This window comes from Candidatus Hydrogenedens sp., from assembly GCA_035361075.1.
Lineage (GTDB): Bacteria > Hydrogenedentota > Hydrogenedentia > Hydrogenedentales > Hydrogenedentaceae > Hydrogenedens.
This window is the reverse complement of the sequence record DAOSBX010000018.1, coordinates 1-57,671: the sequence shown is the minus strand read 5'-3', so window position 1 is coordinate 57,671 and position 57,671 is coordinate 1. Positions and strand designations below refer to the sequence as shown.

The 57,671-nt window shown below is 38.3% G+C and carries 45 protein-coding genes and 2 tRNA genes; 18 read left to right on the top strand and 29 right to left on the bottom strand.

Annotated features, from left to right (window positions below; all coding sequences use genetic code 11):
• Window positions 1-41: 41 nt before the first annotated feature.
• The 5 genes from PLJ10_07370 to PLJ10_07350 all read right to left on the bottom strand — a co-directional run bounded on the left by PLJ10_07370 (window position 42) and on the right by PLJ10_07350 (window position 1,963).
• The gene (locus tag PLJ10_07370) at window positions 42-194 is read right to left on the bottom strand and encodes a hypothetical protein (protein ID HOK09465.1); all 153 of its coding nucleotides are present in this window, start codon (window positions 192-194) and stop codon (window positions 42-44) included.
• A gap of 93 nt (window positions 195-287) precedes the next feature.
• Entirely contained in the window at window positions 288-497 is a 210-nt protein-coding gene (locus PLJ10_07365; protein ID HOK09464.1) for a hypothetical protein, read from the bottom strand.
• Between the two features lie 20 nt (window positions 498-517).
• Window positions 518-679 carry a hypothetical protein gene (locus PLJ10_07360; GenBank protein HOK09463.1) on the bottom strand — a complete coding sequence of 54 codons (162 nt, stop codon included), beginning with the start codon at window positions 677-679 and terminating at the stop codon, window positions 518-520.
• A 149-nt stretch (window positions 680-828) separates the two neighbouring features.
• Entirely contained in the window at window positions 829-1,698 is an 870-nt protein-coding gene (locus PLJ10_07355; protein ID HOK09462.1) for a CehA/McbA family metallohydrolase, read from the bottom strand.
• Between the two features lie 46 nt (window positions 1,699-1,744).
• The gene (locus tag PLJ10_07350; GenBank protein ID HOK09461.1) at window positions 1,745-1,963 is read right to left on the bottom strand and encodes a hypothetical protein; all 219 of its coding nucleotides are present in this window, start codon (window positions 1,961-1,963) and stop codon (window positions 1,745-1,747) included.
• A 117-nt stretch (window positions 1,964-2,080) separates the two neighbouring features.
• On the opposite strand from PLJ10_07350, the gene PLJ10_07345 reads away from it, so the two are divergent.
• Both PLJ10_07345 and PLJ10_07340 read left to right on the top strand, forming a co-directional pair.
• Entirely contained in the window at window positions 2,081-3,205 is a 1,125-nt protein-coding gene (locus tag PLJ10_07345) for a hypothetical protein (protein HOK09460.1), read from the top strand.
• Window positions 3,206-3,223: 18 nt separating this feature from the next.
• Window positions 3,224-3,925: a DUF4203 domain-containing protein gene (locus PLJ10_07340; protein HOK09459.1), complete on the top strand. Its 702-nt coding sequence runs from the start codon at window positions 3,224-3,226 to the stop codon at window positions 3,923-3,925.
• A 124-nt stretch (window positions 3,926-4,049) separates the two neighbouring features.
• Here the strand turns inward: PLJ10_07340 and PLJ10_07335 are convergent.
• From PLJ10_07335 to PLJ10_07320, 4 genes are all read right to left on the bottom strand, one after another.
• Window positions 4,050-4,125: transfer RNA gene (locus PLJ10_07335), tRNA-Lys, on the bottom strand.
• Window positions 4,126-4,136: 11 nt separating this feature from the next.
• A tRNA-Gly gene (locus PLJ10_07330) sits at window positions 4,137-4,212 on the bottom strand.
• Between the two features lie 149 nt (window positions 4,213-4,361).
• Complete coding sequence (locus PLJ10_07325; GenBank protein ID HOK09458.1) at window positions 4,362-5,480, bottom strand: sialidase family protein; 1,119 nt, start codon at window positions 5,478-5,480, stop codon at window positions 4,362-4,364.
• A 124-nt stretch (window positions 5,481-5,604) separates the two neighbouring features.
• Window positions 5,605-6,552: a hypothetical protein gene (locus PLJ10_07320; GenBank protein ID HOK09457.1), complete on the bottom strand. Its 948-nt coding sequence runs from the start codon at window positions 6,550-6,552 to the stop codon at window positions 5,605-5,607.
• 244 nt (window positions 6,553-6,796) lie between these two features.
• On the opposite strand from PLJ10_07320, the gene PLJ10_07315 reads away from it, so the two are divergent.
• A complete protein-coding gene (locus PLJ10_07315) occupies window positions 6,797-8,962 on the top strand; it encodes a CsgG/HfaB family protein (protein HOK09456.1) in 2,166 nt (721 codons plus the stop codon).
• A complete protein-coding gene (locus tag PLJ10_07310; GenBank protein HOK09455.1) occupies window positions 8,931-10,352 on the top strand; it encodes an outer membrane protein transport protein in 1,422 nt (473 codons plus the stop codon). Before PLJ10_07315 ends, PLJ10_07310 begins: the two co-directional genes overlap by 32 nt.
• Here PLJ10_07310 and mutS read toward each other — a convergent pair.
• Window positions 10,343-12,991: a DNA mismatch repair protein MutS gene (gene mutS, locus PLJ10_07305; protein ID HOK09454.1), complete on the bottom strand. Its 2,649-nt coding sequence runs from the start codon at window positions 12,989-12,991 to the stop codon at window positions 10,343-10,345. The two genes, PLJ10_07310 and mutS, sit on opposite strands and share 10 nt — an antisense overlap.
• A gap of 136 nt (window positions 12,992-13,127) precedes the next feature.
• Between mutS and PLJ10_07300 the strand changes: the two genes are divergently transcribed.
• Genes PLJ10_07300 through PLJ10_07290 form a run of 3 tightly spaced genes read left to right on the top strand, consistent with a single transcriptional unit; the run spans window position 13,128 to window position 16,394 of the window.
• On the top strand, window positions 13,128-14,516 hold the full coding sequence (locus PLJ10_07300; GenBank protein ID HOK09453.1) for a glycoside hydrolase family 88 protein: 1,389 nt from the start codon (window positions 13,128-13,130) through the stop codon (window positions 14,514-14,516).
• Window positions 14,517-14,530: 14 nt separating this feature from the next.
• Window positions 14,531-15,244, top strand: coding sequence for a PilZ domain-containing protein (locus PLJ10_07295; protein ID HOK09452.1), 714 nt, complete (start codon window positions 14,531-14,533; stop codon window positions 15,242-15,244).
• Between the two features lie 4 nt (window positions 15,245-15,248).
• Window positions 15,249-16,394, top strand: coding sequence for a Gfo/Idh/MocA family oxidoreductase (locus PLJ10_07290; GenBank protein ID HOK09451.1), 1,146 nt, complete (start codon window positions 15,249-15,251; stop codon window positions 16,392-16,394).
• Window positions 16,395-16,444: 50 nt separating this feature from the next.
• Here the strand turns inward: PLJ10_07290 and PLJ10_07285 are convergent, their stop codons facing one another.
• A complete protein-coding gene (locus PLJ10_07285; GenBank protein HOK09450.1) occupies window positions 16,445-18,025 on the bottom strand; it encodes a sugar isomerase in 1,581 nt (526 codons plus the stop codon).
• Window positions 18,026-18,178: 153 nt separating this feature from the next.
• Between PLJ10_07285 and PLJ10_07280 the strand changes: the two genes are divergently transcribed.
• Window positions 18,179-19,240, top strand: a complete 1,062-nt coding sequence (locus tag PLJ10_07280; protein HOK09449.1) for a DUF2961 domain-containing protein — start codon at window positions 18,179-18,181, stop codon at window positions 19,238-19,240.
• A 52-nt stretch (window positions 19,241-19,292) separates the two neighbouring features.
• Here PLJ10_07280 and nikR read toward each other — a convergent pair whose 3' ends face one another.
• The gene (gene nikR, locus PLJ10_07275) at window positions 19,293-19,709 is read right to left on the bottom strand and encodes a nickel-responsive transcriptional regulator NikR (protein ID HOK09448.1); all 417 of its coding nucleotides are present in this window, start codon (window positions 19,707-19,709) and stop codon (window positions 19,293-19,295) included.
• A gap of 25 nt (window positions 19,710-19,734) precedes the next feature.
• A complete protein-coding gene (locus PLJ10_07270; protein HOK09447.1) occupies window positions 19,735-20,406 on the bottom strand; it encodes a DUF1080 domain-containing protein in 672 nt (223 codons plus the stop codon).
• Window positions 20,407-20,567: 161 nt separating this feature from the next.
• Between PLJ10_07270 and PLJ10_07265 the strand changes: the two genes are divergently transcribed.
• The 3 genes from PLJ10_07265 to cysK all read left to right on the top strand — a co-directional run bounded on the left by PLJ10_07265 (window position 20,568) and on the right by cysK (window position 24,665).
• Entirely contained in the window at window positions 20,568-22,646 is a 2,079-nt protein-coding gene (locus tag PLJ10_07265) for a DUF2961 domain-containing protein (GenBank protein HOK09446.1), read from the top strand.
• Window positions 22,647-22,779: 133 nt separating this feature from the next.
• Window positions 22,780-23,760, top strand: coding sequence for a dihydrodipicolinate synthase family protein (locus PLJ10_07260; GenBank protein HOK09445.1), 981 nt, complete (start codon window positions 22,780-22,782; stop codon window positions 23,758-23,760).
• Between the two features lie 17 nt (window positions 23,761-23,777).
• A complete protein-coding gene (gene cysK, locus PLJ10_07255; protein ID HOK09444.1) occupies window positions 23,778-24,665 on the top strand; it encodes a cysteine synthase A in 888 nt (295 codons plus the stop codon).
• A gap of 80 nt (window positions 24,666-24,745) precedes the next feature.
• Here the strand turns inward: cysK and PLJ10_07250 are convergent, their stop codons facing one another.
• Window positions 24,746-26,533 carry a glycoside hydrolase family 127 protein gene (locus PLJ10_07250; GenBank protein ID HOK09443.1) on the bottom strand — a complete coding sequence of 596 codons (1,788 nt, stop codon included), beginning with the start codon at window positions 26,531-26,533 and terminating at the stop codon, window positions 24,746-24,748.
• Between the two features lie 257 nt (window positions 26,534-26,790).
• Here PLJ10_07250 and purU point away from each other — a divergent pair, with 257 nt between their 5' ends.
• Entirely contained in the window at window positions 26,791-27,651 is an 861-nt protein-coding gene (gene purU, locus PLJ10_07245) for a formyltetrahydrofolate deformylase (protein ID HOK09442.1), read from the top strand.
• 3 nt (window positions 27,652-27,654) lie between these two features.
• Here purU and PLJ10_07240 read toward each other — a convergent pair whose 3' ends face one another.
• Both PLJ10_07240 and PLJ10_07235 read right to left on the bottom strand, forming a co-directional pair.
• Window positions 27,655-28,176 (bottom strand): hypothetical protein, encoded by a 522-nt coding sequence (locus tag PLJ10_07240; GenBank protein HOK09441.1) that lies wholly within the window; start codon window positions 28,174-28,176, stop codon window positions 27,655-27,657.
• 130 nt (window positions 28,177-28,306) lie between these two features.
• Window positions 28,307-30,241 (bottom strand): serine hydrolase, encoded by a 1,935-nt coding sequence (locus tag PLJ10_07235; GenBank protein ID HOK09440.1) that lies wholly within the window; start codon window positions 30,239-30,241, stop codon window positions 28,307-28,309.
• A 91-nt stretch (window positions 30,242-30,332) separates the two neighbouring features.
• Here PLJ10_07235 and PLJ10_07230 point away from each other — a divergent pair, with 91 nt between their 5' ends.
• Complete coding sequence (locus PLJ10_07230; protein ID HOK09439.1) at window positions 30,333-31,349, top strand: sulfotransferase; 1,017 nt, start codon at window positions 30,333-30,335, stop codon at window positions 31,347-31,349.
• A gap of 28 nt (window positions 31,350-31,377) precedes the next feature.
• Here PLJ10_07230 and cysC read toward each other — a convergent pair whose 3' ends face one another.
• From cysC to PLJ10_07195, 7 genes are all read right to left on the bottom strand, one after another.
• A complete protein-coding gene (gene cysC, locus PLJ10_07225) occupies window positions 31,378-31,992 on the bottom strand; it encodes an adenylyl-sulfate kinase (GenBank protein ID HOK09438.1) in 615 nt (204 codons plus the stop codon).
• Between the two features lie 40 nt (window positions 31,993-32,032).
• Complete coding sequence (locus PLJ10_07220) at window positions 32,033-33,559, bottom strand: glycine hydroxymethyltransferase (GenBank protein ID HOK09437.1); 1,527 nt, start codon at window positions 33,557-33,559, stop codon at window positions 32,033-32,035.
• A 62-nt stretch (window positions 33,560-33,621) separates the two neighbouring features.
• A complete protein-coding gene (locus PLJ10_07215; GenBank protein ID HOK09436.1) occupies window positions 33,622-35,514 on the bottom strand; it encodes a GNAT family N-acetyltransferase in 1,893 nt (630 codons plus the stop codon).
• The gene (locus PLJ10_07210; protein ID HOK09435.1) at window positions 35,504-37,615 is read right to left on the bottom strand and encodes an acetate--CoA ligase family protein; all 2,112 of its coding nucleotides are present in this window, start codon (window positions 37,613-37,615) and stop codon (window positions 35,504-35,506) included. The genes PLJ10_07215 and PLJ10_07210 overlap by 11 nt, the downstream gene beginning before the upstream one ends.
• Before the next feature lie 163 nt (window positions 37,616-37,778).
• Window positions 37,779-38,804 carry a metallophosphoesterase gene (locus PLJ10_07205; protein ID HOK09434.1) on the bottom strand — a complete coding sequence of 342 codons (1,026 nt, stop codon included), beginning with the start codon at window positions 38,802-38,804 and terminating at the stop codon, window positions 37,779-37,781.
• A gap of 8 nt (window positions 38,805-38,812) precedes the next feature.
• Complete coding sequence (locus PLJ10_07200) at window positions 38,813-39,961, bottom strand: hypothetical protein (GenBank protein ID HOK09433.1); 1,149 nt, start codon at window positions 39,959-39,961, stop codon at window positions 38,813-38,815.
• Window positions 39,962-39,997: 36 nt separating this feature from the next.
• Window positions 39,998-43,714 (bottom strand): M4 family metallopeptidase, encoded by a 3,717-nt coding sequence (locus PLJ10_07195; GenBank protein HOK09432.1) that lies wholly within the window; start codon window positions 43,712-43,714, stop codon window positions 39,998-40,000.
• 321 nt (window positions 43,715-44,035) lie between these two features.
• Here PLJ10_07195 and PLJ10_07190 point away from each other — a divergent pair, with 321 nt between their 5' ends.
• The gene (locus PLJ10_07190; GenBank protein ID HOK09431.1) at window positions 44,036-45,823 is read left to right on the top strand and encodes a SpoIIE family protein phosphatase; all 1,788 of its coding nucleotides are present in this window, start codon (window positions 44,036-44,038) and stop codon (window positions 45,821-45,823) included.
• Between the two features lie 8 nt (window positions 45,824-45,831).
• On the opposite strand, the gene PLJ10_07185 is transcribed toward PLJ10_07190, so the two are convergent.
• The 5 genes from PLJ10_07185 to PLJ10_07165 all read right to left on the bottom strand — a co-directional run bounded on the left by PLJ10_07185 (window position 45,832) and on the right by PLJ10_07165 (window position 51,679).
• Window positions 45,832-47,883: a thioredoxin domain-containing protein gene (locus PLJ10_07185; protein HOK09430.1), complete on the bottom strand. Its 2,052-nt coding sequence runs from the start codon at window positions 47,881-47,883 to the stop codon at window positions 45,832-45,834.
• Between the two features lie 163 nt (window positions 47,884-48,046).
• Window positions 48,047-48,538 carry a transcriptional regulator NrdR gene (nrdR, locus tag PLJ10_07180; protein ID HOK09429.1) on the bottom strand — a complete coding sequence of 164 codons (492 nt, stop codon included), beginning with the start codon at window positions 48,536-48,538 and terminating at the stop codon, window positions 48,047-48,049.
• Window positions 48,539-48,674: 136 nt separating this feature from the next.
• Window positions 48,675-49,211 (bottom strand): 16S rRNA (guanine(966)-N(2))-methyltransferase RsmD, encoded by a 537-nt coding sequence (gene rsmD, locus PLJ10_07175; GenBank protein HOK09428.1) that lies wholly within the window; start codon window positions 49,209-49,211, stop codon window positions 48,675-48,677.
• A gap of 314 nt (window positions 49,212-49,525) precedes the next feature.
• Window positions 49,526-50,962 carry an adenylosuccinate lyase gene (gene purB, locus PLJ10_07170; GenBank protein HOK09427.1) on the bottom strand — a complete coding sequence of 479 codons (1,437 nt, stop codon included), beginning with the start codon at window positions 50,960-50,962 and terminating at the stop codon, window positions 49,526-49,528.
• 63 nt (window positions 50,963-51,025) lie between these two features.
• Window positions 51,026-51,679: an IMP cyclohydrolase gene (locus tag PLJ10_07165; GenBank protein ID HOK09426.1), complete on the bottom strand. Its 654-nt coding sequence runs from the start codon at window positions 51,677-51,679 to the stop codon at window positions 51,026-51,028.
• A gap of 269 nt (window positions 51,680-51,948) precedes the next feature.
• Here PLJ10_07165 and PLJ10_07160 point away from each other — a divergent pair, with 269 nt between their 5' ends.
• A complete protein-coding gene (locus PLJ10_07160; GenBank protein ID HOK09425.1) occupies window positions 51,949-52,653 on the top strand; it encodes a sigma-70 family RNA polymerase sigma factor in 705 nt (234 codons plus the stop codon).
• A 70-nt stretch (window positions 52,654-52,723) separates the two neighbouring features.
• Complete coding sequence (locus PLJ10_07155) at window positions 52,724-53,401, top strand: hypothetical protein (protein ID HOK09424.1); 678 nt, start codon at window positions 52,724-52,726, stop codon at window positions 53,399-53,401.
• A gap of 141 nt (window positions 53,402-53,542) precedes the next feature.
• On the opposite strand, the gene PLJ10_07150 is transcribed toward PLJ10_07155, so the two are convergent.
• The gene (locus PLJ10_07150; protein HOK09423.1) at window positions 53,543-53,755 is read right to left on the bottom strand and encodes a hypothetical protein; all 213 of its coding nucleotides are present in this window, start codon (window positions 53,753-53,755) and stop codon (window positions 53,543-53,545) included.
• 195 nt (window positions 53,756-53,950) lie between these two features.
• On the opposite strand from PLJ10_07150, the gene PLJ10_07145 reads away from it, so the two are divergent.
• Window positions 53,951-55,927: a 30S ribosomal protein S1 gene (locus PLJ10_07145; GenBank protein HOK09422.1), complete on the top strand. Its 1,977-nt coding sequence runs from the start codon at window positions 53,951-53,953 to the stop codon at window positions 55,925-55,927.
• Window positions 55,928-56,083: 156 nt separating this feature from the next.
• Window positions 56,084-57,671, top strand: a 1,588-nt coding sequence (gene ilvB, locus PLJ10_07140; GenBank protein HOK09421.1) for a biosynthetic-type acetolactate synthase large subunit, incomplete at its 3' end; no start/stop codon positions are given.

Here is a 57,671-nt window from a genome sequence, read left to right as displayed (position 1 = left end):
TATTTTTTTTGTTCATTCTATCTATAAGAACAATCTCAATTTTAAGTCGTATTTGTTATATTTGTAGAAATTGTCGCTTTTGTAGACACGAGATTTCTAATAGCCTCTAATAATTGAATAACAAGTATTAAAATCACATCTGCGGTCACAGCAGGCTGTGGTGTTTTGTATGTTTGTTTTTTTATATGTTTCATATATCTACTGAGTAAAAAGTTAATATAGATGTTATTATACTACAAAGCACTTATTTTTCAAACTTTGGAAGTTTGTATATCAAAGTTTAATCACTAACTTCCAGTTTCACTTGTTTGGGTTGAGTTATTTGTTTCTTGTGGTTTTTTAATTTCCGCTAATGGTAAGAAGAAACCTGTTAGAACTTCAAGTAGAAAACATAAGAATGCTTGATAATCGCTTTCAATTTTAGTGCAGAATCCACCTCCTGTCTCTTGTTGTTGGGCACGTCGTGGCAGGGAGGTCATAGATTTAATTCGTTTCATATCTAAATTCCTTTTTACAGTTATTTTGTAGATGTTATTGTTGTGGATCCTTCTTCTTTAGCGATAAAAGCCTGAGCCACAACACTTAGGATATTCGCTACAAGGGTTAAAACTTGACCTACTGTTAATTTTGTTTCAACTTCTGCTTTTTTAAGCATTGTTATCGCATAGGTATGTTTCATACATTTTCTCCTCTGATTTATTCATAGGTTCTATATATTATATTTCTAATGCATTATTTTATTACATTTGAACATGAAAAATCTCTATATTGATTTAATACAATTTGTCAGTGAAAAGTTTTCATAAATTTTATTAATTTTGCAATTTTTTACCTTTGAATAAAGAAAGGCTGTGTCCACGCCTGGTCTTCTCCATCCCCCCATAATTCAAACCGTAGGTATGTATATGGGAAATTATCCTTTACTTCAAAGTCAATATTATTTCCTTTACATTGATGTATTCTACGTCCATAGTCTACAACAACAGCGATTTTTTTTGCATTAGAACTTTTGATGGAAATTATATTTCCATGTACTGATATTTGGTTGATTTCGACACCTGAACTTGCGTAGAAACACCCTTTCTTTAGAGCGTTAAGCACATTGCTAAAACTAAGTGTTTCTACTTGTACTACATTCCACGCAACGCCATAATTATCTTCCCAGTGTGCATCGTCATGAGCATATCCCCATACATATATTCCTTTAGAAAGGAGTAAATCCCAACGGTCAGTAGCACTGGGGTTTCCTGGGAGTTGACGCACAATACCATTGTAAATTTCTATTCCTGTGTAGTTTTGCCATGATTCTAAAAGTTCTTGTGGACAGTGATTAAAATCTTCTTCCCAGTTTGGGTGGGAGATAATGGCAAATCCACCATTCTGAATAATGTTATTTATAACCTTTTGTCGGTCTGGATAGGGTTCTATTTTATTTCTGGCATTTATGTGTAGAATATGCGGTCCATCTATGGTAATTTCATTTCCAGCAATGATAACCATTCCATCTACTTTTACCTCTGTAATGTCGGTTAGGATATCATGGTCGCTAAACATCAAAAATTGATATCCCATAGATGCATATTTATCTGCTGTTTCCTGTGGAGAATAAATACCATCACTTATAGATGTATGTGTGTGTAAATTGCCTTTTGCCCAAATATAATTACTTGTGTTTAGGTATGGACTTTTAATTTTCATCTCGTAGGGCTCCTTCTAAGGGTCCATCATAGTAAATATTTTAGAACTACTTATTCCAGAGCGAAATGAATTCTTCCTGCTCTGTGAGTGTTAATAAATCAGGTCGATATAATTTTTTCACAATAGGGTCAGAAACTTTATTAATTTCGTTGGTGGTAGGAATGTATGTTAATTGTCGTAAGATAGTCCCATCATCATCACATTCATAGTATGTCCACGCATCCCCTTTTCCGGGGACAAATTGAGATATTTTAAAGTATTTCATTCTCTTTTACCTCTGCATTGTATTATAATGCTTCCAAAAGTATTTAAAAGGTAAATCTATTTTAAATGATAACGAGTCTAATATAAAAATAGTAAATTTAATAAAGTGAATTTAACTATGACTATATTCAAAACAAATTTATCAAAAATTACCCTCTTTTACGTTCTTTGTTTTTTACTTTTTACATTGCCTGCTTATGTTTTAGATATAGAAGCAGAAGCAATATTTGTAAAAATAACTAAGGCATTTGATTCAGAAGTAGACCCTGATGTACTCGATGAGGATAAGAATGGAATTCCTGACCGTGCCCATGCTCGGTTGTTAGACCGTGTTCTAAGAGATGACAAGGTTCCAAACCATGATTTCTTATTAGCCACATATTATTATAATTGGATACAAATAAAAAAAGATAACACCTTAGGAAGTCGTTGTACTGCTATTTATCAGCTATATGGTATTTCATGCGATGAGATAGAGCGGTTTTCTGCAGCAATAATAACCTTAGGTGAACCGCTATCTATCCAGTATTTTGTTCAAGGTGCATTGAGTGAATTTGGCATAAAGTTAGATTTGAAAAATTATAATCTTAATGGAGGTCTGTATCTCCGTGGGACAGCAGACCTTGATGGAGATAAAATATCCAATAAAAAAGAATATCAATTAGCTGAAGGCGATTTTAATTTGTTTGTAGAGTATGCGATAACTCCAGGAGAAAACCCTGTAGAAGGTGAACTGGAGATCCCTTCATTGGATAAAGATATACCACTAATTATTACTCCTGCAGTCAACAGTTTAGTAAATTTTGGAAAAGTATCATTGAAAACGGTAATGGAAATGGAATTTAGTGCACAGAACATAGGGACAAAAGAAATACCCATGCAAATCTGGATTATTGGGGAACCAGAGTTTTGGATTGTCGGGGAACATGAGTATCTGATCCCCCCTCAACAAACAGTTACCTTTAAGGTCCAATTTCAACCACGAGACTATAATAAAGTATCAGGAATATTAGTGATTGAATCCTATGGCAAAAGATATTATGTTTACCTGGGTGGACAAGGTTCATGGCTAAAAGATTTATTCTCTGGTAATCTTGATATAAGCAAATTGCAAATAAGTCCATTAAGTATAATCACTGTTCTTTCGACTATTCTTTTGATTGTGTTATCCGTATTTTTAGGGATAGAAGAAACACTTACTTCATTTGTTGAAGATTTACTCCCCCCTGTTGCAAGAAAATAAGGAGTTCGGGGTAATACAATGTACACTTTGTTTTGTATGTCTAAAAACGTGTTTGATGTGGAAATAATGATGTCGCAATTATCCCCCGTGTTACCGATACTTATTGCGATATGGATTATAGGGTTCCTCTGTTGTTTCTATGGTTATAGGTTTCTTTATTTTATAATTGGAGCCTGTGGATTTGTCACTTTATTTCTAACTTCATGGTTACTGCTCAATACCCTTTCTCCATTACCTTTTTTATCTATTGTTGTTCAGCTTTTTATATCTATCATTTTTGGACTTGTCGGGGTTGCAATCTCTATTTTTATGTATAAAGTTGGTGTTTTTTTACTTGGATTTTTAGGTGCTTATATAATCAGTTTTATTTTAACAGGATTAATTGATTATTCCTTACTCATGGTTTTAATTGGATGTGTAGGTGGTGTTCTCTCTCTTGTTGCTGAAAGAGTAGTGGTTGTTGTTGCTACGGCTTCCGTTGGCTCTTTAATGATAGTTTGGGCAATTGTCCAGTTTTTAGAATATGGCGGGATAATCCATGTAGGTCTAAGTTTTGAGCCTTCTTATGTAGATATGATGTCAAAGTTGGCATGGTTTGGTTTCTCAGCTTTAGGGTGTTCCATCCAATATAAAAACATAAATCCACAGAAAAGTAAAAGTAAAAAAGAAGATGCAAGTAATAACAAGAATAAACGTAAACCAAAAGAGGTTGAGAATTGAAAATTAGGATTAAAACCATGTGCAACAGATTAGTCTGTTTTTAGGGATTTGTTGAATACGAGATACGAACTCTGTAGTAGTTATTCATTTTATGTGTGGGTTATCTGGGGTAGGTTATCTGAGCTGGTGGGCCGTGCAGGAGTCGAACCTGCGACCTTGGGATTAAGAGTCCCCTGCTCTACCAACTAAGCTAACGGCCCTATTAAAAAAATGGAGCGGGAGACGGGACTCGAACCCGCGACGTCAACCTTGGCAAGGTTGCACTCTACCAACTGAGTTACTCCCGCTTAATTGTATATTAATTTTACCAAAAAAACAGATACATTTCAAACTTGAATGGTCGAGAAAATAAGATGATGTTATGGAATTAGTCGTGCTAAGAAGTGAACTATTCATGTGTTCCCAGTGTGTTAGTAATTAAATTGTGGCTTATAACTTACCTTTTTTGTATTTCGTTCAGGAACGTTTGTTCGTCGATTTTAAGTCGTAGCGGGAAAGGCTCCTCCCACATTTTTTTGAATGCGAAACCTGGAATAATCCATAGCTCACCTGGACGTCTCTCGAACAGGTAAGGATAACTCAATTGTCCGCCAGGCTGGCGAGCTATTACGACAGGTTTTGTCCAAGTTTTGCCATCGTCTTCTGAGAAGGCAATGGAAAGTTCCTCTCGATGCCATGACGAGGGAAACTCTGTATGTTGAGGCATAATACTCTTTTTTTGTTCTCGTCCCTCAGGGTTGAGTTGATTCCAGACCAAAACAAGTCTGCCACTGTTCAATCGTAGTAAATATCCTGGAGAGTTACTTGCATTAATTCCGCTGGGCTGGATAATTCGCCAATACTTTCCATCGTTTTCTGAAATTGCCTGCCAGAATTGGTCTAAACTGGTGCGAATCAGCATAAGCAACCTGCCGTCGCTTAATTCTGCAAGAGTAGGCTCTAATGCTCCGTCATGATGACCATGTCCTCCGATATCAATCCAATTACTTTTTTGCCACGTTTTACCCTCATCGTCTGAAAATACAGTGCAGATAATAAAATGACCTGGCTGGCTGGTGAGGTGGTCAAATGGTGCGATGACCCTACCAGAACGAGTCTGTATTAATGCAAAGAAATTAGTGTTATATCCTTCAAGTATGCATTGGTTATCTATCCATGTTTTACCACCATCAATACTTCTAATTGCCCATACTTCTAATTTGCTATTTTTCCCAGGTTCTTTTGTTTTTTCATCCCAGTCGAAATTTTTGCCGATAAAGTTCAGATAGACAAAAATTAATGTGTTGTTCTTAGTCCGAAGTAGATAATAAGAGGCAGGTTCTTCAGGGTCTATTCCTTTGCAGACAGGGATTGCTTCCGACCATGTTTTTCCGTCATCTTTACTCACACGGAACCCATGAATATCTATTGTGCCAATGGAGTTGTCATCAAGATTTACAAATGGACCATTTCTATCAATTTCAAGTGTCTGGACCAGTGGATGAATCCAACGCACATCTGCATTATTACCCATTGAGAAAATACCTATAACTGATAACAAGAACATATTAAGCATACTTATACCTCCAACAAAGTTATGTTTTTAGTATTATATTCTCTTATAGATTTCTAAAAAAATTTATGTACAAATACAGTTAAAACAACTTTTTATCTTCATAGTATTTGATGTTGGATAAATATTATTTTTTAGGGATGCATGGCATAGAGATGTGTGAAATTTCTATCTCAGCGTTATAAGGTCCAGTAACTTCCCACCCTAAATTGAAGGAAGTGATTGAAAGGTCATCAATATTTGAATTTTTTAAGAAACCTTGATTCTTCCCTTTATTGAGAGATTCCTCAATATAAGAATTTAAGGTTACATTGAGCATCTTAGGTGTTCCATCACCTGTATTTCCTTTATAAAATCGGTTTCCATCAATGACAGCAATTAATTTGTTGGTAGTATATGCAGAACCTACATCTTTACTAATATACTCTGGTGGGATTGTATAACGAGCATCAAAAATTGGAATACCGAACCAAAAATAATCTTCATAGTCTGGGCTACGGGGGTTTGTATTTTTTACTGTCCAGTAGGCTGTAATTTGAGCAGTATGTAAATGAGGATCGACTTTTTCTTTTAAGGTAGAGTCGCACATACAACGAGTTATTTGAAATTTTATTTCAAACTTTAAATCGTATTCTTTTATTTTTATTTCTTGAGGAAAGTGTTTTTCAATTAATACATGTGCCCATGGTTCACCATATTTCCGCAGTTTGCCATTATATTCTGTAATTCCGTTGCAGTTTAGAAGGATTGCCCAATGATTGTTTTTCTTCAGTAGCATAACCTTTTTTGCTTCATTTTCGATAAACCATGTCGTTTCGTTTTGTTGTTGAAATACTCCACTATTCAAAGGGTATTGGGTACCCCATTGTGCTATCTTCCAGATTGGCGGTTTATTTTCTTGTGTGATGGATGGAAGAATTAATTTACCTGCTATATTAGGCTTATCTGTAGGGTATACAGATGTGAGCCAAAAACCGTATGAAAATTCAGATGTGTTTAAGGAGTCGTTTTGTGCTTCTGCAATTAATATCATTTGAAGTAATAGAAGAAATAAAATGCTGAATAAACTTTTCATTGAAAGTCCCTAAAATAATGTGTAAAATAATATAGTTTATAATATTAACAAAAATAATGAAGTAATTGTGTTGTTTTAATTTTTCGTAAAAGATATGAGAATATGGGTATAAAGGACAAAATATTTTTGATTTTTATGAATAATTAAAATATACTGAAAAAATAATCCATTTTTTGTTAAATAAATGGTAAAATAAATATAAAGGAACGAAAAACAAAAATAAAGATAGATTAGGGAGTGTTACGTGAAAAGAAATGTATTAATATTATCTTTGTTATCCCTGATGGTAATCTGGGGTTGTCAGACGCCGGATTCAGATAAATATACGGTAGGAGAAAAAGAATACGGAGTTACCTCAGGAGTTTTTCATGGCCGTTGGTGGAATTATTATGAACGTGGTTGTTCATATTTAGCAGGTGGTTTTTATGATGAAGCGGAGCGTGATTTGCGAACAGCTCTTGAAAGTCGTTCACAAGATTCATGGCAAGCCCGAACCTATGGACTACACTTTGTTGAATATTTCCCCAATCGTGAATTAGGTATTGTTTTATATAAAAAAGGGCAGTTAGAAGAAGCAGAGAATTTACTTAGAACATCCATATCGCAAGTAGATACAGAACGAGCACGATATTACCTTGATTTGATTGTTAAAGAACGTATCTCACGAGGAGAATTACAAGATAGACAGGTCCCTACTATTAAAGCCGAGGTTCTTGAGGTGGACCCTGAAATAACAAAGGACAAAAGCAAGGCAAAACGACAGGCAACAATTATCAAAGAAGCAAACAATGTGTTACATATTGAATGCTTTGATGACATAGGACTTGAACAAGTTCTTGTTAATGGACAACCTCTGTATTTTAGACGTGGTGAAGCATCTGCGGTCATTGAACAGGCGATCGACCTCAAAGAGGGGAAACAAGATTTTACTATTGTTGCACGAGACTTAGCAGGAAAAGAACAGGAAATAAAGCTATCGGCACAAGTAGACTTAACAGGTCCTAATATTGGTATTTTTAAGCCTTTAGATTTACATGTGACTAATGAGAATGAAATTGAAGTGGAGGGAATTGTTGTTGACGCTACAGGAATATCAGATATTTCCTTGAACAACAAGATTATTGCGGAGGTGAATGGGGAACAGAAAAAGGAATTTCATTCTGTTGTCCCTCTTGCGGAAGGAGAAAATGTTTTTATAATTACAGCTAAAGATATAGCGGGAAATGAAACTCGTACTGCGTTAAAAATATTTAAAGGTGAGCCTCAATCGCAATCAGCATTAATGTGGCGTTTGGCTCAAAGCAAGGGTATGTCGAGAAATCAAATTGCTACCGCAGAGGGGCTAAACTCTGCTCTCATTACTGCTCTTTTTAATCAAACCGACGAAGTTGTTCCTGAAATTAATATCAAAACACCCAACCCAGAACGGCCATCACGACATAATCGAGCGGTACGTGTAGCAGGCGAGGTGATTAGTTCGGCTCCTGTTCAGGCACTACTTATTAATGGTGAGCCTTATACGCAATTAACAGGTGCACCGAAGGAAGCCTTTAATAAGCGTGTGCCTTTGCCAGGGGAACTATTGAAGACAGGTTCAGGAACAATGAAATTATCCGTTGAGGCACAAGATGCACAAGGTAAAAAATCGGTAAAGGAAATGGATGTGAAAGTAGAGCCTGTGCTTGTTGAAAGTAATGAAACAAAAATGAGTCTCGCCTTGCTGGCAATTGGTGGACGTAATCCGTCGGATAGTTTTGGAAGTAAATTACGCACTACATTAGAAGACGTATTAAGAAAGCAAGGGCGATTTAGTATCTTAGACCGTCTTTATTTGCAGAATATCCTAACTGAGCAACAACTATCCACAGGTTTAGCCGACCCTACACGGGCATTGGACATGGGTAGAATTATACCGTCACAGGTTTTTGTTGTAGGTGAGCTTTTTGCCCGCGGTGAGCAATCGGTGGAAGTAAAATTACGGTTATTAAATACAGAAACATCAGAAGTGATAAATATCTTTGATGCGTTTATTGAGGATATAAATAATGATAGTTTGGTTGAAGGGAAGTGTGATGTCCTTGCCCGACAAATGGCTGATTATTTTCCACGTTTGTCAGGTGAGGTCGTAGATTCACGGGCTTCTGGGCAACGCTATGAAATTTTGTTTAATTGGACTGAGCAAGATGGAGTTCGCCCCGGTATTTATGCATTGATTTTGTATGAGGCTTCACCTGCATGGGTAGACCCGGATACAGGTGAAATAACACAGCCTGCAGAATATGAAGTTCTTTATAAATCGCGCATTGTAAGTGTTACACCGACCAGTGCGAGAGGTCAGGTTATTATTGACACATCTAAATCTTCGGAGGGCGTAGCCATTGAAAAAGGTTTACCTTCAATCACTATGTAATATTATTTTTGCATTTTGCTTAATAGGTATTTTGGAAGAAGCAAGTGCACAGGGTATCCCTATTAATTCGTCACCGAATGTAATCGGTAGTGGAGCCCGTGCAATTGGGATGGGTGGTGCCTTCATAGCAATAGCGGACGATGCCACCTCAGCCTCATGGAACCCTGGAGGTTTAACACAGTTGGAACGTCCAGAATTTTCAATGGTTTATTCATATAAATATATCGGCGAGGATTTTGAATCATCAACACACCCTGAACTTAAAGAGGATTATTCTATCGATTTTAGTCAATTAAACTACATGAGTTTTGTTTATCCTTTCCGTCGAACTATTAAAGGACGGAACCTCGTTTTGAGTTTGAATTATCAAGCGAAGTATGACTTTGACCGTGAATTAGACTTTTTCTATCGTGATATGTCGGCTTTAGCATTAGGGAACGTTTTAGGGTTACATTCGCAGGTTAACTATAAACAAAGTGGGCAACTGGCGTCATTATCTCCTGCATTTGGTTTTGAATTAACAGACCGACTTTCTGTGGGACTTGTGTTAAATCTTTGGAACCAATCAATACTAAGTAATAACGAATGGACTGTGGACCAGGAAGAATATCGAACGTTTCGAACTAACGGACAAACGACACGTGCCTCTTTTTCGCATACTGTTATAAGAAAGAAATACAAGAACTTTGAGGGGACAAACGTTACTTTGGGTGCTCTGTATCGATTAGGAGAGCGTTGGCAAATAGGTTTTGTTTATAATTCCAAATTCACGGCGGATGTAGATTATGAAGAGTGGTGGGCAATTACTCGTGGGCTTGGTGTGCCAGGATTTTATTACAGCAAGAGACCGTTAAAATATACGTTTCCTTCCTCTTTCGGTGTAGGTCTTGCTTACCGTTTTCCAAATGATAAGTTAACATTAAGTTTTGACATTACCCGTCGTGAATGGGACCAGTTTGTCGTGCATGACCCTGAAAATCGCAATTTCATGATGAGAAAACGTTCAGGAATTTCTAATCTACCAACTGCATGGAGTCCACACGACCCAACGTATACATTGCGTTTGGGGATGGAATATTTATTCTTTAATCCGAACAAACCGCGTCGTGCATTTTTGCCGAGTATCCGTGCTGGACTCTTCTATGACCCAGAACCTGCCAGTAATAGACCTGCTCGATGGTTCGGTTTGGGTAAAGGGGATGGCTCTGTAGATAATTACTATGGCATCACTCTGGGAGCAGGTTGTTTGATTAAAAACAGGGTAAATATCGATGTGGCGTATGTATATCGCTGGGGAGATGATGTGCGTCAGGATACATTCCAACTTGTTGGTACTGATGCTGATGTTGACCAACACATGTTTTACTTATCTACCGTGATTTACTTCTGACGCGGTGTATTTGACATCCTCTTTAAGTGATACAAAATGTCAAGCGCTTCTTTAGGTGAAAGGTGATCTGGGTCAATCTTCTCTAATTCTTCCTCAATTTGACAGGGGTGATGTGTCTCTTTTGTATCAAAGAGAAGTAGTTGTTGTTCTGTATTTTGAGTAGCAAACTGACCACTTTCTAATGAATCCATAATTTCGTGTGCTCGATGTATAACATTTGGTGGTAGTCCTGCTAACTTTGCAACATGAATTCCATAACTATGGTCCGATGCTCCTTCAAAAAGGCGATATAAAAACACAATTTTATCTTTATATTCGCGAACACCAACATTCATATTTACTGCCCCTTCCAGATGTTTGGTCAGCTCTGTAAGTTCGTGGTAATGGGTAGCAAACAACGCCCGAGCTTGTATGCGGTCATGTATATATTCTGCAACTGCCCAAGCAATGCTAATCCCATCATAGGTACTGGTACCTCTGCCAATTTCGTCAAGAACTAATAAACTACGTCGGGTTGCTGTGTTTAAGATATTCGCAGTTTCAATCATTTCAACCATAAACGTGCTTTCACCCCTTGCCAGATTATCGGATGCCCCTACACGCGTGTAGATACGGTCAACAACCCCAATTTTCGCGGAATCTGCAGGCACAAAACTACCTATCTGAGCCATAAGAGTGATAAGGGCTACTTGTCTTAGGTAGGTTGACTTTCCTGCCATATTTGGTCCAGTAATTATCATGAGCCGTTTCTCCTGGGTGTTAAGATATGTATCATTTGGAACAAAAGAGCCCGGACCTAATAAGGTTTCGATGACGGGATGCCTGCCTCCAGTAATAATAATCTCGTCGGAAGAATTAATTTGTGGTTTTGTATAATTGTTTGAAATAGCGACCTCCGCAAGAGAGAGAAGGACATCTAATAGAGCAATGGCTTCCGAATTTTTTTGAATCCGTTTTGCCTCAGCAGATACCTGATTGCGAATCTCTATAAATAATTCTTCTTCTAATGCGACACTCCGCTCCTCTGCAGTAAGTATTTCTTCCTCTCGTGATTTTAATTCCGGGGTAACATAACGTTCACCATTTACCAATGTTTGCTTGCGAATATAATCCTGCGGTACCAGAGATGTTTGCCCTTTGCTAACCTCGATGTAGTATCCGAACACTTTGTTGTACCCAATTTTTAAGGTTTGGATACCTGTTCGTTCCCGTTCTTTTTTTTGTAAAGTTGCAATCCATTCTCTTCCGCCTCGCATCAAGGAACGTAAGTGGTCCAGCTGTGCATTATAGCCATCTTTGATAATACCACCTTCACTTAAAACTGCGGGAGGCGATTCCATGATGGCACTGTCAATACAGCGGACAGTCTCCGGAAGTTCATTAATAGTAGTGAAAATCTCTTTTAGTAAAGTAGTTTCACACGCTTCTAACGATATTTTTAGACGAGGTATCACCTTTAAGCAATGGCATAATGCTCTTAAATCGCGTGGATTGCTTGTTTGTGCTGTGATTCTTCCCAAAAGCCGTTCTAAATCACCAAAACCTTTTAGATATTCTCTAAGAGTTACCCGTAAATTGCTATTGTTAATTAATTCTTCAATTGCATCCAAACGGGCGGTAATTTCATCAATTTTCTGTAATGGATAGTGTATCCATTGTCGTAATTTTCTTGAGCCCATCGGTGTTAAAGTTCGGTCCAGTACACCAAGTAATGTCCCCTGTTTTGTACGGTCGTATAACGACTCAACCAGTTCAAGGTTCCTTTGGGTATTACTATCCAGAATGACGAAATCGGAAGGAGTATAAATGCGAGGTAAGTCTAAATACGGAGTTGAATCACGCTGTGTTTGTAATACATATTGAAGTACAGTCCCGACCGCTAAAGTAAGTTCTTTACTATCTTTAATCCCTAATCCACGCAAGGTTGATAATCCATAATAACGTAGGATATGTTCAGTGGCTAATTCGACATCATATTTATCAACAGGCAATTGGGTACGGGTCAATGTTGGAAAGGTTAATGTGATACATTGTTCTATCTCTCTCGGTATATTGTCAGGCAAGAGTAATTCAGATATAGTTAGACGGGTCAGTTCATCAGTCAGAGTTCTCTCTAATGGGGGTTGCAATTCCGACGCTAAAAATTCACCTGTGCTGATGTCTACAAGAGCAAGCCCTGCTTTTTCATCTCCTATATATAATGCTCCTAAATAATTATTTGCTCTCTCATCTAAAAGTTCAGGTTCAATAATAGTCCCCGGCGTAACTGTTCTAACAATAGCCCGTTTTACAATTCCTCGAGCAAGTTTTGGGTCCTCGATTTGTTCACAAATAGTAACGGTTTTACCTGCTTTTATGAGCCTTAACAGATATTGATTTACTGAACGTACTGGAACCCCACACATGGGCACTTTGCCTTCTTTACTTTCTCCGTCTCTTGATGTAAGAGCAATTCCTAAAATTTGCGATGCCTCAATAGCATCATCAAAGAAGAGTTCAAAGAAGTCGCCCATACGGAAAAGAAGTAAAGAATCGCCAGATTCCGCCTTTGCCCGCAAATATTGACGTAACATAGGCGTAGCACGTTCTGGAATAATATCCGAAATTTTTAGCCAGTTGTCTTTTTCCTTTTTATCCATATAGCATATACTTTAAGAAGGGTTTTTCTATTTTTAACAATTTGATACTTTGCGTAGTAATAATTAAATAATCTATATTAGTTTATGATATTTTATCATTTAAACTTAATTAACCTATATTTAAGATTATAAACTGATGGAAGTAGATGTTTCTCTTACAGAGCAAAACTTAGTACCTATTATTAATGTTTTTCTCCCCATTGCAAAGCACAAAGCGATAACTTTATTTAATCAATGGGTAGACGAGGACACTTCTCCTGTTTTTACACATCAGGGCAAGTACCGTTCTTGGGGATGGACAGAATGGACTCGGGGTTTTATGTATGGAATACCTCTACTTTTGTATGAGCTGACAAACGACGAGTCGTTGTTGGATAAGGTTCGAGATGAGATACACAAATTAGATTCTTATTTAACTCATCACGGTGTCCATGACCATGGCTTTAATATTCTTTCTTCGTATGGTCATTTATGGCGAATGGGGTTATGTGAAATATTTACGCCGAAGGAATATGAATTAGAACAATATAAATTAGCGATTCGAGTGTCCAGTGCAGTTCAGGCAAGTCGTTGGACAAAAATAGATGATGGCACTGGTTTTATACATTCTTTTAATGGGGCACATTCCTTGTTTGTAGATACTATCAGGACATGTCGCATTCTCGTATTGGGGTGGTTATTAGGTCACGTCCTAAAAACAGAGGGAGATGAAAATGTATCGCTTCTTGAACGGGCTATTCAACATATACAAAACACACTTAGATATAATATTTATTATGGTAAGAGTAGAGACATATATGATGTACCAGGCAGGGTTGCTCACGAAAGTATTTTTAATGTAAAAACGGGGAGGTTTCGTTGTGCGTCGACGCAACAAGGCTATTCTCCATTTAGCACATGGACACGTGGTTTAGCATGGGCAATGTTAGGTTGTGCTGAGCAAATGGAATTTTTTTCGAATATCCCACAGTATTACTGGGAAAAGTATGATAGTAACCGTACTTTCCTAAAATCTCTGGAGGAAGCATGTAGGGTAACGGCGGATTATTATATAGAGCATACAACGATAGATGGTGTTCCATTCTGGGATACAGGTGCCCCTGGCTTGGTGTATTTAGGTAAATATCAACAAAATCCTGCTGACCCATATAATGATATTGAGCCGTTAGATAGTTCATCTGCAGTTATATCGGCTCAGGCATTGCTACGTTTAGGTAATTACCTTGGGAAGGAATCTGCAGGGAGAAAATATTACCAGGCGGGATTAACTGTAACAAAAACGCTTTTATCTGGTCTTTTTCTCTCTAATGATGCAAATCATGAGGGACTTTTGCTTCATGCTGTTTATCACCGTCCTAACGGGTGGGATTACATTCCTCCCGGTAAAAACATTCCTTGTGGCGAGGCATGTATGTGGGGAGATTATCACTTATTAGAATTGTTATTATGGATATGGCAGGTTGCTCATGGTAGACAACCGTGGAATTTCTTTGCAAACCTAAAACCGGAAGGGTTACTAAATTAAAAATTATGGTATGTATGATTTCAAAAGGAATTGAAGCACAATTTATATGGGGACAATGGACCGTTCCTGTCATTGTAAATGAATTGGGAGCGGACTGGGCTGTTATCCGTTATCCGTTAGAAGAACCTATAGGTCCCGGAATATATATCGATTTACAACTCTTATGCGACTATTTTAGTGCTACTTACTACTACTTTACTATAAATGTACCGAAGCAGTTTAATGACCTACTATACCTTCGACGAGCAGGAAGCCGAACGTATGTAGAACGTCGGCAATCCTGGCGAGTTACCTTAAATGAACCTGTGCGTATGGAATATGGGGAAAATCGGATTGGTTTTGAAGGGACATTGATAGATTTAAGTAGTACTGGTGCTTATGTTGCAGTAGAGCACGTTTTGCCGGTAATTAGCCCGGTTCGTATTTATTTGCCTATTTATCGGAGTATTTATGCAATTAATGGTGTCGTTGTTCGTAAAATTCCACCAAATCTTAAATTAGGGGTACCTATGCGGTTGGGAATTCGGTTTGTGAATAATCCCATTGAATTGCGAAATGTATTAGTCCAATATTTGTGGTCGCGAATTCGTAAAATGTACCGAAATGAATTTATAGAATTGTATCCAAATAGTGATAAAAGACCAAAGAAACCAAAAAACACAATAAACCCACCGGTAGAAAATGGAGATAATTCTGGTGGAAATGTGCCAAGGAATGAAGGAGGTTAAAAATATGGATGAGATTCGGATAGGGATTATTATGAACGGTGTTACGGGTAGAATGGGCAAAAACCAACACTTAGAACGTTCATTAATGTCTATCCTGAATGAGGGAGGTATTCCATGCCAGAAGGGGAAAATTATTCCCGATATAATCCTTACAGGAAGAAACCCAGAGAGACTTTCTGAATTGTCAAGGAAATTTAATAATGTACCATGGACAACCAATTTGGACACGGTGCTTTCGGACTCAAAATATCACATTTACTTTGATGCACAAACAACTTTGCTACGATATGAATCTGTCAAAAAAGCAATTAATGCAGGAAAACACGTCTACTGCGAAAAGCCATCCGCTTCTAATTTGGAGCAGGCTTTAGAATTATACACCCTTGCTAGAGGAAAGGAGATAAAACATGGGGTAGTTCAAGACAAATTATGGCTTCCAGGGATGCAAAAATTACAGAACTTAATCCGTCAGAATTTTTTTGGCAGAATCCATGAGGTTCGTGGTGAGTTTGGATATTGGGTATTTACGGGAGAACATGAACCTGCTCAACGCCCCTCATGGAATTATAAAAAATCAGAAGGTGGCGGAATTATTCAAGATATGCTTTGCCATTGGCGATATTTAGTTGATAATCTTTTTGGAACTATTACAGATATAAATTGTTATGCAATGACCCATATCCCGCAACGGTGGGATGAATACGGAAAACCTTATATATGTGACGTGGAAGACTCAGCATATTCAACCTTTATTACCGATCGGGGCATTATCTGTCACTTTAATTCGTCGTGGTGTACACGTGTTCGAAGGGACGACCTTCTCACGGTCCAGGTAGATGGGAATAAAGGCTCGGCTGTTGCTGGGTTGAGAGAGTGTTATATTCAACCAGAGGAAGCAACACCAAAACCTGTCTGGAATCCCGATATTCCTCAGCCCATCCATTTCTACGATTCATGGATGAAGGTTCCCGACCGTCAAAATTATGAAAATGCTTTTAAGGCTCAATGGAAACTGTTTCTTCTGCATGTTGTTGATGATACACCTTTCCCCTGGAACCTATTGGAAGGAGCAAAAGGTGTACAATTGGCTCAACTTGCTTATCAAAGCTGGCAAGAACGGAGATGGCTAAAAGTGCCATCTCTTATTTGAGATTATTGAACTCGTTAAATAATCACATAGGCTGAACTTGTTCTATTAGTTCATGCTTCAATAGTGCGGTCGTGGGTAAGGTTATACCAGCTAATACCTAATTTTTGCAAGGCATATCCTGTTTCCTTTAAGTAATCACCATAACACATCATCCAATGAAATCCGACCATATCTTGTGCCAAGCGATTACAATCACCTTCAATCTCAATATCGGTTTGAGAACGGCAAATATCTAAGAATGGATTGGCATTTACCTTGCCACGGAAACCTATCCACTTTTTGAATTCAAAGTCAGGGTCGATAACCGTAACTGTTTCACCTATCCGCATATCTACCTTCGGTGCTGCACCATAATCTGACTCATAATGGGTTAATATCCGTACAGGTTCAAGGTTTTTTCCATCCATTTTGCGAGGTGCTGTGCAATGGGCAATAGTAACAACACCATGATGTGGGTAGGTTGGGTCTTGCAGAAATACAGGTTTGGAACTCAAATAATAAAGTAGGATGCCAGATGGAATCACTGCAAAATCTGATTCGCAGAAAGCCATAGCACCACGGTCATTAATCAGACTTAGCGTCATACAGGCTGTAGTCTGGGATTTGGGTATAATAGTAGTCATACATTCGTTAACTGTAATAGCAGGGGCATCTAATTCCGTCATGATTTGCTCAAATACTTCTGTGAGAATAAAGGCATTTTCAAGAAATGGAATATCCGTTTCCATTTTTGTATCTGGCAGATTTAAATACTGTTTTGTCCATTTCTTTGCCTGTTCGCATAATTTGCTATCTTTTACAGCGGACTGGATACGTTTGTCTAATTCAGTGTATGGGTAGTCAATTAATTCCATTTTAAACTTCTCTTTTGTGAGGTCTGGTGATTTTCTTCCACCTTCACCCCAGCCAGAGGGACCTCCAATACAAACAACTTTACAACCTACAGAATTTTTTAAGCCATAGAATGCTCTCAACCGCCAGAGCATATCACCATATTCATCCACCACAACATCTTGAGGTGACAGTCTTGGCTCTCCTAAAGTATCTACTGTTTTTCGTAAAAACCGCGGATGAACAATTTCATACCACAAATATGCAGGACCTGAGCGATGCCGAACAAATACAATATGATGTTTCCCCTCGCTAAATAAGGGGTCTATCTCGCCGATAGCACCATATATAATAGCCACATCAGCCTTAGCTTCTCGTGCTTGTTTCATTTCTTGAGGGGTGGAGACTGCAAGAAGTGGTAAAATCTCCAATGGAAATTCCGCCTTTTGTTTCATCTCTGCTAATTCTTTCTCAATTCGGGCACATTCGTTCTGCACATCTTCCTGTGTGTGGAAACCACCCCATGGCCTCCAACTCGTCTGGTCACGTTTCTTATATAAATGATAAGTGAAGATTGGCTGAACAACTAATGGTTTCTTTTTTGCTGAAGGAATAGGTCTGTTTAAGTAGTCCATTGCTGTGCCTGAACCAGAAGCACTATCTGTAGCTGCGAGAACTGCTTTTGCTCCGATGGCTGTGCCACCAACTGCGGCAAGGAACGTACGTCGTGCCATGTTGAGTTTGCTCAAGTCATGAATACACCCACAACATGAATGATGATGTTTATGCTCATGTGTCATATAGTGACCCTTTCATTAAAAATTAAATTTTGATTTTACATTATATTCTCTTATTGTATTGAAAATCAGCAATAAAATACCAACCTTTGAATTATTTGAATTAAACAAGGTTTAGAAAAAATGATATGATAAATTAAAAAAGGAAATAAAGAAATGATAAGTTACATGTTTCTAAAGCATCTATATTTGTTATCTGATATTCAATCGCGGGCAATTACACCTGAAAACCGCACTGGCGATAAAGGTAAAGGTGGTATGGCAATTGATGGGCATGGTGCTTATGCTGGGCGCGAATTAGGTCAGGGCTGGAAAATATCCCCTTTTATTAAAATTGCAAGTGGAACAACCGAAATACTCGCAGATATTGAAGGTCCAGGAATTATACAACATATTTGGTTAACCCCGACAGGGCACTGGAGACATCAAATTCTTCGTGTATATTGGGATAATGAAGAATTTCCGAGTATTGAAGTTCCGTTGGGGGATTTCTTCTGTATGGGCTGGTGTGAATATTCGCATTTAAATTCTCTGGTGATGTGTGTTAATCCAGGGAGTGCTTTTAACTGCTATTTACCAATGCCGTTTCATAAACATTGTCGGATAACATTAGAAAATGTCGGCTTTGATGAAGTCGTTTTGTATTATCAAATTGATTATGGTCTCGGCAAAATACCCGAGGAATCTGCATACCTTCATGCACAATGGCGGAGAGAAAATCCGCTACCATATAAACAGGTGTATACGATTTTGGATAATGTTAAAGGTAAGGGACAATATATTGGGACATATCTTGCCTGGCAGGTAAATCAATGTGGATGGTGGGGTGAAGGTGAGGTTAAGTTTTATATTGATGGTGACCACTGGCCTACCATTTGTGGAACAGGCACAGAAGACTACTTTTGTGGGTCATATAACTTTGACCGTGGCGGACAATATGTCTCCTTTTGCACCCCTTATTCAGGGTTACACCAGATTATCCAGCCAGATGGTGCGTATCATTCCCAGCAGAGATTCGGATTGTACCGCTGGCATATCCTTGACCCAATTTATTTTAACAATGATTTGAAGGTTACTATCCAGGCTCTTGGATGGCGTAGTGGTGGAAGATACTTACCTCGTCAGGATGACATATCTTCTGTCGCTTACTGGTATCAGACAGAGCCTCATCACCCTTATCCTGCTCTTCCAGACCGTGATTACCTGGAAATTATTTAGGCCTTACTTATAAATAATAACCATTATTTATTTGAATTAATTAGAGTTAGTGCTACATTAGATTTCTGCCTGTGGAACTTATGGAAATACTTGCGTGTAAAACACCTTTTTGCTTGCGAAGAGCATAGCACAGCTCTTGAATTCTATGGGCTTTCCCACGGACAAGAATGGTTTCTGCACACAGTTGATGGTCTAAATGGATATGTGTAGTTGTCAGGATAACATTTAGATATTTATGTTGGATATTAAGTATCTTATCGTTTAATTTTGGGATATGGTGATTATACACGAAAGTGATAGTTCCAATTGCCTCTTCATTTTCTTCCCATTGTTTTTCTACCAGTCGGTCCCGAATCAAGTCGCGAATGAATTCTGAACGATTTGCATAACCTTCCTGCTGGACAAGTTCCTGCAACCGTTCCCATAATGGTTTTTCAATGGAAAAACTTAAACGTACAACTCCCGACATTGTGTTATCCTTTCTTAAAATATATCTACTGCTTGGGCGTTATCTTTCTTAATCTAATATTACGAAATTCGATAGGAGCCCCTTCACTTTGTAGAGCAATATATCCTTCTGTTACAGTGCACTTGTGTGCCTCATTTTGGAGAGTACCATTTACAAATATGCGAATAGAGTCTCCTTCACACCATATATCATATTGATTCCATTTCCCTGGCTTCTTTTCACTGCTTTTGGCACGTTTAGGAACACGTCGGTCATCTGCATTTTTGTGCTCTTCGAAATCTGTTCCACCAATAACCCAAAAATCACCAGCGTTTTCATGCATAAGCTGTGCCTCAATAGATTTAGGCCAAACTTCATCTTTATCTTGAACATGAAGTAAAACACCACTGTTCCCTGGTGTTCCTACCCATCGCCATTCTAACTGTAGTTGATAATTACTGAACTTTTTGTCTGTGCGTATGTATCCAGCAGGCTCGCCTGTGCAAAAGATGACCCCATCTTTAATCATCCATGTTTTTGCGGGGTCAGCATTGGGGTCTGGTAGAAATTGTACCCAACCTTGAAGACTTTTGCCATCAAATAAAGAAATCCAATCATCTTTGGTCTTGGTGTCATCACCGTTTGTTATGGATGGAGATAATGTTAGTACAAACAATGTCAGCATGCATAATCCAAATAGGTAACTATTCTTTTTCATATATCTCTCCTTTCTATTGTTGATTCTTCTACATCATATCATATCTTATGTTTCCTTAAAAACAGATAGCACACAAATAATTAAAAAGGCATCCTTTTTTGTTAATATATATTAATGACATAATTTTGTATATTTCATTCAGAAATAGAAGGAGATATATTATGAAAAAGACAACAATGTTAATGCTCATGTTTATTTTTCTTGGTGGTGTCTTTGCAAATGCAAACTCTGTAATTACAACGACACACTTAATTAGTGAATTAACTGATTTGTTTGAACTGGTAGAGTATCCAGAAACGGAGTATAAACTGATTCAATTTTCTTCATACGACCGACGTAGTGTACAACGACTCCATAAAGATTGGTTTAGCAATTCGGATGGGTTTGGTAGCGAGCCTATTCCTGGCTTTGTCTCCGTATTAAAAGAGGAAAGTAATGATGCAGATGGGGAATACCTTCTCGCACTTATTGACGGTCCAGGGGCAATTGTTCGTTTTTGGACTGCTGCTATTAAAGGGAGTATAAGACTTTATTTAGATGATATGGAAAAACCGTTATACGAAGGCTCAGCCGAAGAATTTTTTAGACATCCTTATTCACCTTTTATTAATAACACTAAAATAACGGAGGAATTATTAAATGGTAGCCTATACCAACGAGATTCCGCTTACTGTCCCATGCCATTTTCAAAAGGATGTAAAATTGTCTGGATTGGTAAACGGAAAGATATTCATTTTTATCATCTTATGGTTCGTAAGTATCCAGAAGGGACTGTAGTCCAGACATTTTCTCCGTCCGATTTAAAAATGAATGAGGATATGATAATTAAAGTAGCAACTACATTAAAAGACCCAACAAAACTACTGACAGGAGAGACATTGCAAAAAACAGATTTCCAGAAGGAGTTGTTGTCGAATCAGAATGAAGTTCTTTGGAATGATAAAAAAACTGGTGCTGTTGTAGGTTTGAAATTACGGGTAAAGGACATTACTTCCGTCCAAACATATCGGGAGTTATTACTTCGAATTTATGCTGATGGGATAAAAGAGCCCTTAGTGGATAGTCCACTTATAGATTATTTTGCGGTATCTCCAGGGATAAACCCCTATCAGTCACTACCCCTCGAGGTAACGGCTGATGGCTGGCTTATTTCACGTTTTCCGATGCCATTTCAAACGGAAATGACTATTACTTTGCAGAACGTTACAGATAAAAGTATTACAGTAGAAGGAGAGGTTATTACAATACCTTATGAATGGGATTCCCAACGCTCTATGTATTTCCTTGCACGATGGAGAGGTGAGGATAAATTATGGATTCAATCGAACTGTCCATATGACTTACCCTTCCTTTATGCGAAAGGTAAAGGCTTCCTTGTCGGAGCGGTAAGTCATGTATTTAACCCATCAAATGTTCCGACCTCAGGTGGAAATTGGTGGGGTGAAGGAGATGAAAAAATCTTTGTTGATAATGACCCTCTTCCTTCTATATTTGGGACAGGTTCCGAAGATTTCTATAATTATTCATGGTCAGCTACAGATATTTTCTATTATCCATACTGTGGTCAACCAAGAAATGATGGACCAGGTAACCGCGGATTTGTGTCCAATTATCGATGGCTTATATTAGACCGTGTGCCCTTCAAAGAATATATAGCATTTTCACTTGAACTACTAATTCATACAGAGGTTCACAATTTGGGATATGCACGAATTGCGTATTATTATGCACGCCCTGAAACGACAGATGACCACAGTCCCATTCCACATAATGTATACAATCCATTGGATACACAAGATAATTGGAGTTGGTTACCCGAACCTAAAGGAGCAGCACACAACGCTATTTACTATCAAGCTGAAGATTGCTTACTCTCAACAGATAATACAGAATTGATAAATTCCTATTTATGGGCAGGCAGAGGATTATGTGTTTGGAAACCTCGACAAATTAATGATACGTTAACCTTTAAACTACATGTGCCTGAAGAAAAAAATTATGATATCCGTCTTGTCTGTGCTTATACGCCCAAGTCAGGTTCTTTTACAGTCCAGTGGGATGACAAAATACTCTCTGACAAACAGACATCTTTGTATGATGAGCACCACACCGTATCTCGGGAGTTGAATTTCGGCAAACAACACATCTCCGCAGGTGACCATACACTAACCTTAACATTTGCGGGACCTGAAAACAAGGAGGTATCAATCGATTTCATCTGGCTACAACCTGTAAAATAAGGGATATATCTGATAATCACCTTTCTATTCCCTTTATTAAGCATAGTAAGGTTACTATTTGGAAAACGGGGGTAGACTATACGATAATAACATCAAAAAATTTTATACTTTCTGTTGTTTAGGAGTTATTTTCATGCAAGTACCTGATTATATCTATGGCAGTATTGCACCGACATTTACTATTTTTCGTGAGGACGGTTCTATTGACCTTGATGGTGAGAAACGTCTTCTTGAATACATGATTCAACAAGGTTCTATATCTGCCTTTTTTATTCGTTCGGGTATGGGGCAAATGTATACATTTTCCTTCGATGAAGTGAAACAACTTGCCGAGCTTGCTTGCTCTGTATTAAAGGGACATTCAGCGGTTTTAATCGGTTGTAGTGGTATTTGGGACCGAAATTATGATCGGCGTCCTCTTCAGGAACAATACATCTCTGAAGCGATATTACTCAGCCGATACGCAGAGGACATTGGAGCCGACGGTATTGTGCATACTATTCCTGAAGCTCTATTACCGAGGGGCAAGGAGACCATTTCAGATGTGATTCGTATGTATTTTGAAACGGTATGTAATGCTGTTCAAATACCAGTACTGTTTTATCAACCTCCAGGGACAAGGCCTGAATATTGTCTAACACCAGAGATATTAAAAAAATTGGCGTGTTTAGATACGCTTGTCGGAGGGAAAGTATCAAGTTCCGATGGTGCTTATCTTTTTAATTTAGCTCGTGCTGTTCGTAATGAAGAATTTTCACTGATTGTAGGGAATGAGACGGTATTTTATGCAGGGTTATTACTTGGCTGTCGGGCTTGTATTGGTCAGGGGACAAGTCTTAACCCACAGATTATCCGTGCCATGGTCGAATATTACGATGATGGGGATATGGAAGCCTGCTTGCAGGCGCAGGAAGATGTGAATTTACTTGTGAGAACATGTCCTAATGCTACAGAATTTTTCAAGAGGTATATTACCGAAAAAGGATTCCCTGTAAGTGAGTATTCCCGTGTACTTGAAAACAATCCATACTTCGAACAACGGCAACCTCTTTCAAAACAAGAATACGAAGCATTCAAGAAGATATACGAAGAAGTTCTATCTCGTTATAAATAAAGGAGAAAGGTTTAAAAATGTTAACGGATAATATTTTAAATCTGATTGGAAATACACCATTAATTCAATTGCGAGGCGAACGTGTGTTTGCCAAAGCGGAATTCTTAAACCCCGGCGGTAGTATTAAGGACCGTGTTGCATTGGCTATGTTGGAGGGAGCTGAACGTGATGGTCGATTAAAACCGGGGTGTACCATTGTTGAGCCTACCTCTGGCAATACAGGGATAGGCATTACCTTAGTTGGTCGACTCAAAGGCTATCGCGTATGCATCGTTATGCCTGAGAATATGAGTGCCGAACGGAAAAAGTTAATAAAGGCTTTAGGGGGCGAATTAATTTTAACCCCTGCCGAGGAGGGGATTATTGGTGCAGTAAACAAAGTTAGAGAAATACAAGCCAATGACCCTAATGTCTTTGTGCCCCAGCAATTTGAGAATCCCGATAATCCACGTGTACATTATGAAGAAACCGCTAAAGAATTATGGCGACAGATGAATGGAAACATAGATTGTTTTGTTGCTGGTGTGGGTAGTGGAGGCACTTTGCAAGGCGTCGGAAAGTTTCTTAAGGAGCATAAACCTGGTGTCCGTATCGTAGCAGTAGAACCAAAAAATGTGTCTGCCTTGTTAGGACATGAGCCGGGGCTACATCAGATACAAGGTATTGGTGATGGCTTCATCCCCCCTATTTTAGATGTATCGATGGTGGATGAGGTGGTAGAGGTTACAGATGAAGATGCTATTGAAACGACCCGAGCTTTAGGTAGAGATTATGGATTGCTTGTCGGGATTTCTTCCGGTGCTAATGTCTGGGCGGCCCGCATAATGGCACAGAAAATCCCCGGTAATATTGCTACAGTTCTTCCTGACCGTGCAGAACGTTACTTCAGCACCTCGCTTATGTAATAGTAAAACAAGTCCATAACCAATCTTTTAATAATAAAACTTTTTTTGTAGAGGGTCTAACTCAATCTGCCAAATCATGCTTACTCTACTTTTGCGATAAACCAGAAGGAGTGTGTAACTTCAATATTACGACTCCGTTCCGAGATGGGGGTTAGAGTTACATGACATAATTCGGAAAAGCCAGAGTGACGATAGGGCAATGTTAAACGTGGTCCAGACTGCAATGGAGAACGAACCTCATCTCCAAAGTAAATTTTTTGTCTCAGTTCTTGAAGTGTTTTTGGTAGAAGAATAATATTATCGGAATAAGGTTCGCCGTGGAACATCGGATTTTCCATTGCATTAACACCTACAAGCCAGGGTCCTATGAAAACAGCGACCTTTTGTTGATTGGACAACTGGTCAAATGGGATTTCCTTTTGTTCGGCGTTTAATATTCTTATTTTAGGCTGGACTTTTAATAGTACTTTATCCCCTTCAACCCAGACGCGTTTTATTTGTATTACCCCTGGGTTAGAACTGGTCATCTCGGGTTTGTCGTTGATTACAACATCAATTGTTTCTGCCCATGTCGGATGTCGGACAATAAGTGTCCATTCATTCTCAGGGGCGGTGAGCCAATTGATTTGATAGTCAAAACTTCCATTTTGCCCACCTATACGGTGCGTCTTAATAGCAAGATTGTCTGTATAGTATTCTCCACTAAGCAAAAAATTTATTTGCACCTTTCCAGATTCAGGACAGCTAATCACGGATTGTTTTAAATCATGCATTGCCCGCAGTCCATGCATAGTACAACACCACCATGCACGACCGGGTCCTGGTGCAGATATGTAACCCCAACCATCAAAGGTATGATGTCCAAAATCGCCTGTCTCAAATTGGTTAGGAAGCAGGCTATTAAAAAGACAACGTTCTGCATATTCCAGATATGTTTCTTTGCCTGTTGCCTTGAATAGTTGTAAGCACCAGCGTAAAAAATCTGCCTCAGAACAACCTTCATCCCGCGGATAGGTCTTATCAAAATACTCCGCAACACCACCATTGGTTTGTATCCATCCTTCCTCAACCAACTGAGCAAAACGTTTTTCATTTCTCGCAAGAATATCTGTATCATGGGTCGTCTCCCAGATAAGCATATCCCCACGCAAAGTAGTGATATAGCCGTGGGAATGCTGTTTTTGAGGTGGTTGAAGTAATGATTCCATTTTCTTTGCAGTCTCTCGATACTTCATATCACCGGAAGCACGGGCTAATAGTTCTAAGCCTTCACTCCATTGTGTAAAACAAATAAAGCCATTTGCACCTTGATTCACCAATCGCTGAATAACTTCCGGTTGAGAGCATTCATCAAATATTTTAATAAAGAAATCGCCCATTTTTTTGCATGCATCTAATATTGCTGGCTCGTTCTTTGTTTGGTAATAACTAATTAACCCGACAAGGAGACGTCCATTTCCCCAAAGTAACGCCATGTGCTCCCTACCAACTTTATCCTTAGTAAATATGAGTTCAGGATAGCCAAACCGTCCATCCTCTCTCTGGCATTTAATTATGCCATGAGCAATGCGATCTGCCCATATTTTGTAATATTCTCCTCGTGGTTCTACAGAAATAGCCTCTAAAAATCTGCCGGAGATGTCCCCACTAAACTCCTGAAAGCGACGTGGGCAGTTAGGGTCAAGTCGGACATCTTGCAGAATAAATGAGTCTGTGAACGCAGGGTCGTGAACAAAATCGAAACGGTCTTGAACCCATAGAATACGTTTTTCTAATTCTCCCTTAGGGAAAAAGGAAGTGTTATCTGCAAGGGCAAAGGAATTAAATAAGAACAGAAAACCAACTAATAATACAATACGTTCTAACATAATATTTCTCCTTTAATCAGTGTTATCTACAAGTTACGTTTTATTATTTTTACATATTTGTTTCCTTATTTTCACAAAAGACAGTACATCAAGATTGTAAAATAACAATCGACAAACAGAATTTATTATTTATACCTTTTTATTTGGGCATAAATGAATAGAAACATATAAATTCGTTATGATGAATAGCAATTAATTATAATTTTAAAGAGCTGTGATAAATTAAAAAAGAGTAACTATCACATAGGATAGAATTGATGAAAAACAGTAAGACTGCAGTTTTGCGATTGCATTGTCCGGACGTTCCGGGTATCGTTTATAATGTGGCACGATTTATTTTTGAGCGAGGCGGAAATATTATCCATGCCCAGCAACATAAAGAAGAAATAGACAATCGATTTTTTATGCGTGTGCACTTTGATTGCTCCAAGATGACGGTAACAAAATCACAATTCCAAAAGGAGCTTCAGGAGTTAATCGACCAATATCAGATGGATATTTCTATTTCATTTGGAGATGAACGAAAGAAGATGGCCATCATGGTTTCGAAATATGACCATTGCCTATATGATTTATTTCTGAAACACAAATATGGGGAGATTAATGCAGATATCGCATTAGTCGTCAGTAATCATCCAGATCTTGAATCTGTTGCAGAAAATTTTTCAGTACCATTTTTTTATATTCCTGTGCATCCGAACACGAAAATGCAAGCGGAACAGAAAACATTAGACTTATTTGCACATCATTATATTGACTTTATTGTTCTTGCGCGTTATATGCAGATATTAAGTTCTGATTTTGTTAATGTTTACCGTAACCGCATCATCAATGTTCATCACAGTTTCTTACCAGCATTTGCTGGTGCAAAGCCGTATCATCAGGCTTATGAACGAGGTGTGAAACTCATAGGTGCGACAAGTCATTATGTTACCGAGGAACTGGATGAAGGACCTATCATTTATCAAGAGTGCGTGCATGTAAATCATACACATAGTGTTGATGACCTCATTGTTATGGGGAGAGATATTGAGAAAAAGGTATTATCTGAGGCAGTTAAAGCACATGCAGAAGACCGTATTATGGTATATCGACGAAGAACAATCGTTTTTGAATAGAGATTAATTGCTTTTTACTTTTTGTCCTTTTTCTCCATTCCAAACACCACCCGGACCTAAGTTGTACCGGTAGATTTCACGACCTTCTATCCCAGTAGGAATATCAGCATCTGCTTCTTCTGCTTCAGCCCGTGTGGGCTTCGAAGCACTGCGGTATGTGGAATAAGAGTATCCAATTGTTGCAGTGTATGATTGACCACTTTCACCCGAATGGCTTACAGGTTTTGCATCAATCGGATAATACTGTTGATATACCTTCACTTCTTTGTAATACTCACCTCGGACCCCTTTTTGTTCAAATTTTATTGTACCATGTCGGTTTTCTGTATTAAGCCGTTGCAACTCCGTAGCGCCAACCTCACCTAATCTCTGAAATACTTTATCTGATTCACTTACATAACCTTCTGGTTTCTCCTTTAGTCCAAAATCAGTAAGCACCTTATTTACAACCCCACCTTCAGGTCCCGATTGGCACGAGGTCATTATCACGAGTAAAGCGATACAAATATAGATATAATATTTCATTGTTTTTCCCTTTCAATACCTAAATACTTATTTAGTGTAAAGAAGTATACCATTTTTTATGATGTTTTTAAAAGAAGTAAGACATTTTTTAAGCATAAACAGACTTATGTATTTGCATTAACATAATTATTTAGTATATCAGTGTTTCTAAATAAGCAAGATGAAAATCAAGAATATTCCAGTAATGCAAGAGGTATAACATTCCATAACATGCTAATAATATCATTAAGTCAAAGAATGTTTGTATCTGGACTGTTTCTAATGAACAAATAAATCGCACAGTTCCAATAAGAGTTAGGATTAAGAGGGGAAAGGTTAGGAGTAGCAAAATAAAAAGTCCAATAGGTGTTCCATAACCCAATGTTTGTGGTCTTAAAAACATGAATAAATAAATTGAAAATGAAAATAAATATAGGAGGAAAATAGCCCCAATAAATGAAATGTATTTTCTATGTTGTTTTACAGACTTTTTGCTGGTTTTAAATAGACATGGGCAGAGAAAATAGTTTAAAACAGATTGTAATAAGTTGAAAATAAAAACAGTTATACATGAAGAGAATAGGAGATACTGAAATAATTTCGTTTCATAAAAATGGAGGGGTTCGTATACATCATTGCCTATAACTAATTGAAATGACCCTAAGGTACTGCCTGGAATAAATGTTATTCGAGGTGAACTTGAAATGGCTCCATATTTCGTTTCCCTTCCCCACAGCATATCGCCTAACTCTATTACTTTCCACTCGGAGGAATTAAATGCTAAATATTTCAATGTTAAACTTTGTTCCTGGCTATTCCCTCTCACATATATTTCAGGAACTAAACCAGGCAGAAATGTGGCTAACTTAAAGTAATCACTTCGGCAATACCTGTTATGACGATAAAAACCTGTTATGTGTTCGTAAAATGAAGGGATAACATAAATCGGATGTTTGCGAAGTTCTGGTGTATTTTTTATCGGCAATGTAAATGCCTCTATTACTGGAAATATAACATCATAGATGAAGGCATGATCGCCCTTATTTATAGATATGAATAATCCAAATTTTTCTTCTGGGATAATAACGGTATGACTGCTAAATCCCCATGTTAATCCTGAATGTTGTAATACTCGTTTTCCATTTATATACCGTTCTTCCCAGCAATAGGCGTAACCAGGAAGTAAGGGATGAAGTTTAAATTGTGTGGTTTGCATATATTTGAGGGTGTTGGGGCTTAGGATAGAAATATTGTTATATCGCCCATCATTGAGCATAGCAATTAGAAAATGTGAAAAATTTTCTGCTGTGGTACATAAACTTGAAGCGGGAGGTGTCTGAGCAAAGTCCATGTCTATTCTTTGTGTTTTGCCAAAATATTCAATATATGCGGTTGGGAGTTTTAGTGTTTCGGGATAGGTTCCATCAAAACGAGTATTATTCATTTCAAGAGGTTCGAATATATTTTTTTGGATATAATCGTTGAAATTTATCCCTGCGGTTTGTTCAACAAGATGCCCTAATAATGCGAAGGCATGATTAGAGTAACTAATAGCGGATGATGGCGGGAACACAATAGGAGGTAATCTTCTGGATAAATATTCTCCTAATGGTAATACTTTATTGCGAGTAGGTGCTCCCATTCCTAAAAATCGGTCATCAAATCCTGCAGTATGTGTTAGCAAATGGTGGACTGTAATAGGAGAACCGAAAGGATTATTAACGGAGAGTTGGGATAAATAAAGATTAATATCTTTATCTATGGCAACTTTATTGTGCTCATATAACTGAAATATTGCCGTGGCAGTGAATAATTTTGAAATGGAAGCAACATACATAGGTGTGTTCTCTGCTGACATAGGTTCCGTTACATTAAATCCCAACGTACCGTATGCTTTCAGGATTACAGAGTTCCCTATCACAATAGCCATGACTGTCCCAGATACGTTATGTTGTTTCAATAGTTTTGGGATGTGGTTATCGAGATATTCTGACACTTTATTTTGGGAAATTAAGTCACTGCTGAACCCTGAGGTTTGCAGAAGAACTAGAAATAGATATAATATTATCCGTTTGTATACCTTCATGTTATGTATGTATTTCCTTCTTAATGAATATGATAGTTCGTTGATATATATTGTAAACTTTTGGTAGTAATGAATGGAAGGTGTAAAGCTAATGGAATATAAGATGATATTTCTCGTAGGACCGCCACGGTCTGGTACGACAATGTTGGAACGGATGTTATCATCCCACTCGTTGATACAAGGAGGACCTGAACCGCATTTATTAACCCCTTTGGCGCATTTAGGTGTGTGGGCAAAGGTCGACAAAGCTCCGTATGACCATATACTCTCTGCAGAGGCACAGAAATTATTTGTTCAACAATTGCCAAATAAAGAGAACGATTATTGGTCAGCATGTCGAGCTTATTGTGATGTGCTTTATGGACAATACTTAAAAGCCAAAGGTGAAAAAAAGATATGTCTGGATAAAACTCCGGCTTATTCGTTAGTCTTGCCGTTTATTACAAAAGTATATCCAGATGCAAAATATATTATTCTGACTCGACATCCGTTAGCCACATTTTCCTCATTTGCGAATTCGTTCTTTGATGGTGATTACAAGGTTGCCCAAGCCCATAATCCAATTTTGAACCGATATATTCCTGCCATTGCTGATTTTCTTCGGAAAAAAGAAGTGGATTTTATTCATGTCCGTTATGAAGAATTAGTAAAGAAACCCGAAGAATGGTTTGATAAGATATGTACCTTTCTTGAAATTCCATTCGAGCCTGATGCTATTGAATATGGCAAATCTGACGATGAAACACGTGACAAGGGCTTAGGTGACCCATTAGGCGTAAAACAACATACCCGACCAACAACAGGTTCTATTAAAAAGTGGGTTGAGGAACTGATGTTAGATTCGGAAAAGTTGAAAATGATGCAAGATATTATTAATCAAATTTCGGACGAAGACCTTGCCATTTTTGGCTATCCTAAGGAAGTAATATGGAAACCAGTGGAAGAAGCCAGTGGTAAAAAGGTAAAGCTAAAAAAGCAAAAGTTAAACCGTTATTTGTTAGAGAGGAAAGCAATTATATTTCTTCGGGAGCGAGCACGACGGTATGCTTGCTTCCGTAGGCTGTTAGAAAAAATTCGCCTTGCATGTGATGTGCTTTTACGAGAATGAGGATAGGCAAATATAAATCGAGTGACCTTTAGGGAGAGGGGATTATCCCTTTTTCATAAAGATAATTGAGTAGAATACGAACCGCTTCTTCAACAGAATATTTTCCTGTATCTATAACCAGTTCTGGATTTTCGGGTTCTTCGTAAGGGGCAGATATTCCAGTAAATTCTGGGATTTCTCCAGCTTTAGCTTTTTTATAAAGACCCTTAGGGTCTCGCTGTTCGCAAAGGTCAATATCACACTTTACATAGACTTCGATGAAATTCTTCGTGTTTAGTTTCCTTGCTTTTTCACGGTCGCTACGGTACGGGGAAATAAAGGCTGTGAGAACAATGACCCCAGCATCTGCAAATAAACGAGCCACTTCACCGATTCTACGTATATTTTCTTCGCGGTCTTTGGGTGAGAATCCCAAATCTTTATTTAATCCATGCCGTATATTATCTCCATCCAGTACATACGTTTTATATCCTTTTTCAAACAAGGCATTTTCTAATGCATGAGCAAGGGTAGATTTTCCTGATGCTGATAATCCAGTAAACCATACAACCGCTCCTTGGTGACCATTAGCACGTTCACGGTCTTCTCGTTTAATGTCCCCTTGATGCCAGGTAATATTTGTTGCTTTAACCACTTCTTCCATTCGAGCATCCTTGATTGATTAATTCTGTTTTAGTGTAATTTTATTTGCTTATTAGAAAATATTTCTTTATTAATTCAAGGTTTATATTAGGATATAGGGGATATTTTTGTAGCAATTCGATAACTCGTGCCTTTTGTCTTCGTTGGACTTGTGGGTCAATAATAAAGTTTTTCTTGGAAGGTTTCCCCGCATTAGCCCCTTCTGATAATATTTCAGGTTTTGTTGCGTCTAACACTTCTTTTATGATGGAAGCAATCTCTTTCATTTCTGGACCACCCATCCCTAAAGTTGTAACCGCAGGTGTTCCTAATCGGAGTCCACTGGTAATTAATGGACCATTGGGATCAAAAGGCAAAGAATTAAAGTTAAGTGTAATTCCACAGGCTCTTAACGCTCCTGCCGCTTGCCTACCTGTTAAACCATGGCTTTCCTGTACATTTAATAGCATAAGATGATTATCCGTTCCGCCAGTGGCAACGACGAGACCTTCACTCTTCAAAGCCTCGGCGAGTATTTGTGCGTTTCGGACAATTTGTCGAGCATAATCACAAAATTCGGGACGATTCGCTTCTGTGAATGCAATGGCTTTAGCACTAAGTACATGTGGTAAAGGACCGCCTAATACCATCGGACAGCCTTTGTCTACAAATTCAGCAAACTCCTTTTTACAAAGGACAATGCCTCCTCTCGGTCCACGTAATGTTTTGTGGGTAGTCGATGTTACAATGTGAGCATGTGCCACAGGGTCGTAATCCCCTTGAAATACTTTACCTGCAACCAACCCTGCAAAATGTGCCATGTCTACCATTAATACCGCACCAACCTTGTCCGCAATGTCACGCATACATGCAAAATTGATTTTTCGAGGGTATGCGCTATATCCAGCCAGAAGAATCAAAGGCTTTATTTCTTTCGCAATCGCTTCAATTTCCGCATAATCTAACAGTCCAGTTTCACGGTTTACAGTATATGAGTAAGATTCGAACATTTTTCCAGAGATGTTCCGCCGATAGCCATGTGTAAGATGTCCACCGGAGTAATAATCCATACCTAATAACCGTTGATTCCCCAATTTTTCTCGAATTCCATTCCATTGCTCATTAGAAATTTTTGATGGGTCTTTTACGTTTATTGCTTCCATCGAAGGTGCTTCGATGCGTGCAGTTAGTATTGCCCAATATGCGACAAGATTAGCATCAGCACCACTATGAGGTTGGACGTAGGCATGTTCCGCATTGAAAAGTTTCTTCGCTTGTTCGCACGCAATAGATTCTATGACATCAACATTATTACAACCTTCATAAAACCGTTGATAAGGTATTCCTTCAGCATATTTGTCGTTAAGCAAGTTTGCCATCGCAAACTGGGTAGATAAAGAGGAGTAATTTTCACTGGCAATTAATTTCAGATAACTTCGTTGGTCAATAAGTTCCTGGACAATTCCGGAAGCCACTTCCGGAGAGACCCGTGCTACTTCTGCCAGTGTGCAAAGATACCCTAAAAATCCTGAATCTAATTTGTCGGGTGGTGTTGAGCCTAAATATTCAATAATAGCAGGATGTATCATGAATAGTTCCTTTAATTAAAAATAGCGGATTATTTTAAGTTTCTTTCCTTTATTTTACCTTATTATTCAAAATTCATGATATAACTGTAAACTCCTTCATGGAGTTGTGATTCTACTTTCAATCCGCTTCGTTCAAATACAGCCTGCATCGGTTTATTTTCTCTTAACACTTCAGCGGTAAAGCCTGCAATACCGTTGCGACGTGCAATGTTAATTAAGTGTCGGAAAAGGAATGAACCAATACCCCGATTTTGCCATTCATCCTGAACTACAAAAGCAACTTCAGCACGGTTGGTTTTGGGATTTAAATAATAGCCACCCATCCCGACAATTTCTTCACCATCAGGGTCAGGAACTGTTGCAACAATAGATACTTCATTACGGTGGTCAATGTATACAAACTCTTGAACCTGTTTACGCGGTACCCATTTCATTCGACTCATAAACCGTTTATATAAAGATTCTTGAGATAGGGAATAGAATAATTCGCGGACACGTGGTTCATCTGTTGGATGAACAGCACGAATGGTGACAGAGGTGCCATCATCGCAAATATATGTGGTGCGAATATCCCGTGGACCAATGACAATCTTATTCTTAAAGTCAGCCAGTTCTGGTCGTATGTATTTTGCGTCAATTGCTTCCATAAGCAATTTTTCGCGGAATTTTGGATGCGCAATACTAATGAGAGCAAGAGCACGTTCCTGAACATTTTTCCCATGTAAATATGCAACGCCATATTCCGTGATAACATAATGTACATCTCCACGGGTGGTGACGACACCAGCACCTTCACTCAAATGGCAAACGATTCGGGATACTTCGCCATTGTGGGCAGTTGATGGTAACGCAATAATGGCTTTGCCACCGTTAGAACGTGCCGCACCACGGTTAAAGTCAACCTGACCACCTATCCCCGAATAAAATTTAGAGCCCATTGAATCCGCACAGACCTGACCAGTTAAATCCACTTCCAATGCCACATTAATTGCAACCATTTTATTTTGCTGGGAAATGACAAATGGGTCGTTAACATATTCCGTAGGATAAAATGCAAAGTCTGGGTTGTTATCCAGATATTTATATAATTTTTGCGTTCCCATAGCAAAACTGGCGACAATTTTTCCACGATCTAATGTTTTCCGTTTGCCTGTTATGATACCTTTTTCAATGGACTCAATAATGGAGTCTGTGAGCATTTCGGTGTGGATACCTATATCCTTTTTATCATTTAAATATTCGAGTACCGCTTGTGGAATTCGTCCGATACCTAATTCTAATGTGGCTCCATCTTCGATAAGTCCCGCAATATATTGCCCGATTTCACGAGTTACATCATCCGGCTCGGCTAACGGGAATTCGATAAGTGGTTCATCAACAGGGACAAGGTAATCGATATCATGAACATGAATAAAACAATCCCCTATCGTTCTTGGCATTTGTGGATTGACTTGGGCAATGACCAGTCTTGAATTTTCTGCAGCACTTTTTACAATATCTACAGAAACTCCAAAACTGCACAATCCATCTGTATCCGGAGGTGATACCTGAATTAATGCCGCATCCAGAGGAAGTTGTCCTGTTTTAAATAATCGTGGAATATCCGAGAGGAAAATGGGTGTGTATCCACCTAAACCTTCCTGAATAATATGCCGAACGTTTTGGGCGATGAAAAAACTATTCACAGTAAAGTGATTAATTAAGTCTTTCTGTGCATATGGCGCATCGCCCAAGGTGAGTAAATGAACAATTTCGATGTCTGCCAAATCTGCATGGCGTGCGACTAACGCATCTACTAACTTCTGAGGTTGTGCACAACCTGTGCCAATAAAAACACGGAAGCCAGGTTGAATATGTAAAACCGCTTCCTCCGGCGTTACAACCATGTCGGAGTATTTCTCTTTCCAATGTGGGTCAAAGGATAAATTACCTTGTGTAATAGAATTAGTGCTCATGTTTTGTATTTGAACCTCCTAATATCATTCGTGCATCGGCTACTGTGGGAGGGGTTCCCACTTCACCTACTATAAACGGGTTAATATCAATTTCATGTATCTGTGGAAATTCAGTAGCCAATTGGCTCATTTTTTGTAAAGCTTGAGCAATGGCATGTATATCAACAGCAGATTGCCCACGAGTTCCTTTCAAAAGGCTATATGAACGGGTACCTACCAGCATTTGTAATGCTTCCTCTTCAGTAATAGGAGCAAGATAAAAACTTACATCTTTCATAACTTCGACAAAAATACCACCTAAACCGAACATAAGCATTGGACCAAATTGAGGGTCTCTATGCATTCCCAAAATCACTTCACGGCCTTGCTTTGCCATTTTCTCTACATATACACCCAATATTTTAGCATTCGGTATTTTTCGGGTTACACGCAGAATCATTAGGTCAAAAGCATCTCTTACCTGTGCAGGATTGGATAACCCTATTCTTACTCCACCAATATCAGATTTATGAATAACATCCGGAGAAACTATCTTCATTGCTACGGGATAACCTATACGGTCAGCAATAGTTACCGCTTCTTCATCGGTTCTGGCTAAAGCACCGGGAGGCACATTAAAATCATAGGCACGCAATATTTCTTTTGCGTCAACTTCGTTAATAAAGGTTTTTCCTTCACGAATCTGACGACGGATAATTCTTTCAATCCGACGCCGATTTACTGGGAAACGCATAACAATTCGAGGTGGTCTTCGACGCCATGCGGAATAATCGCACATCGCTTTAAGAGCATATACCGCACGTTCCGGCGAGGGATAATCTGGCAGGTTTGCAGAAACCAATTCATCTCGTGCTGGCATAACATCCGCACCACCCATAAACGATGCAAGGACAGGTTTATTACCACGTAAATTTCTAATAATGGCACGAGCCGTTTCAGCTGGCTGTGTCATAGCCTGCGGTGTCAAAATGACAATTACCGCATCGATAGTTTCATCATCTAAAGCAGCATTGAGAGCCATAGCATATCGTTCAGGGTCTGCATCTCCAAGCACATCAATTGGATTGGCAACACTTGCTGCTGGCGGTAATTTTTGTTTAAGGGCGGTAGAAATTGAACTTTCCAGAGGCTTTACTTGCAGTCCAGAGTTTTCAACCGCGTCTGCCGCCATGATACCCGGCCCACCAGCGTTGGTAATAACAGCGATACGGTTCCCTTTAGGTAGAGGCTGCATCGCCAAAGCAGAGGCATAGTCAAATAATGCCTCAAATGTTTCTGCACGTATGACCCCAGCCCTCCGAAATGCTGCACCATAAGCAATATCTTCACCGGCAAGACTACCCGTGTGAGAGGAAGCGGCACGACTACCTGCCTGTGTTGTCCCTACTTTCAAAATAACTACAGGTTTTATTGATGCAACTTGCTCGGCTATTTTTATAAATTCCTCACCACGTACAATGTTTTCAAGGTAGCACGCAATAACTTTTGTTTGTTCATCTTCACCTAACATTTGGAGCAAATCAATTTCGGAGATGTCTGCTTTATTGCCGATACTAATTAGTTTTGCTAAGCCAACACCTCTGCCAACAGACCAATCCAGAATGGCTGTACACAATGCACCCGATTGAGAAATTACGGAGATAGAACCAGGACGAGGCATTTGCTTCGCAAATGATGCATTCATTTTATTCTCGGTGTTAATAATCCCTAAACAATTCGGACCTAAAAGTCGCATCCGGTTTTGTTTGCAAAATTGGGCAATTTCTTTTTCTAACTGGGCTCCTTCAGGTCCAATTTCCTTAAAACCAGCTGTTATTACACATACCGATTTAGCACCTGCAACTTGCGACTCTTCAAGAGCGGATTTAACCGCTTTGCTCGGGACAACAATAATGCTTAAATCAATAGAGGTGCCAAGTTCTTTTAATGTTTTGTAACATTTTAGTCCTAATATCTCATCAGCACTGGGATTTACCGGTACAATTTTACCCTCATAACCGGAATCAATAAGGTTCTGAAGGATAGAATAACCTACCTTTCCCGGAGTTCGTGAGGCTCCTATCACAGCAATACTTTTAGGTCTTACAAGAGTATCGAGCATAAAAAATCCCTATTTGTAAAAGTTGTAATGATTCGACTACATATAAGAGATGGAATAAACATTCAAATAAATATAGAAAATTTGGAATTTATAATGTTATATCATTTTTTGGCTATCGATTTCCATTAGAAAAGAAAAAACTAAATAAAAATAAGTTGGAAAGTTAATTTTTTATATTCTGAATTGGACGCGGAAACAAACCACCTTCACCAACGTCAAAAATTCTGTAATATCCATCTTTTTCAGCGGGAACTACAAAAACTCGAGTTTTTCCCCATGGAAGTATAGACTCTTCTTTGGTGTTTTCACGATGGATATGCCCATAGAGAATAAAATCGATTGGGTCGTCAATGAAAAGAATCGTTTGTGCTCTCATGCCCATTGTAGGCTCATATCTATGGGTAATACCGAAAGTCCAACGACAGGATTTTAATTCACGACGATACCGATATAAAAATGTGTCCTGTTCACCCCAACTATCTGCAGTCCTATATTCACGCGTGTCGAAAATAATAAAACCATCTTTACCATAACGAAATGCGTATGTGGAGGTGCTAAATATTTTTTCATAATTATCCTCAGTGCGGTCGTGATTTCCTGCACAAACAAAAGTTGGTTTTTGGCACTGGTTCATAATATTTAAAAATATATTAAACTGTTCTAATGTTCCATCATGAGTTAAATCGCCAGTTAACAGAACGAAGTGGGCATCACTCTTATTTAGTTTCTCAATTACCTTTTGGAAAAGTAAGGCATGTTCATCATTAGGGTCATCGCTACGGATATGAATATCGCTAATATGAGCAAAGATGTAATAGTCTTTAAATGCCTTTTGAACCCAGATACAACGGGGGTTTATATCCTTCCTTTGGGTGTCGGTAATTATCTGTAGAGCAAAAGCCCCTTTTTTTATTCCTTTCTCCGCTACTGTAGCCAAGGCTTCCCATTTGTTAGTACCTATTTCTTTCCAATCAGCATTTAACGGTTGAATATTATTTTTACTGTCTATTAAATATAACGTGCCCTTCTCTTCAGAAATAACTTTAAATGTCTGTCCTGGTGCTGTAATGACAGGGCAACCTTCATTTGGAACTTTTAATATTCCGAGAGTGTTGTCCTCATTTCTGGCTAAAGAGATAATCGGTATTGTAAAAAGTAGAATCAGTAGTGAAATAAATGTTTTTTTCACAGGAAAAATCATTTTGGTTTTGGTCTCCAACATGGTGCCAGATTTGTTACGGAGTTTGTTAAAGGAATAAACTCGTCTTCCGCTATATGCTTCAGATAAATTTGTGGTGTTCCTGTTCTATTTGAGACAAAACAAATCCATTTATTATCAGGAGCCCACGTTGGACTCCAGCAGTCAAAGTCTGCACTAACTGCGATAGGAAAAACTCGAGCGGTCTCAGGATAAACTCGATAAATCCCCCTTCTCCCATTGCGAAATGATTCAAAAGCAACCCATTCCCCATTTGGAGACCATACAGGGTTCCAATCGCTCGCATGATGATTAGATATATTAGAAATTCCTCTCCTACCCAAATAGTATATCTCACGATTCCCTCCTTCATTTGTTTCAAAAACGAGACTTGAACCTTTGGGGGATACTTGTGGATTAAGTTCCTCGAATCGGTCAGATTCAAGCATGAGTTCCTTCGGCAATATAGTCACTTGCGTTTTGCTGACGAGGATTAATTCTGTAGAGAACCGTTTTGATTCCAGAGGGATAATAGCAACAGCAATAAGAACACCGAGGGAATAACCTTCTTCAAAAAATTTATGAATATCGAAACCTTCAGCATAAGTAACTTGTGAAACAGTGGCACTCATTGCATTTAAAATATCCAATTTGGGAAACCAGACAGGAGTCATAACAGACGGTATTTTCTCGCCACCCCAAAATTCTTCTTCGTCACGTTCAATATTGTAAATACACAATTTTTGGTCTACCAACCCTTTCTCACAAGCAACATAAGCGAGATATTTGTTATCTGCAGACCATGAAGGAGCGTCATTCCATGGATATGTATGTTTAATAACTTTTATTTCGTCGTTGGCATAATTGTAGATGGCAATACATAGCCCATCACTCGTTTTCAATGAAAAACTCAAATACGTGCCATCCGATGACCATACAGGTTGTCCATGATTTGTACCTAATGATATCTGTTTTATCTCTTTCGTTTGTAAGTTAAGAACATGAACTTTATAAGTTTCTGTATCCTGACCACTCAAAAATGCGATGTGCCCTGCGGGTAATTCTGCACCGATAGATACTGTCCCATATAGTAGAGAAAAGAAAAGCAGTAGTATAAGAAAAAATAACGGTAAAAAACTATTCCTCACTTTGTAAACTCGCTTCAATAAGAACTATTGATTGTCTTACTTATTACTTGTTTCGCGTTGGTTTTTTATATTCCGAATAGATAACATTAAAAAGACAAGAGAGAAAAAGAATCCATCAGCGATGTAACTACTTCCCTTGGATGAATTGTTTCCACAAGAAATAATAAATTTCTTTTTAGGGGGTTCTTCTTTAGGTGCTTGTTGGGTCTCCTCATAATACTCAAAGGCTTGTGATAAGGTAGAGAATCCACCCACTGTTTGAACATAAATATCAACTAACCCTGGTAAGTGCTGTGGCGTAGTCACTTCAATTTCTGATTCATTGACAAGTTTAAAACTGGGAACAGGAACACCGCCAAATTTTACTTCTAATAATCCAGTAAATTTCTCTCCACGTATCCGAACTATCTCTCCACCCGTTGTTTTTCCTTTATTTGGGTAGACACTTGAAATCTGTGGTTGTCCTGCCACATAAATAATAGGGGACATGGCTTCTTCCCCCACAATCCCGCTGATGGTAATCGGTATGACCCTGAAATACCAGATATCCCCTCCTTTGGTTACATTAGGAGGCACTGTTCTATAATTTGTAAGGGCTGGTACTGTTTCGTGGTTTCGGAACCAGTATAGGATGCTTGGACCCTCCATATACTGCGTCGGGTATTTCACCATCAATGGATGTACATAATCGTAACTTGCTACCAATGGTCTACCCGCTGAGACTACTCGCGAAGCAGTAGTATTTTCCGCAGGGGATTGAGATGAAATCCGTAAGTTTATTGCCTGAGGTGGGATTATTACTGGTTTAACTATAATCGGTATGTCTTGATATGTATAATCCATATCCTGTCGGGCAATAACTCTTACATAATACATTCCTTCAATTTCTTGGGAGGGCGTCCATGAAAATTTACCCTTACCTTTACCTACATTTGCAAAAGGTGGGACACCGTCAAGGAGCCATTCTGCCCATAATATTGGCACAGTTTCGCCATAATACTGTGAAACGACATCAAATGAAATTGTTTGGTTTGGAAATACCTTATATATAGGTGAAGGCTGAAAGTTTAGTTTTGTTGGTTGTGAAGGTAGAGCAGGAAAATCAGTATATCGATTTATGCTATATGGGATGTCGTCTGGGAATACCTGATATGGGTCAGGAGGAACACCTCTACCATCTGAAAGACCTACAACACAATAATTTGTATCCAATTGTAGATAGGTAATGCGGATATGACCGCTAAAGAAAAGTTCAACCTGTACAGAAGAGCCAGGATTTGCTCCAGACAATGGGTTAGGGATGCCTTCCATCACATTTTTAGGAATATTTTCGAATGTGATAACAAATCTATCTTCAAGCTGACGTGTCCAGATTTCCCCTGCTGTATCAGGTGCTAAATCGCTAAACAGGAATGAAACTCTGGGGATTGCAAAATGGCTTGCTAAACTTGGAAGGTTCTTTGTAGATTCCAATGGAATGGGTTCAAAAGCTATATACCCATTTGCTCCTAAATAGATTATTCCATATTTCTTCCCGAAAAATGGGAATGGAACATCAAGATTGAAGCTAACAAGTCCATCTGTGGAAAGGGGTATTGTATATGAACTCCCAGTAGCATCCTCTCGTTTCACTGGAAATGAGAAGACTTCTGGAGTAAACGTAGCATCGTAATTGGAATAACCACCAAAATATTTGTTCCCGTCCAACGGATTAACAGGGGCTCCTGTTGGAATAAAACATATTTGACTGTAGAAAATAGGTTCTGTTACGGGTTTTCGTGGGTCAAAATCTGGTAGAAATTCTTGGGTCAACGTAGATGGTGATACTTCTCCCGCAACAGCACTATCATACAATTCCATCGGTGGCAAATTTTCCATGTCAACAAATAGAGCATAGAAGTATTCAATACCAGCAGACACGTTTACATCCAGAAAACGGTCTCCTTTCCCTGAAAACAGCTGACTTCCATCAAGGGCACTGGTTGGATAGCTACCTGCTTTTTTCACCAATATAACTTGCCGATAATCTAATGTATTCGGAGGTGTCCATGTTAACATAATGGCAGGTGAGTCATCATCTAAAGTTATGGAGGTTGCACGAAAATCACGTGCACCCAATTCAAACGCTTCTGATGGCAAAATCTCTACCGCTTTCATAGCCCTACTTAGATTGTAACGGTCTTCTAAGGATAATCCTTGTGCTACTGCAGAAGCATTGAGAGCCAAAGCAAACATCGAATAGTCAGCAACAGGAGGCAAAAGTTCTAATGCCCCATAATATAACTTTGCTGTTCTAATAATGCCAAAGCCTTTTACCTGCTCCCCATTGAACGTATCCCCATCAGTAAGAAGGTATGTTAATTTATTACCTACCCCACTATTTGTGTGCACACCTCCATTATCTTCAATACTTGTTGTACTTTTAATAAATAATGGACTTGTATATCTATCGGGTTGGTTTGATGCTGTAGGGTCTTTCATATTTCTTACCGCAGTCCCAGATGAGTTCTCCCAGGGGACACCAGCGGGCAAATCTTCTCCTACAAGCCAACGAACATTGTCTGTATCGGTTCCCTTCTCGTTTGTTAAGTCAACATACTCACCCCATGCGTCGCATAAACTTTCTGTTATTGCACCAGGTTCGCCAAAATATATCAATCCCGATTCTTTTTCAATAACTGGATGTGTATATTCATGGGCAACCACATCATCCACTGCAAAACCTGTTCCAAACCAGAAAAATTTCGTAGTAGGGTCCCAGAAAGCATTGAGAATTGGGATGCGGACCACCGCTCTTAATGCTGCACCTTTATCATCATAACTATCCCTTTTATGATTGACTGCAAAAAAGTTATATGCATCCCCTAAATAATCAAAGGTGTCGTCAACATCGGCAATACCCGTAGGATTATCACCTTCTTTCCTTGCAACAGTGTTAGGGATATTATATGAACCGTTTGCATCATAAATTTCGCGGTCAATGACTGAATCGCAAAGACGATAATTTAGACAAATCTCCCCTGTAAAAGCATCCACCAAAACACGGTATTGTTTATTAGTGTTTTCTTTGCCTAATGAAATAACGTAAACTACAGTAGGAGCACCAGGCATTTTTAACAAGGCTGGTTCATAAACTGTAGTATAAGGTGTATCAAGAACTTTTATATCTGCTGGTTTTAAACCTTTATTCGTGTTGATAATCTGTGTAATCGCTAATTGTTGTGCAGTTTCTGTATCGATTGGAAAATCTTCTGATAAATTTATAGTGTTAAGTAATGAAAGGTCTCTCGCTACCTCACAAGATAATGCTAAAATTTTTCCATCTTTCGTGGTGCGTATTGCTACCCCTGAACCAAATACAGGCAAGGAGCCATAAGTCTGTTCAAATCGGAGTATAAAAAAATCTCCATTTTCTCTTTCCGTTGTTGCTTCAAATCCGATTTTACTATCTGCATTTGTAAATGCATTGGCATTCGCATTTAGGTAATCTTTTAGAGATTTTACAATATCAAGAGATTTTTGCCCCGTTCCAGGCATTGCAAAGTATCCACCTTCAGGTGCAGATAGGAATCGAACATACCCCGCACTATTCTTATAAACAACAGGTAAACTTGGTGCCCCCTGACTTCTATAGGAACTTAATAATTGAGCTATTGCTTGGGGGTCAGCTTCATTTTGCCCCTGAGTAAATGCGGAAAAAGAAAGAATAACAAAAATAATAGTTAACAAACATAACTTCAATAGCTGAGACATAATATATTTCTCCAGAAATTAAACTTAATTATTATTTATTTTTTTAATCATCAATATAAATTTCTGTTTTTAACTCCTTACTACTTACTACTTTATTTTTACAATTATCGGAATAAAATGTCAAGAAAAATATTGACAACATTTCAAATTTTTATTATATCAAATTATTAGTAAAAAATTTCTCGTTTCTATTTATTTATAAAGGTATAATTAATATATGAAGTATGTTATCATGATTAATAGACACAAATAAATTTGAATTTCAATGATTTATATATTCTATCAAATATTCTTCAAAAACAATAAGGAAGGAAATATAAAATGAGGGCTTCTTTATTTGTCGTTGACGATGATCCGTCCATTTGTGTCTTGATGGAAAGAGTATTGACTAAAAGGGGTTATGATGTCCAAACATGTAGGTCAGGCGAAGAGGCAATAAAGATTTTATCCGAGCACGAGTTTGACATTGTTTTAATTGACCTCTATTTGCAGGGGGACATGTCTGGCTTTGGGTTAATGTCGTGGCTTAACGAGAATAAACCCCATATTATAAAAATTGTTTTATCTGGTACAACAAGAATTCAAGATGTTGTGGAAGCAGTCCATCGTGGTGCTTACGATTTCATATTAAAACCTATTGATTCGTGGGATGTATGCATACATCAAATTGACCGTGCCATAGAGCACAAACGGATAAAAGAATATAACGAACAATTGCTTTTAGAGATTCAGCAGAAAAATACAGAATTGGAAAATCGCCTCGCTGAATTAGAACTTGCATATCAATTAGTTCAGGCTCAAACAGAAATGTTCCAGCAAGATTTGCGACGGGCGGAAAGGATACAACGGGCATTACTGCCGAAAATAATTCCAAGACATCAAGAATTATCAGCCTCCGTTTATTACCAACCATTAAATCGAATTGGAGGAGATTTGTTTGATATTTTTCAATTAGATGAAAATCGTATCGGTGTTTATATCGCAGATACTTCAGGCCATGGCATCGGCTCTGCATTAGTAACTACCTTCTTGAAATATGCATTTCAGCCAAAGTGCGATTTAGACCGTGGTGGATATGAAATTATTACACCGAAGGAATTGTTAAAAAGCCTGAATGAAAAATTAGTATTTGGTCCTTTTGGTTATGAAATGTTTATGTCATTGTGCTATGCCATTATTGACTTCCAGAAAAAGAGCATAGAAGTTTGTAATGCAGGGCATCCTTCAATATTATGGCGACACCAATCTGACAATAGCATAGAAATAATACGTGTGCCAGCCCCTGCTCTCGGCATTGTATCAAAAGCGAATTTTACATCAATGACCTTCTCGTGGGATTGGGGAGATACATTCCTGTTCTATACCGATGGGATTGTTAATCTTGAAGATCCTTCTGGAGAAAAGTTTGACCAACAAAAACTAACCCAGCTCCTTCAGAAGGATTCGGGAAATCCACAGGAGATGGTTCGCCTCCTTGAAGAACAAACAAATAGATGGACTCAACATAAACTACAAAAAGATGATATGACTTTGATTTGGCTTACCCTAAAAGGCCAAGACAAAGAAACCATCGTTTATTACCCCGCACAGGAACCTATTTTGTCAAGTAGTAATGTCTCAACACATGGTATCCTTCACGCCATAAAAGTGGATACATGTTATTTGAAAATAATAGGTATTGGAACATGGAGAGAAGCATATGGGTTAAATGACTTTCTACAAAAACTTAAAGAGGAAAGAAAAGATATAAAACGATGGGTATTCGATTTTAAAGAATGTACTCAATTAGAAAGCACCTTTTTTGGTGTTCTTCATCAATTATGTTATTTCTCAGAACAAGGAGAGTTGCCTCAAATATCCCTACAAAACATCAGTCAGTCTTTACTTAAAGAATTTAGCGAATTAGGTCTTGCAGATACACTTATCTATTTCTCATTTGAGCCCGAACCATTACCATCAGAACTCTCACCAATAACTATTCCGACACCACAGGGAAGGATGGTCGACTTTATCTTAAATGCTCATGAGGTTCTTGTTACCGCTGACCCTAACAATGCACCACGTTTCGCCCAACTAATTTCTTTGCTAAAAGAAGAGCAGAAAAAATAAATGTGCCATTACAATTTTAAAATCTGTTGGAATGCTGTTGGAATTTCATCAATTCGATAGATAGGCGGAGAACAGGAATGCTGAAAGCAAAACATAGCAATAGCATCTTGTGGTTCAGAAATAGAGCTCTCACATTTCTTAAAAATAAAAAATGGGTAATGAATACTATAAATTGAACTTAATAAAGGTTGAGGATAAAGATGCATTCCCTTTCCAAAGATAGTGCACTCCACAGCTGGATGTTCTAAGTAAAGAAGAGTATGTAGCCATGATGGAAACGCATTCGGAGCCTTTTGTATCCAATTTATATATGCTGAGCATAATTGCCCTGCCAGATCTAAATACTCAGAACTAACCAACCTACCAATTCTTGCTAATACAAATCCTGCGGATGCGTTTCCTGATGGTTCCTGCTGGTCAAATATTGGTTTTGTTTGAATAGGAAAATCTCCCCGTTGTTTTGATGATACATGATAATATCCAATCTCATCCTCTTTAGAAAAATCATCTATCCATCGTTCTACTAACACCATTGCCTTATTTAACCAATACTTATCTAATGTAAGTTCATACAGGTCTAATAGTGCGGAGGTAAAGAGCGTATAGTCTTCAAGCAGTCCTTCAATATCCGAGTTATGCAGAATATGCGGAAGAAAACCGTAGCTGTCAAATTCTGCTAAGTATAATTTTGCAGTCTCTACTGCTAATTTCTGGTACAGTTCATTATAGGAATTAAGAATACATGCGGACTTTGCAAACACACTAATCGCAAGTGCATTCCATGAGCTTACACATTTGTTGTCTACAAGCGGTTTTACCCTCTTTTCTCGATGTAAATACAGATGATGTAACAGAGGCTGATACCTCATATACCTCTCAATACAGTATTCATAACCTTTATGGAACATCCCTGCATACTTTGGGTCAAGTATATTGCCACGGGAAATATGCTGAGGTTCTGTAAAATAAGGTTCTTTCCAATTCCCTTCTTTTTCAACCCCAAAAAAATTACAAAAACTGTTCGTATCTGCTCCTAATAAATTCTGTATCTCCTCATAGGACCAAACATAATATTTACCTTCAATATGTTCACTATCTGCATCTTGTGAAGAATAAAAACCATCATTAGACGAATGTAATTCTCTTATAAGATACGTTAGTGTTTTTTGAGCGATGTATCGAAAAAAGTCAAAACGAGAAAATGCATAAGCATCAATGTATAGGTTTGCCAATTGTGCATTATCATAAAGCATTTTTTCAAAATGTGGAATATGCCATATTCGGTCTGTACAATATCTATGGAAGCCACCTCCGATGTGGTCAAAAATCCCCGATAATGCCAAAGTAATAAGCGTTTTGTATACAATCTCCCATGCTTCATGAGACCGATAAGCCTTTGAATAGTTAAGCAAAAATTGTAAGATAAGTGTGGGCGGAAATTTAGGTTCCATTCCCCAACCAGAATTCTCTTTGTCAAAACTTTTAACTAATGAGGTATAAGCATTTTCTAAAATAGGTTTGTACTTCACATCCGAGTCAACAGGTGGAGAGGAGGCTAATTGTGCTTGAATAGTCTCGATAAATTTAGAACTTGCTATTTCTATCTGTTCTTTTTGTTCATTCCATATTTTAATAATGTATCTTAAAATAGTGGTAAACCCAGGATGAGAACCGATAGAGAATGGGGGAAAATAAGTTCCCCCAAAGAACGGCTTTAAATCAGGAGTTAAAAATACAGATAAGGGCCAACCACCATTCCCAGTTGTTTGGACAACAAAATGCATATACATCTCATCAATATGTGGATACTCTTCACGGTCTACTTTTATAGATACAAAAGCCTGGTTTAACAACGTTGCAATTTCTTCGTTTCGAAAACATTCATTTTGCATGACATGACACCAATGACATGCAGAATAACCAATAGACAGAAAAATTGGTTTGTGCTCATCTTTTGCCTTTTTTAGGGCTTCCCTTGACCAAGGATACCAATCAACAAGGTCATCCGCATGAGATTGGAGATATAAACTTTTTGAATGTTTTAGACGATTGACACCCATATATTTTTATCCAAAGTCAAAAATAGGGAAGGGCGGTGTAACATAGAGGAAAAGGGGACCAGGGTATGGGGAGGGTTGTTACACCGCCCACGGGAAAGGGCTATTATGAAATGATAGTAAGTGGTCTCTATATTGGTCTCATCCATTATTCAATTGTCTTTAATTAAACATTTTTAACAGGTGAATTTATTTCCGAACTTCCTGCTGTGTTTAACATCCCTTTAAGTTCGTCCATAAATTCATTAATATCACGGAATTGCCTGTATACAGAAGCAAAACGAACATAAGCAACTTCATCTAATTTCTTTAACCGCTGAATAACTGCTTCCCCAATTTCTTGTGTAGTAACTTCCTGTTTACCTGCATTGAACACCGTTTTTTCAACGTCATCAATTAATGCCTCAACCTGCTCCAAACTGATAGGACGCTTGTGAATAGCCTTGATGATACCTTGCTTCACTTTCCATCGCTGGTAATTTTCATGTCTACCATCTTTCTTTATTACCATCGAACTCACTTCCTCTACACGTTCATAACTGGTATATCTACGGCCACATTTCAAACATTCCCTTCGCCTGCGGATGGCATTCCCTTCTAAAGAGGTTCTGCTATCAACAACCTTACTCCGAGAATGGTTACAGAAAGGACATTTCATAAATTTTTCCTTATCACTTTTAATTTACTACATCATATTGAAATATTTTCGTCCTAAAATATATACACAATATATAGTATACATAAAAATATATAAATATTGTATTTTACTACTTTATCATATTTCAAGAAATTTGTCAAGAATAAAATGACAGAATCGTATCACCATATTTTTCAGTACGATACTTTTTGAGGGGAGGGTACTCTTCTAAGGGGGGATTAAAACTACTGTGTTCCAGTATAATAATTGAATTATGTTTTGGTATGTTCAATAGGATTAGACTTCTAATTAGTGCTTCCCATTTATCAAATTTATAAGGTGGATCCATAAAAATAATATCTATACCTTTTGGGAGTAGTTTTACCTCTTGTGGCAATTCTGCTTTAATGATGATTGCCTTCTCAGTAAGATGTGTTTTTTTTAAATTCGTTTCTATATATTGTATGGCTTTGATTGATTTTTCTACAAACCATGTCATCTTTGCCCCACGGCTTAAAGCCTCAATACCGTTAGCCCCGGTGCCGGCAAATAAATCAAGGAATGTTGCTCCCTCAAGCTTGCGACCAAGAATATCGAACAAAGAAGTGCGTACACGGTCTAATGTAGGTCTAATTTCTCTACCACGGGGGGCGAATAATATAGTTCCTTTTGCTGTTCCAGCTATTACTCTCATTGGTTAATCTTTTTTGAATTTTAATAAAATAAGATAAATTATAATGACTTGGATTGTTTGGAATTAAAAATAGAAAAACACGTTTTATGCGTATGTGTATAAATTGGATATTTGTCAATTATTAAACTCACATGTCCTGTATAAGTATCTTTACCTGAAACTTTGTATCTATTTGTTTTACAATAACTTATAAAACTCGCATTCAAAAAATCTAATTTGTTAGATACAATGTGTATAAATTGTGGAAAAGTTTATCTTAACCTATCTATTTCATATAAAAACTTGTGTGAATATTTTTTATTATCAGTTTCTTATTATACCGAAACAGATGAAGATATCTCCGATATTTTGGAGTATTTCTCAATTATCGGGTCAATAATTTCCCTAACAAATTCTTCGGTTTGTTGTGGTGCCCTTCCTACAAAATCTTTTTCATCAAGGCAGTTCATAATTTCTTCTTTAGTAAGTGGGAAATCTGGGTCATTAGCCAACCGTTCTAACAAATCATTTTCTTGCCCTTCATTTTTAACCCATTCCCCAGCAGATTGTGCATGTTTCCGAATAATTTCATGTAGTACTTGACGGTCTCCACCTTTTTTCACTCCTGCCATTAATAATGATTCCGTTGCCATAAAAGGCAATTCTTCGCGGACATGCTTAGCTATCACCTGCGGATACACGACAGGATTTTCCATAATATTTAGATACAGATTAAGCATTCCGTCGGTTGCCATGAATGCTTCTGGAATGATAATCCGTCGTATCGCAGAATCGTCTAAAGTGCGTTCCATCCATTGCACAGCGGTTGTAAACCCACTATATATAGGGATACCCATAACAAAGCGAGCCAGAGCACATGCCCGCTCTGAACGCATAGGGTTACGTTTATAAGGCATTGCAGAACTACCCACCTGTGATTTTTCAAAGGGTTCCTCTATTTCTTTCATGTGTTGGAGTAAACGCAAGTCCGTCGCAAACTTGTGAACAGATTCCCCTATCCCTGCTAAGATTTGCAATACGTGAGTATCTATTTTTCGTGTATATGTTTGTCCTGATACAGGTATCGAAGATACAAATCCTAATTTTTCAGCAATAAGACAATCTAATTTTTTTACCTTTTCATGGTCACCATTAAAAAGAACTAAAAATGATGCTTGTGTCCCTGTTGCTCCTTTTACACCTCTGCATTGCATTTCAGTTAGGAAAAACTCAATGTGCCTTAAATCTAAAACAAGGTCTTGCGCCCACAGACATGCCCGTTTCCCAACGGTGACCAGCTGTGCTGGCTGAAAGTGAGTATAACCTAATGTCGGTAAATCTTTATAGTGGATTGCAAAACTCTTTAAACGTTTTAAAATCGCAACAATTTTATTCCGTATCAGTAAGAGCGCCTCTCGAATAAGGATTGCATCGGTGTTGTCTGTAACAAAACAGCTTGTTGCCCCCAAATGAATAATCGGTTTTGCTTTTGGGGCAACATCCCCTAAAGTTAATATATGTGCCATAACATCATGTCGTGTTTGTTCCTCATAAGCTCTCGCTTTTTCAAAGTCAATGTCCTCTAAATGATTTTTCAACTCGTCAATTTGTTCATCAGAGATTTCTAATCCTAATTCTTTTTCAGCTTCAGCGAGAGCCAACCAACATTTCCGCCACGTTGAGAATTTTTTCTGAGGACTCCACAGGGCTATCATTTCTTTTGTGGCAAATCGCTCAACAAACGGGCTTACATACGTGGTATAGTCAATCATACCATTATTCCTCAGATACATTATATTTGATTTGTTTAAAAATTATTGAACTGATGCTCACCATCATTTAGCGTAAACAGGAGAATTTTGAATAGCAATATCAAAACCTTCGTCTGTTGCCATTGCACTGACCGCAGTTATCGGATGTGTACGTTCTGAGAAAACACCACCACCAAGAATGAAAGCACATGCCTCTTCCGCAGTAAGAGCAGGGAAAACACCCCCATGGCAAGAACTAATATAGTTTTCTTCATACGTTGCTACATAAAAAAATCGTCCTGGTTTTAAGTCCATTCTGCACACCTCCAACCCATCCGAACGAACAATACCCAACCATCCTGAACCTTCAGCCTTATCAATAACCGCTACAATTCGCGGTGTAGCATAATCATCTTTTTCAAAATCAAGTGCAATGAGTGTTAAAGCAATAGCGTCCCGTGTCGGCATCCCATTGATTATTTTTTCTGCAATTGGGTCTGTGTGACTCCCATTACTTAAAACTGCAACTTCCCCATCCAAAACACTCTTTAAACAGTTATAAGAAATATATGGATTTTTTTGAAGGTCTGCCTCATGTCCTGCTAAAGGAGTTATAGTTACTTTATTTTTTCCCAACACCGCTTGACGGTTTGGAAATGAACGACTTGAAACACGATACATAGCACACAGTCTACCATCTTCAGTTTGAGCAACAGACACGATTCTCCCTATGTACATAAGAAAAACATCCTTTCTCTTTTTAATTGTAATAATATTTATTTCTATCGGTATATCTATAGTGAGACTTTTTATTATACAAAGAATAAAATGCATTTACAACATCGATAATTTATTTTTCATAAATTAAGAATCTTCAACATAAAATTTTTAATAACACGTTTAAATATTTGTAGAAATAATTCGTTTATTTTTAAAGATGGATGTGGATTAGGAACTTTTTTCATTTTATTGATATAATAATTTAAAAAATACTATAAAGATAGACTATGAATCCGAAAAATCGAAATATTGTCTCGTTTCAGCCCGTAACACGCGAACAAAAATCTGTGTTGCGGGTAAGGGACGATTCTGTTCCTCTTGCGGATTGGAAAGATGAGGACTTAATGCTTGCTTTCGGTGAAGGGAACGAAGAAGCGTTTGCGGAGTTACTTCGTCGACATGAACGTAGTGTCTTTAATTATATGTATCGTATGATTCATAACTGGCATATCGCAGAAGAGCTAACTCAAGAAGTATTCATGGCTATTGTAAGCAATGCTTCTCGTTATCAACCAACTGCAAAATTTACAACCTATTTATTTACTATTGCGAGTAATATTATTTCAAAAGAATGGGGACTCCAGAATCGTCGACCTCGATTCTTTAGTTTATCTCAATGGTGGAATTCTAAAGATAGTCCAGATGATAATCACGATTGGAGCCCGATAGAACATCAAGCAGACCCACGTCTAAGCGTCTGGAAAAAAACAAAGTGCAAAGAAATTTCGGAAGCCATAAACGAAGCATTGAAAAAAATACCAGTTGAACAAAGGGAAACCTTTGTGTTACGTCGCTTTTTAGACCTCTCCTATGAGGAGATTGCAAATATTATGGATATACCCATTGGCACAGCCAAAACCAGGGTTCTCCGCACCGAAAGAGCGTTAAGACCTTATTTAGAAGAATTTCGTGAATATCTAAATGAACATTAAATTTGATGTTTTAGAAACTTTATTGAAGGTATATAGATTTAATACATAGACTAAAAGAAGATAATATATTATGATATTAAAACACCCTACACGGACACAGTTGATAACCTATGCAGAGGTTCTCGTTGATGGCAAGGGTCCTATTTTCTCGGGAATTGCAAGGCATCTAAGTCAATGTCCGCAATGTAAAGCCGAAGTGGATGCAATTTGTGCATCACTAAAATTCTTTGATTCTGCCCGAGAGGTGGAACCACCAAAAGAGTTGACACTGGAAATTTTAAAAAGGGCAAAAGAACAAAGAAAACAAATAGAAATCATACCCACCCCTTCAAGAAGAAATTCCCCCATTTTTATTTCGATTTGTGTTTTAATTTGGCTGATTTTAGGGTATTACCTTTTTGTAGAACATTATCCAACTATAAATGCTATATCGACACCAGAAAATATAAATACCTTTGCTAAAATCACTACACAAGTAACAAAACCAACTCGTGAAAAAGATGTTACACGAGATTTAAAACATGAAATCGAAGTATTAGGCTCTGCACTATCGCCCTTATTACAAAACGCTCAAGGGTACTCGATATACCCCTTAAAATCTGTTTCTGTAATTGACCAGGAATTGGAATCGGCTCAAGTAGCATTGCGGAAAAATCCAGGGTGTCCACGTGCCAATGAAATTTTGCAGAAAGCTATGAAAGAAAAAGCAGAACTACTTAAACAAATATATCTTGATAGAATGCTTTAAAAATATAATATAATTACATTTTAACCACAAATAACCCACCAAACAATAATAAAAGCAAATTTAATAGATAAAAAAGACACAACTTGGATAGATATCAGAAAAGAGGTTTTTATCTATTCAAGATTTTTCAAACGTACAACATTATGCCCTTTTTAAGAAAGTGGAGCGAACCCAGCCCCAATTTAGAATTAGATGCAATAATGAAACAATGATAAGGACAATTCCACCCCCTTCATGTAAGACCTCAAACATCTTGTGTGAAAGTGAATGATGGAAAAGACCTGTACTTGCCTGATTGATAAACAGGAGTAAGAGGATAGGGTTGATGACTTTTAACATGGTCGCCTTACTCATATTTTTCTCCTTTTTTGTTCTGTTATTCTGTTATAGATGTAATTACATTTTAAACACATATATTACTCTGAAAGTTCCTATATCTTTCAAATCCGAAATATTATTTACAGGTTGAGTTTTAATTTAAAAAAATAGTATAATATAACACCTGCTTTTTCGCAGGATATTTTTTTTCTGAAAGGAGCATTTTAAGTTATGGGTTATAAGTATACAGAACTTAATGCACAAGTTGATGAAATGGCGACTCAGGCGTTGACTCCAGAGTTAAAAGAAGAATTAAATTCGTATCTTACATCGCCCGATGTTGACCAATTTCTGCAAGAGGGTATGATGCGGTTCCAAGAAGGGGAGGTTGTGAAGGGACAAGTGGTCTCTATTATGGATGACCGTGTGCTTGTGGATATCGGCTATAAAAGTGAAGGAGTTGTCAGAATTACAGATTTTCCTGACCGCTCTGAACTGAAAGAGGGAGTTACCTTCGATTTTTATATCGAGGTTCCAGAGAATGAAGAAGGTATGCCTGTTTTGTCTAAAACAAAGGCGGACCGTATTAAGAACTGGGAGTATGTCCAAAAGATATTTGAAGAAAATGGAACTATCGAAGGTACAGTTATCCGCAAGGTAAAAGGTGGGTTGAAAGTGGATATCGGCGTGGATGCATTCATGCCAGGAAGTCAAGTCAGCACAAGACCGATTAACGACCTCGATGAATTCGTTGGTAAACGAATGGAACTCCGAATTCTAAGTCTAAACCAGAAACGACGGAATGTCGTGGTTAGCCATCGAAAACTTTTAGAAGAGCGGAGAGAAGAGGAACGGAAACGACTTATTAAAACAATTAAGGTCGGTGCCATAGTTCAAGGTGAAGTAAAGAATATTACCGATTTTGGCGCATTCATCGATTTGGGTGGGTTAGATGGTCTTTTACACGTTTCCGATATGACGTGGGGCAGACCTAAAAATCCACATCAAATGTTAAAAATAGGTCAAAAGATTGATGTTATGGTTCTTACCTATGACCCCGAAACACATCGGGTGAGTTTAGGTCTGAAACAAAAGACACCAAATCCATGGTTAAATGCTATGGAGAAATATCCCGTGGGGTCGATTGTTACAGGAACCGTCATTAGCCTTGCTGATTATGGTGCGTTTGTCCAGATGGAAGATGGTTTAGAAGGGATGATACATATCAGCGAAATGAGTTGGACACGTCGTGTACGTCACCCATCCGAGATTATGAATATTGGTGATGAAGTCCATGTCATGGTTCTCCATGTTGACCCTGATGAACAAAAAATCTCTCTCGGTCTCAAGCAGACCCAACCCAACCCATGGAAAATGATGGCGGAAAAATATCCAGTGGGTTCCGTAGTCAAAGGTCGTGTTCGTGCAATTATGGATTACGGTGCCTTTATTGAAATTGAAGAAGGTATCGATGGACTACTCCATGTGGGCGATATTTCTTGGACAAAAAAAGTAACCAATCCTGCCGAAGTGTTGAAAAAAGACCAAGAGATAGAAGTGAAAATTTTAAGTATCGACCCAGAAATGGAAAAAATCAGTGTCGGCTTGAAACAATTAGAACCTGACCCATGGCAAGAACTAATTGAGAGTATGCCGATAGGAAAACATGTCGAAGTTGAGGTTAGCAAATTAGTTAGCTTCGGTGCATTTGCAAAGCTCGAAAATGGCATTGAGGGATTGATTCATCTCAGCGAAATGTCTATGGAAAAAGTTCAACGTCCTGAAGATTTTCTTCATGTCGGGCAGAAAGTCATGGCGAAGATTATCAGTATAAGCCCTGTCGAGAGGAAAGTTGGACTGAGTATCCGTGAATACCAAAAAGACTTAGAAGGTGAAATTATGCAAACCCATTCAGAAGCAGGAGAACCTGTTGATGTGGGTTCTATGCTAAAAGATGTGATTCCTGCTGAACTGCTTCAACAAGGTAAATCCATTGAAGAAGTAGCAGATAAATTAATCCATAATGGCGGTTCAAATATTACAACTTCAACAGAAGAAAGCAGTCAGGATACAACTCAAGGAACGCCTACGGAAGAAATGCCTGAAACAGCACCCGAAATAACAGCAAAAGAGGAGGATCCGGAGGTAGGTGTAGGTGAGGCGCCGAGTTCTGCGGCGCCAGAGGAAGAACCTCCGCCTACTGAATAATTCCAATAACAGCGGAGTATAGAAAGCAAAAGGCGCCGCAGAAACGAATTTCAGCGGCGCCTTTAACTTTAATCTTTGAATAAAATCTCACCTTAAATAAATAAAAAATTTTTAATCATTGTTATTAACATTAATAACGAAGAAGGAGTTGTTAACATGACTACAAAAAAACATGAATTAGCTGGCACCAAGATGAAAGGGGCAGATATGATACTTCAGGTGCTTGCCGATGAAGGTGTGAAGGTCATATTCGGTTATAGCGGTGGAGCCATACTTCCTACTTACGATGCTATTTTCCGTTGGAATCGGGTTCATAAAGAGCACCCAATAAAGTTGATTGTCCCCGCTAATGAACAAGGGGCAGGTTTTATGGCTTCAGGATTTGCACGTGCATCAGGCGAAGTCGGTGTATTCCTTGTCACGTCTGGACCAGGAGCAACCAACGCAACCACACCTATCCGTGATGCGATGGCAGACTCTATTCCTCTGGTTATGATAAGTGGACAGGTTGCACGTTCTGCGGTAGGAACCGATGCATTTCAAGAAGCACCTGTCTTCAACCTAATGTCCTCCTGCGCAAAACATGTATTTTTAGTCGAAGAGCCTGAACATTTAGAAGAAATTGTTCGAACAGCCTTTTACATTGCCCGAACAGGACGACCTGGCCCTGTTGTTATCGACATCCCTAAAGATGTCCAAAATTACGAAGGCATTTTCAAAGGTAAAGGCCTTCTACCCATGCATGGCTATCAGAACCGAATGCAAAAAATTAATGACAACCAAATTACCCCTGAAGAGGCAAAAGAGTTTTTTACCTTACTAAGGGCATCTAAAAAACCTTTGCTCTATGTCGGAGGTGGAATCATCTCCAGCAATGCGGCACCAGCCCTTAACGAATTTGTAAACCATTTCCATATACCTGTGGTCACCACACTAATGGGCATCGGTTCCATAGACACAAAAGCCCCATTAGCTTTGCACATGTTAGGAATGCATGGAACAGCATATGCTAATTATGCTGTTATGGACTGCGATTTGCTCATTGCAGTAGGGGCACGCTTTGATGACCGCGTCGCAGGTTTAGCCAGTGAATTTGCTCCAAATGCAAAAATCGCTCATATTGATATTGACGCTGCCGAAATTGGAAAAGTGAAACCTGTAGTGTGGTCTCACAATGGTGATGCGGGCAAAGCACTTAAATCATTACTTCAGTATGGTAAGAACATTACCTGCCGTCATGAAGCATGGTTAAAACATATTCAACAGTTAAAACAAGAATATCCTCTAAATTACGAGCGTAATGCCCAGAAAATTCAACCACCAGAAGTTATAGAAGCATTGAATGATATTGTCAAAGGCGAAGCTATCTTTACTACAGGTGTAGGTCAACATCAAATGTTTGCCGCACAATATCTGCATATTAAACATCCGAGAACATTCATTACTTCGGGTAGTATGGGAACAATGGGCTTCGGTTTACCAGCCTCCATCGGTGCCAAATTAGCCAAGCCAAATAAGATAGTTATCGATATAGATGGAGATGGAAGCCTACGAATGAACTTCGGCGAGATGGAAACCTGCACCAATTACAACATCCCTGTAAAAATTCTCCTCATGAACAATCACGGCGACGGCATGGTGGTGCAATGGCAAACATTGTATTTCGAAGGTCGCTTCTCGGGGTCAGACAAATCACTGCATAAAAAGGATTTCGTTAAATCAGCAGAAGCAGACGGATTTAAAT

Coding starts and splice junctions, on each gene's coding strand:
- PLJ10_07165 (HOK09426.1), bottom strand. CDS start 51,679: ATGTACATAGGGAGAATCGTGTCTGTTGCTCAAACTGAAGATGGTAGA.
- PLJ10_07230 (HOK09439.1), top strand. CDS start 30,333: ATGGAATATAAGATGATATTTCTCGTAGGACCGCCACGGTCTGGTACG.
- purU (HOK09442.1), top strand. CDS start 26,791: ATGAAAAACAGTAAGACTGCAGTTTTGCGATTGCATTGTCCGGACGTT.
- PLJ10_07340 (HOK09459.1), top strand. CDS start 3,224: ATGTACACTTTGTTTTGTATGTCTAAAAACGTGTTTGATGTGGAAATA.
- cysK (HOK09444.1), top strand. CDS start 23,778: ATGTTAACGGATAATATTTTAAATCTGATTGGAAATACACCATTAATT.
- PLJ10_07345 (HOK09460.1), top strand. CDS start 2,081: ATGACTATATTCAAAACAAATTTATCAAAAATTACCCTCTTTTACGTT.
- PLJ10_07145 (HOK09422.1), top strand. CDS start 53,951: ATGGGTTATAAGTATACAGAACTTAATGCACAAGTTGATGAAATGGCG.
- PLJ10_07240 (HOK09441.1), bottom strand. CDS start 28,176: ATGAAATATTATATCTATATTTGTATCGCTTTACTCGTGATAATGACC.
- PLJ10_07365 (HOK09464.1), bottom strand. CDS start 497: ATGAAACGAATTAAATCTATGACCTCCCTGCCACGACGTGCCCAACAA.
- PLJ10_07285 (HOK09450.1), bottom strand. CDS start 18,025: ATGACACATGAGCATAAACATCATCATTCATGTTGTGGGTGTATTCAT.
- PLJ10_07210 (HOK09435.1), bottom strand. CDS start 37,615: ATGCTCGATACTCTTGTAAGACCTAAAAGTATTGCTGTGATAGGAGCC.
- rsmD (HOK09428.1), bottom strand. CDS start 49,211: ATGAGAGTAATAGCTGGAACAGCAAAAGGAACTATATTATTCGCCCCC.
- PLJ10_07190 (HOK09431.1), top strand. CDS start 44,036: ATGAGGGCTTCTTTATTTGTCGTTGACGATGATCCGTCCATTTGTGTC.
- PLJ10_07300 (HOK09453.1), top strand. CDS start 13,128: ATGGAAGTAGATGTTTCTCTTACAGAGCAAAACTTAGTACCTATTATT.
- PLJ10_07355 (HOK09462.1), bottom strand. CDS start 1,698: ATGAAAATTAAAAGTCCATACCTAAACACAAGTAATTATATTTGGGCA.
- PLJ10_07195 (HOK09432.1), bottom strand. CDS start 43,714: ATGTCTCAGCTATTGAAGTTATGTTTGTTAACTATTATTTTTGTTATT.
- PLJ10_07215 (HOK09436.1), bottom strand. CDS start 35,514: ATGAGCACTAATTCTATTACACAAGGTAATTTATCCTTTGACCCACAT.
- PLJ10_07370 (HOK09465.1), bottom strand. CDS start 194: ATGAAACATATAAAAAAACAAACATACAAAACACCACAGCCTGCTGTG.
- PLJ10_07220 (HOK09437.1), bottom strand. CDS start 33,559: ATGATACATCCTGCTATTATTGAATATTTAGGCTCAACACCACCCGAC.
- purB (HOK09427.1), bottom strand. CDS start 50,962: ATGATTGACTATACCACGTATGTAAGCCCGTTTGTTGAGCGATTTGCC.
- nikR (HOK09448.1), bottom strand. CDS start 19,709: ATGTCGGGAGTTGTACGTTTAAGTTTTTCCATTGAAAAACCATTATGG.
- PLJ10_07185 (HOK09430.1), bottom strand. CDS start 47,883: ATGGGTGTCAATCGTCTAAAACATTCAAAAAGTTTATATCTCCAATCT.
- PLJ10_07290 (HOK09451.1), top strand. CDS start 15,249: ATGGATGAGATTCGGATAGGGATTATTATGAACGGTGTTACGGGTAGA.
- PLJ10_07325 (HOK09458.1), bottom strand. CDS start 5,480: ATGCTTAATATGTTCTTGTTATCAGTTATAGGTATTTTCTCAATGGGT.
- PLJ10_07265 (HOK09446.1), top strand. CDS start 20,568: ATGAAAAAGACAACAATGTTAATGCTCATGTTTATTTTTCTTGGTGGT.
- PLJ10_07250 (HOK09443.1), bottom strand. CDS start 26,533: ATGTTAGAACGTATTGTATTATTAGTTGGTTTTCTGTTCTTATTTAAT.
- PLJ10_07320 (HOK09457.1), bottom strand. CDS start 6,552: ATGAAAAGTTTATTCAGCATTTTATTTCTTCTATTACTTCAAATGATA.
- PLJ10_07295 (HOK09452.1), top strand. CDS start 14,531: ATGATTTCAAAAGGAATTGAAGCACAATTTATATGGGGACAATGGACC.
- PLJ10_07270 (HOK09447.1), bottom strand. CDS start 20,406: ATGAAAAAGAATAGTTACCTATTTGGATTATGCATGCTGACATTGTTT.
- PLJ10_07235 (HOK09440.1), bottom strand. CDS start 30,241: ATGAAGGTATACAAACGGATAATATTATATCTATTTCTAGTTCTTCTG.
- PLJ10_07160 (HOK09425.1), top strand. CDS start 51,949: ATGAATCCGAAAAATCGAAATATTGTCTCGTTTCAGCCCGTAACACGC.
- mutS (HOK09454.1), bottom strand. CDS start 12,991: ATGGATAAAAAGGAAAAAGACAACTGGCTAAAAATTTCGGATATTATT.
- PLJ10_07155 (HOK09424.1), top strand. CDS start 52,724: ATGATATTAAAACACCCTACACGGACACAGTTGATAACCTATGCAGAG.
- PLJ10_07260 (HOK09445.1), top strand. CDS start 22,780: ATGCAAGTACCTGATTATATCTATGGCAGTATTGCACCGACATTTACT.
- PLJ10_07150 (HOK09423.1), bottom strand. CDS start 53,755: ATGAGTAAGGCGACCATGTTAAAAGTCATCAACCCTATCCTCTTACTC.
- nrdR (HOK09429.1), bottom strand. CDS start 48,538: ATGAAATGTCCTTTCTGTAACCATTCTCGGAGTAAGGTTGTTGATAGC.
- cysC (HOK09438.1), bottom strand. CDS start 31,992: ATGGAAGAAGTGGTTAAAGCAACAAATATTACCTGGCATCAAGGGGAC.
- PLJ10_07350 (HOK09461.1), bottom strand. CDS start 1,963: ATGAAATACTTTAAAATATCTCAATTTGTCCCCGGAAAAGGGGATGCG.
- PLJ10_07360 (HOK09463.1), bottom strand. CDS start 679: ATGAAACATACCTATGCGATAACAATGCTTAAAAAAGCAGAAGTTGAA.
- PLJ10_07280 (HOK09449.1), top strand. CDS start 18,179: ATGATAAGTTACATGTTTCTAAAGCATCTATATTTGTTATCTGATATT.